Raw genomic sequence first — 52,093 nt, forward strand, 5'->3', positions numbered from 1 at the left:
GGCACCGAACGAAAGGGGCAAAAGCGCTTTGGTTACTTTCGCGCTTTTCGAAAGTGACTCGCTGTAAGAGCGAAACCGTCAGCCGCCATCACCGCAGAAACGGATATGCCCCCCAACCTTAAGTGAACAGCATTACGCCGTTCGTCGAGACAGCCGAGCGAATACTTCTCGCGTAGATCAACCTATCGGGTGTTTGATGAGGCATAGTCGCCTGGCACCAGGCGGCTCATACCCGTCAGGGGGCAGAAAAGGGCGAACGGGAAGATTCGCCCTGTGATCAGGATTCAGGGAGCGTCATGGGTCATCCATCCGTTAACGATCGAATTGAACACTCCCGCCATGGCGTGCCTTGGGTCTTCGAGCAAGCCGGGGCAACTCTCAAGGTTCGCTCTGCGGTGATTCTGCTGGTCGCGGTGTGCCTCTCCATGTCGGTTATCGTGATTTGGGAAGCCTGGAACTCGCGCCAGTACCATCTGCAAGACAAAGAAGTGGCGATGTCCAACCTTGCCCAGACCCTGGCCTCGCAAGCGCAGGCGTCGATCAAGCAAGCCGATACGCTGCTGTTTACCCTGGTGGACCGCCTCGAAAACGACGGCATCGATCAGGCCCGGGTACCCCGGTTGGAGCGTTTGCTCAGTGCCCAGCGCAGTGAGCTGAGCCAGCTCCATGGACTGTTTGTTTATGACGAAAAAGGGCGCTGGATTGCCAACTCCAACCACGTCGCCCTGCCCGATGCCAACAATTCCGACCGCGAATATTTCATTTTCCATCGTGATCATCCCGATCGTGGGCCTCACATTGGCCCGTCGATCAAGAGCCGTTCGAGCGGTGAATGGGTCATGACGGTTTCCCGCCGGATCAATCATCCGGATGGCAGCTTTGCCGGCGTGGCGCTGGCAAGCCTCTATCTCAGCCACTTCCTTGCGCTCTACGACAGCATCGACATGGGGCATAACGGTGTGATCAATCTGATCGCCGACAACGCCACCATCGTCGTTCGCCGGCCGTTCAAAGAATCTGAAGTCGGCATCAGCGTCGCCAAGGGGCCGCTGTTCACGCAACTGTTGCCCAAGGGCAATTCGGGCACGGCAACGGTCCCCTCCTATGTGGATGGCGTCGAGCGGGTGGTCGGTTTTCGCAGGGTCGACGGTTATCCGCTGATCATCTTTGCGGCGCTGAATAAAGATGAGGCCCTGGCCGACTGGCGTCAGGAGGTACTGCTGAGTGCCGGGATCGTCTCGTTATTCCTGGGGTTTCTGGGCGTCCTTGGTTATCGCCTCATTCGCCTCATGAAGCAGCAGAATCACGTGCAGGGTGTATTGCTGGATGCGCAGGAAAAACTCATCGAGGTCAATCGCAGTCTAGAGTTGCTGGCGCTGGAGGATGCGCTGACCGGGCTGTCCAACCGGCGTCAGTTCGATTTGTTCATCCTCGCCGAAATGGGCCGCGCCAGGCGCAACCAGACCCACCTCGCGCTGCTGATGATCGATGTCGATCACTTCAAGAGCTTCAACGATCTTTACGGCCATGTGGCCGGCGATGAGTGTTTACGCGACATCAGCACCATCATCAGGGACAACATCAAGCGTCCCGGTGACCTGGCTGCCCGCTATGGCGGCGAAGAGTTTGCAGTGGTGCTGCCCGGGACCGACTACGTGGGAGCGTTTCTGGTGGCGGAAAACATCCGCCGAGCGGTTCAGCTGGCCGGCATCGAGCACAGTGAAGGGGCTGAAGGTACGGTGACGGTCAGCCTGGGGGTCGCCGCGTACGATCCGGCGTCACAAGCCCAGCCCAGTGACCTGGTGGCTGCGGCCGACAAGGCACTGTACGTGGCCAAGGCCAGCGGTCGGAACATGAGCGTCATTGCCAACTGAATTCAAACAAACCGGTCACTGCCTTGAACCAGTTTGGTGGACAGGTACGATTGCTTGAGTTTTTCCAGCCACCAGCCCAGGGCGCGGCCGTCATGATCGCCACGCCAGCCGGCATATAAAATATTCGGCTCGCGCGGATCGGCCATCTGTTTTTCAACCAGCGTGCCGTTTTTCAGTAGCGAGCCGACCCGGTGCTTCGGCAACCAACCCACGCCCAACCCGTCGCACTGGGCGAGGATCTTGGCGCGCATGGTCGGCACGGCGAGCACCGGTTGGCCGCCGGAGACGCCGTAAGTGCTGCCCTCGGTCGCTCTGGACGAATCGGCCACGACAATCGCCCGATGCTGCGCAACCATGGCGCGTGAAATTGGCTCCTGGGCCTTTGCCAGCGAATGCTTGGGCGACACCGCGAACACCCATTCCATTTCCCCCAGTTGCATCCAGCGCAAGGAGGGGATGGCCGGTGGCTCGTTGGTGGCGCCGATGATCAAGTCTGCGCGGCCTTCACGCAGGGCTTCCCAAACACCTTTGAGGACTTCCTGAGTGATGCGCAACGGCACGCCGGACTCCAGCGCATCGAACTCGTGAATCACCGGGATCAACGCTTCGAATTCGAGCAACTCATCGGTGACGATCCATAGCCGGCTCTCCCAGCCATTGGCCACTTGCTGCACCCGCTGGGTCAGCCGCGAGACGTCTTGCATCAGTCGCGCCGCCTCGTTCACCAGCAATTCACCTGCCGGGGTCAGCTGCAAGCGGTAGCGACGACGGTCGAACAGCAAGGCATCAAAGCGTTCCTCCAGTTGCCGCGCCGCGTAGGACACCGTCGAGGGCGCCTTGCCCAAGTGGGCTGCGGCCCGCGACAGGCTGCCGGTTTCGCGGATGGCTTCCAGCAAGGTCAGATCTTCAATCGATAACATGGGCAGAGTCCTTGAACGAACAAGATCAAAAGATCGCAGCCTCCGGCAGCTCCTACGCGCCCGTTGGGCGCTGCCACAGCCTGATCAACCGAAGGTAGACCAGTACGTTGATCGCCAGCACCACGCTGCCCAGTCCCAGTTGAATTGCCGGTGTCAGGCCCGCCGGGTAAATGACCGGCCACACGTAATGTTCGATGAAGCCGCCGCTATAACCGGTTTGCCCGGCCGCGTCGCGCATGAGGTTTTCCCACTGCGTCAGCGGGCAGGTCAGGTGGAAGACCTCCACCGACACGCCCCACACAGCCGCAGGCAGGTGCCACCAGATCAGGGGGCGCCATTTGAGCACCAGCAGCCCGCCGAACAGCACGAACAGAATGAACAACAGGTGGAACAGGACCAGCCCGTCGGCGGCGATTCGATAAAGCATGTCGACTCCCTGACGCGTTATGCGAATGGCTCCATGGTACTCGGGCTGGTTGCTGGCGCTCTATCGATTGTTGCTGTCCAGCGCCGTCAGCACTTCCTTCAGACGCACCGCCATGGCTTCGCTGCTGCGTAGCATCGGCGCGCGCAGTTCGTCGTCGATCAAGCCTTCAAGGGCCAGGGCGGTTTTCACCGGGGCGGGATTGGGCTCCATGAACAGGCTGTGAATCAGCGGCAGCAGTTGGAAGAATGTCGCTCGACCCGCCGCTAACCGGTTGTCGCGGACCTGTTGATACAACGCCACGAACAACTCGGGATGAACATGCGCCGACGCGGCAATCGCGCCTTTGGCACCCAGACACAAGGCGCTGAAGATCTGGTTATCTTCGCCGCACAGCACGTCGACCTTGCCACTGCCGAGCAGCGCCAGGGTGTTGGCCTGATTGCCGCCGCAATCCTTGATCGCGACGATTCGCTCATGGGCGACGATGTTGAGCAGGGTCGCCTGCTCGAACGCCACGCCGGTGCGGTAAGGGATGTCGTAAAGAATGAGCGGAACGCTGGAGGCATCGGCGACGGTTTTGTAAAACGCTTCGAGGCCAGCCTGGGAAGGGCGGATGTAATACGGCGGCGGTACCAGCAAACCGGCCAGTGGACGTTTCAGGATTTCGCTCTGAAATTGCAGCAGTTCGGTCATATTGTTGCCGGCCAGGCCCATGACCACCCGTTCCGCCGGCACCTGCGCCAGCACTGCATCGAGTACCGCCAGTTGCTCGTGTTTGCTCAGTGCCGCCGCTTCCGCCGTGGTGCCGCAGACCACAACGCCATCGACGCCTTTTTCCAGCAGATGATTGACCAGCCGGTGCAAGCCGACGAAATCGATTGCACCGTTGCGAAACGGTGTAACGAGAGGGACCCAGATACCTTGAAACGATGACATGCACTTACTCCTGATGGTTGACCGATTTCGTCACCGTCAGAAGCGTAGAAGGCAGAAAGCAAGGGAGGGTGTCCGTCGCGCTCAATGTCCTGTCAGCTCATCTGACGGGACAGCGCGCCCCGGTCACATGAGCGACTGTTTCTTCGATTTGAGGGCGTGCGCAACGCAACCTTGCGCCTTGGCATTCAAGCCAATGACGACAGTGTTGAGGTTGAAGGTTGCGGACATACTTGCTTACACCCTGAATGAGGCGCTCAGTTTTAAAAGCCGGCGCGATTTTTGTCAATCGCGAAAATCAGCGAACTCCGCACGCATTCTGCCGTTGTGCTTGGCCTTGTAGAGCAATTTGTCGACCTGTTCGACGAATTCCAGCGCGCTCGCGTGCAGCGGTGCAGTCGTGGTGCCGACCCCCAGGCTCAGGCTCAGCAGCTGAGATACCGCGGAAAATTCGTGGGGGATTTGCTGTTGGCGAATCAGGTGCAGGCATTTGTTCGCCACCAGCCTTGCGGATTCGGCATCGGTTTCCGGCAGCAGCCAGACAAACTCTTCACCGCCGATCCGCGCGATGAAATCCCGTGGCCGGTTGGCGGCCAGGGACAAGGTCTGAGCGACGCGCCGCAAGCATTCGTCACCCTTGATGTGCCCGTAGTGGTCGTTGAATTGTTTGAAGTAATCAATATCCAGGATCAGCAGCGACAGCGCCGATCCCGTGCGTTGAGCGCTGCTCCATTCCCGCTCCAGCACGGTGTCGAACATGCGTCGGTTGGCGATGCCGGTCAGCCCGTCCTGGAATGAATATTCTTCGAGTTGCTTTTGCAGGCGACTCAGGTGTTCCTCGGTTTTCTTGCGCTCACTGATGTCGAACATGAAGCCCACCAGCGCTTCCACTTCACCGTCCTTGCGCACCACGTGCACCACATCGCGAATCCACACGTAATCGCCGTTGTGGGTGAGTGCCCGATAATCCGCCTCGTGATCCACACCAGCTCGCGATTGCGACACGCAGAACTCCACCACGTAGTCGCGATCATCCGGGTGCATGCGCTCGACCCAGTCATTGACCCCCACCCAACTGTCCTGTTTCCAGCCCAGCAAACGCTCGATCTGTGGACCGATGTAGCTGAAGGTCATGGTCTTCCAGTCGATCCGCCATGGGATTGCTTTGGTCGACTCGAGCAGGGTTTTGTAGACGTCGCTGTCGGTTTCGAGTGAACTCATGAAGGGCCAGGCCTCAAGGAAAAATGCAGCGCCATCATGTTGCTACTACTGTAGTGAATCAAGCGTGTAGCCGATGAGTGGAACAAGTTTCGCGGCACAAGTTCGCGGCACAAGTGCGCAAGATTGTTCAAGCCTTCGGCCATGACTGCTGGCACAGTCTGAGGTCTTTCCCTGGTTGTAGAGCGTTATGTCCAATTCACTCATGCCGCGCAGTGCCTTTCTTCGCGGCGCTGCGGCGATCATGCCGTTGTCCCTGGCCACCGCGCCCTGGGGACTGCTGGCCGGCTCCATGGCCATCGAGGCCAATCTCACGCCCCTGCAAGGCCAGGGGTTGTCGAGCATCGTGTTTGCCGGGGCGGCGCAACTGGTGGCGATCGGCATGCTCAAGGGCGGTGCCGGGATCTTTTCGATTTTGCTGACCACGTTGCTGCTGACCTCCCAGCACTTGCTCTACGGCATGAGCATGCGTTCGGTGATTTCGCCGTTGCCGGGTCGCTGGCGTGTGGGGTTGGGCTTTTTGCTCACCGATGAGCTGTTCGCCCTGACCAGTGCGCATGACAAACAACAGTTCAACCGCTGGTACGCATTGGGTGTCGGCCTGACGTTTTACATCGCCTGGAACCTCTTCACCCTGGCCGGCATCGTGCTGGGCAGCAGCATTCCAGGGCTGGAACATCTGGGACTGGACTTCTCCATCGCGGCAACCTTTATCGCCCTGATCACCCCGGTGGTGCGGAACGTGCCGACCGTGGTGTGCGTAGCGGTGTCGTTGTTCTGCTCGGTGCTGTTCAGCTACTGGCAATGGGGCTCGGCGCTGGTACTGTCGGGGTTGGCGGGGATGACCGCAGGCTTTATCTGCAACAAATTCTACGGTGGACGCACATGATGGTCTGGGCGGTTATTTTTGGCATGGGGCTATTGGTGTTCCTCAACCGCTATGTGTTTCTGGAGCCGCGGCTGCCCGTGCGCTTGAGCAGCAATGCGCGGCAGTTCCTGGGTTTTGCGGTGCCGGGCATGCTGACGGCGATCTGCGGGCCGATCGTGTTCATGCCGGACAAGCAGCTGAATCTGCAGTGGGACAATCCATACCTGATCAGTTCGCTGGTGGCGGTGGGGCTGGTGCTTTACACCCGCAACACCTTGCTCAGCATGTTGTTGAGCATGGGGTTCTTCTTTTTGCTGCGTTGGTGGCTCTAAGTCGTTCCCGTCGAAACTGTTCTACGCTTAAAGGGGACCCCTACAGGAAGAGAGGTGAGCATGGCTAATGATCCAAAGCGTCCGGACCCGGATGAAGAGCTGGATGAACCCACGGAAGAGGAAATCGAGCGGCAGAGGCGTTCGACGCCGGACTGGAAGCACCCCGACGACGGTAAAGAGCTGTCAGATCGCGACCAGGAGCGTCCGCTGAAGCCTTGACCGATCTGCATATACAAAAAAGCCCCGCTATCAAAGCGGGGCTTTTCGTTGGGCGATTATTAAATCAGATCGCTTCATTCCAGCGAATGTGCGTAATGCCTAATTGCTGCGCTTCGATGCGCGCGGTTTCGAGGTTGGCGTGTGCGGCGATTTGACGATCAGAGTCGGGATAAGCATGGGCGGACGCCGAATGTATTGCCTCCACATCCGAGAACTGTTCAGCCAGTTTGAAAAAGTGCTGACGAACGCCGTCGAACATATAGTGCACAGCATAGGGGACGAGTTTGCTCATATATTCCTCCTTGGGCCGAGCCTCAGTTATTGAGAGTGGTTTGATGTCGGGTTCGTTCAGTTCGTTGACTGAATGAACCCGGCCCATCAACTCAAACGTCTTCCAGCGGCAGAAAATCGGGGTGGGAGGCCCGATAACCCAAGGTCTTGTCGATCCAGGCGTTCAGCTCGTTGACCATGACCGGAGGTTTGCCTGGATAGCGTTCGAGGGTTGTACGCAGGAGGTTGCCGATAGTGGCAATTGAATGCAGGTTGCGGGTCGTTATGTATTGCCCGATAAAACAGTCGAGTGGGTAATGTTCTGTCTTCGAAAGATAAACACACGCCAGACTATCGACTTGATTAATTGTGAAATCGTCGCGCAATTTAATTCTCTGCAAGCTTGTTGTTGTAAGGATTTCCTTGGTTTATTGACTCTTTGGTCAATGGCGGGGTGCCGAAGGGAACGCGGCGCGCATGCTATCCATAGTTATTCTAAATGTATCGAAGTGTCGGACCGGCGGTTGCTCGATTAAATCACAAATAAAAGCAAAGTGTTTCCTGAGTGAAACAACCTGTGTAACGTTCAAGCGATCAATATGTATATATAACTGTTGTTTATTTCTGCCTATATGTCTGTATCGATACGTTTATGGCATTTCATCAATCAGTGCAGCGCCTTGATTTCTTGAATTGCCCACTGCTCTGTCCACTTTGTACCACTCGAAAACCTCGCTGACTTCACCCTGCAACAGCGTCATCTGCTCGGCGCGTTCTCTGGGGGTGGCCGGGTCAAGCCATTCCCGCGCCAGCAGCGCAGACAACACCACGGGGCGCCGGTCATGGATGTCGAGCATGCCGCCCGCACTGTCGGCGGTGATGATCACAAAACCGTCGTCGGCCCCCGGCTCACCACCCGGGCCGGGAAACTGCCCGATCGCCGCGCACAAAATCGGCGCCCGGTCCCGTCGGCGGATGAGCCACGGTTGCCTCGTCGAATCCCCGGCGTCGACCCATTCGAACCAGTTGTCGATCGGCACAATCGCGCGGTGCGGCCAGATCGCCCGGAAGAACGGGCCGTGGGCGACTTTTTCGACCCGTGCATTGATCGGTGCCGCCCGATCCTTCGCCCAATGCGGCCGCCATCCCCAGCGCTGAAAAGCGGCGTGCAGGCCATTACTCTCCAGATGCAGGAGGGCGAGTTGCGTGGTGGGCGCCGCGTTGTAGCGGGCCAACGGTTCATCACCGACGTGGTTGATCAACGCGTCGGGGATGCTCAGCACGGCGACAAAGTCGTGAATGCCACGGTACTGCGACAGGCGTCCGCACATAGGCTGATGCTCCGATTGAAGCGCTCTGATTGAAGAGCTCCGATTGAAGAGCGCTGGCTGGAGATTTCAGCTTAGTTGCTCAGATCACGTGGGCGCGCTGCAACTCGGTCAACGCTTTGGGCAGGGCTTGAGCAAAACCGCGGAGGCCGACTGCGTTTACACCGGAATCGGGGCAGGGAAATGTTCAGGGGAAAACAGTCTGTTTAGTCGCTGTTGCTGGGCGAACACTGTTCGCTGCGAGTCATGAGCTTATGAATAAATCGAATTTAAGGAGCTTGTTGTAAGAGCGTTATGGTCTATCGCAATAACCCTCAAGGAGCCCCCGATGAACCTGTCCCGATTCGTGCGCAGTCTGCTGACCAGCGCATTGTTCGCTGCACCACTGGCTTACGCCGCCGAGCCCGTCGTCCTGCACGTCGGTGATCAGAACTACTACAACGTTCGCGCTTCGGTGGAGGCGTCGGGCGTACTGAAAGATGCGCCGTATACCGTCGACTGGAAGCACTTCCAGGCCGCCGCCCCATTGGCCGAAGCGCTGAACACCGGCGCGCTGGATCTGGGTTTTCTCGGCGATTCGGGGTTTCTGTTCCTCGCCGCCAAGCAGGCGCCGGTGAAACTGATCGGCGTGTCGCGGCAGAACCCCGACACCATCGCCTTGCTGGTGCCCAAGGATTCGCCGGTCAAAACCATCGCCGACCTGAAGGGCAAGAAAGTCGCTTACTGGCCCGGTGCCTGGAGCCAGCAACTGACCCTGCGCGCCCTGGAAAAAGCCGACCTGCCGGAAGACTATGTCGACTTCATCAAGCTGATGCCGATCGATGCCGCCGCCGCGTTGCCTCAGGGCAGCATCGACGCGTTCCCGGTCTGGGAACCTTACATCTCCCAGCAGATTCTGTTCTCCGGCGCCCAGCCGATCCTCACCGCCAAGAACCTGATGCCCGGCCTGAGCGCCATCGCCGCCTCGACACCGTCGATCGACAGCAAACGCGAAGCCATTGCCGACTTTCTGGTGCGCCTGAAAAAGGCCCGGACCTGGGTCGACAACCACACCGACGAGTACGCCGATCTCTGGGCGAAGAAAGCCAACCTTGACCAGAACGTCTCGCGCCACTGGTTGCGCCAGGCCCACATGACCGTCGGCCCGGTGGATGCGCAGGCCGCCAAGGATCTGCAAAGCACCGCGGACTTCCTGTTCAAGGTAAAAGCGCTGCCGGCTGCGTTGGCGACTGCACCGATTATCGACAGCTCGTTTCAACAGGCGTTTGCCCAGTAACCCTCGATGCCGGGCAGCACTGGAACCAAACACTGTGTACCCTTATCCAACCTCGGCCTGCAGCGACCTGCGGGCCGATGAAGGATAAATGGGCGAAGGATTTTTGCCCTTTGACGTGTTGACCGTAACGGTCTGGCCCAAGGCAAAACATGAAACGGCTGTTCAAGGTTCTCTCTGCACTCATCATCGCCACAGGGCTGGTTGGGTGCATCGCTTCTCCCATCGAAATGACGCCGCAGACCGAGCAGCGTCTGAGCGCGCAACCACCGATCCGTTTTCTGCTGACCTTCGACGACGGTCCCAGCGCATCGAGTTTCTGGAATCCGACGATGACGGTGCTCGACAGCCTGGCGACGAACCCGGTGCAGCCGAACCTCAAGGCGGTGTTCTTCGTGCAGACGGGTGCGCCACGTGCCGGCGACAGCGATATCGGTCGCGAGGTCATGCGCCGCGAACAGGCAGAAGGGCAGATTCTGGGCTTCCACACGGCTACCCATTCGCACACCAACCACCGTTCCCTGAGCCCGGAAGAACTGGAGCAGGCGCTGAACAAAGGCAGCGCCGACATCGCTGCGATCACCGGCGCGCCGCCGACGCTGGTGCGCCCGCCATTCTGGAGCTACGACAAACGCACTTTCGCGGCCTATCAGCAACACGGCATGCATATGCTGCTGACCGACCTGAGCGCCAATGACGGCAAGATCTGGGGCTTCAACGCCAGCCCCCGGCGGCGGGCCCACTTCTTGCGCACAATGTCCGAAGTGCGCGAGCGCATCGCCCTTGGCGAATTACCGGTGGTGGACGGGGTGATTCCGGTGGTGGTGACTTTCCACGACCTCAATCGCTACACCGCCCGGCATACTCGCGAGTACCTGCAAATTCTTCTCGACAGCGCACAGGCGACCGGTGTGAAAACCGCCGAAAAGCCGTTTTACGACGACACGGCAGCGCTGCAACGGGCCGCCATGGCGCGTACTGTTCGCGACAGTTCACAGCCGGTTAAATTACCGGGGCTCTGGAACTGGATCTGGGGCGCGGATTCTCACTGAAAGGGCTCCAAAGTGAGAAACAGCTAACACTTATTTTGAGCATTGGCGGGCGCAGGATGGGAAAAGCGCATCTATGCTGAGAAAGTTGGATCCGATTAATCGCCACGGAGGCGCCCGTCATGGTTTCAGTTCCTGAGCTTTGCCGCATTGTTGAGTCCGGTTTTCAACCGCTTTCCTGTGCCTGCACGGTGAATCCCGACGGAACGTTACGGATCAAGGTCTACGACCCCGCCACCGGGCGAATTGATCTGTTGATTACCGGTGTATCACCCGAACGGCTGACCAGCGTTCGCGATATCTCCAATCTGATTGGCGAATTGCGCATCGAGATGCGCGCCGGTCGTCGGGCGTTTGCCGGCTAGGCCCGCGGCTGCAGTTCATCAATCACCTGCAAGCAATGATTCAACCCCGGCGATACGTCGCCCACGCGCCTGCTGAGAATGATCGGCGAGGTCGCGTTGTCTTCCAGCAGCGGCGTGAAACCAATGTCGTCGCGGTGCAGCAATTGCACCGAGGCCGGCACCAGGGTGACGCCGATTCCCGCTCCCACCAGGCCGATAGCCGTTTGCAGCTCGTTGGTCCATTGCGCCACATGAATGCTCACGCCATAGGATTCGAACAGCGCGATCACATGGTCGGCGTAGCTCGGGCGCGGGTTGCCGGGGTACAGCACGAAGGGTTCTTTCGCCAATTCGCGAAGGCTGATCGGCCCGGCCAGTAAGGGGTGACCGGCGGGCAGGGCGGCGACCAGTCGGTCTTCAGTCAACACCGTCTGGATGATCGCCGGGTCGTCGATGCGGATTCGGCCGAAACCGATATCGATACGCCCGGCCTTGAGCGCCTGTACTTGCTGCAACGTGGTCATTTCCGAGAGCCCAAGTTCAAGCTCCAGGGGCTCGCCGCTGCGCAAACGGCGAATCAGTTCCGGCAGCACGCCATAGAGCGTCGATGGGGCGAAACCGATACCCAGCCAGGTCTTTTCGCCCAGACCGATCCGTCGCGTGTTGTCGCACACCTTGCCCAGTTGCTCGAGCAGGGCGGTGGAGTGCTCATGGAAAAACCGCCCGGCGTCGGTCAGCTTCAGCGGCCGCCCGCGTTCCAGCAGCAATACCCCGAGCTCATCCTCCAGTTGCTGCATCTGTCGGCTCAGAGGCGGTTGGGCGATGTGCAGCAGTTCGGCGGCACGGGTGAAATTGAGGGTTTGAGCCAATACCTGAAAATACCGCAGGTGACGCAGTTCCATGGGGCCTCCAGACGCAAGTCGGTTGCATACCTTAAAGGTATCAAGTCAGACCAATTCTATATTGGCTTCCCGAAAAAAGCCGTACCAGAATCGGTTCCAGAACTTTAAGAACCTGACGGGTATCGACATGCTTGCAACAGCCATTGAATCGATCGAGACGATCATCGTCGATCTGCCGACCATCCGCCCGCACAAGCTGGCGATGCACACCATGCAGAACCAGACCCTGGTGATCATTCGCGTGCGCTGCGCCGACGGCATTGAAGGTATTGGCGAATCCACCACCATCGGTGGCCTGGCCTACGGCAACGAAAGCCCAGACAGCATCAAGACCAACATCGACAAACACTTCGCGCCGCTGCTGCTGGGCCAGGACAGCGCCAACGTGAACGCCGCGATGTTGCGCCTGGAGCGCAGCATCCGTGGCAACACCTTTGCTAAATCAGGTATCGAAACCGCCTTGCTCGACGCTCAGGGCAAACGCCTTGGGCTGCCGGTCAGCGAGTTGCTGGGCGGCCGCGTTCGCGATGCCCTGCCAGTGGCGTGGACCCTGGCCAGTGGCGACACCGGCCAGGACATCGCCGAAGCGGAAAAAATGCTCGACCTGCGCCGCCACCGGATCTTCAAACTGAAAATCGGTGCCGGTGAGGTCAACCGCGACCTGGCCCACGTCATTGCGATCAAGAAAGCCTTGGGCGACCGCGCCAGCGTGCGGGTCGATGTCAATCAGGCCTGGGATGAAGCGGTCGCACTGCGCGCCTGCCGGATCCTGGGAACCAACGGCATCGACCTGATCGAACAGCCGATCTCGCGCAACAACCGCGCCGGCATGGCGCGCCTGAACGCCATGAGCCCGGCGCCGATCATGGCCGACGAATCCATCGAGTGCGTGGAAGATGCGTTCAACCTGGCACGTGAAGGCGCGGCCTCGGTGTTCGCCCTGAAAATCGCCAAGAACGGCGGTCCGCGCGCCGTGCTGCGAACCGCTGCGATTGCCGAAGCCGCCGGTATCGGCCTGTATGGCGGCACCATGCTCGAAGGTGGCATCGGCACCCTGGCCTCGGCTCATGCCTTTATCACACTGAACAAACTGGCGTGGGATACCGAGCTGTTTGGCCCATTGCTGCTGACCGAGGACATTCTCAGCGAACCGCTGGTCTATCGCGATTTCGAGCTGCACGTACCGAAAACACCGGGCCTGGGCCTGAGCCTCGATGAAGAACGTCTGGCGTTCTTCCGTCGTGACAAAACGTCTACTGCCATTCATCACGCCTGAGGAGAGCATTATGCTGTTCCACGTAAAAATGACCGTGAACCTGCCGGTCGACATGAATCCGCAAGCAGCCGCCAAATTGAAGGCTGACGAAAAAGCCCTGGCCCAGCGCCTGCAAGAGCAAGGCAAGTGGCGTCACCTGTGGCGCATCGCCGGTCACTATGCCAATTACAGCGTTTTTGACGTCGACAGCGTTCAGGAACTGCACGACCTGCTCATGCAATTGCCGTTGTTTCCGTACATGGCGATCGAGGTCGACGCGATGTGCCGGCATCCTTCTTCCATTCGCGAGGATGACCGCTGAACCCAGCCTGTTCAGTTCGCTACGCTAATAATTACAAGATGAGGAACCCACCAAAATGAACATCAAGATTTCCCACACTGCCAGCGTCCAGAAGTTTCTCGAAGAGGCCAGCGGCCTGCTCAACGACGCCGGCGACCCGCGGGTCAAGGCCCTGGTTTACCGCATTCTGCGTGATTCGGTGAACATCATCGAAGACCTGGCCGTGACCCCGGAAGAGTTCTGGAAAGCCGTCAACTACCTCAACGTGCTGGGTGCGCGTCAAGAGGCCGGGTTGGTGGTGGCCGGGCTTGGTCTGGAGCATTACCTCGACCTTCTGATGGACGCCGAAGACGAGCAGGCCGGCAAGGCTGGCGGCACACCGCGGACCATCGAAGGCCCTCTGTACGTGGCAGGTGCGCCGCTGTCGGAAGGCGAAGCGCGACTGGATGACGGCGTCGATCCGGGTGTGGTGCTGTTCATGCAGGGCCAGGTCAAAAACACCGCCGGCGAACCGTTGGCCGGTGCGGTGGTGGATGTCTGGCACGCCAACACCGGCGGCACTTACTCCTACTTCGATAGCACTCAATCGGAGTTCAACCTGCGTCGTCGTATCGTCACCGATGCCGAGGGTCGTTATCGCTTCCGCAGCATCGTGCCGTCGGGTTATGGCTGCCCGCCGGACGGTCCGACCCAGCAACTGCTCGATCAACTGGGCCGTCATGGCCAGCGGCCGGCGCACATTCACTTCTTCATCTCTGCGCCGGATCATCGTCACCTGACCACCCAGATCAACCTTGATGGCGATCAGTACCTGCACGACGATTTCGCCTATGCCACCCGTGACGAGCTGATTGCCAAGATCACCTTCAGCGACGATCCACAGCGTGCAGCGGCCCATGGTGTGAGCGGTCGGTTTGCCGAAATCGACTTCGATTTCACCTTGCAGACCTCTGCACAACCCGACGAGCAGCAACGCCACGAACGGGTCCGCGCACTCGAGGACTGATCGCACAACCCTGTGGGAGCGAGCTTGCTCGCGATGGACGTTAGCGATGACGCCGGGTGCCTGATTGCCCGCGGCGCCCTCGAGTCCATCGCGAGCAGGCTCGCTCCTACAGGTTTCATTGAGAAAGGCCCACAGGTCAGTCCACTGACACACCGCTGCAAGCACTGCCTTAGAATGGCCCGACGTTACCGATAACAACAACGAGAGTGACCCGATGATGCAAGCGCAACTGTTGAGTCAGCGCAGCACCGTATTCGACCACGCCGACCCTTACGCGGTGTCGGGGTACGTCAATCAGCATGTCGGTAATCATTGCATTCTGATGCCCCGGGCCGGGCGACCGCTAGCCAGCCTCAATCATCGCAAGTTTGCCAGCCTCGACCTGTGCCGCATCAGCTATGGCGGCAGCGTACGGGTCACCTCCGGTGCGCTGGAAAGCATCTATCACCTGCAAGTGTTGCTGCGCGGCAACTGCCTGTGGCGCGGCCACGGTCAGGAACACTACTTCGCGCCCGGCGAGTTGCTGCTGATCAATCCCGATGATCCGGTGGACCTGACCTACTCCGACGATTGCGAAAAATTCATCCTCAAAGTCCCCACCCCGTTGCTGGAATCCGTGTGCGATGAGCAGCGCTGGCGGTATCCTGGGCAGGGCGTGCGGTTTCTGGAGAACCGTTATCAGCTCGATGAACTGGAAGGATTTGTCGGACTGCTGGCGATGATTTGCCAGGAAGCCGAGGCCACCGAGCAGATTCCCAAAGTGCAGGAGCACTACGCACAGATCATCGTCAGCAAGATGCTCAGCCTGATGAAGACCAATGTCAGCCGGGTCAGCCTCGGCTCACAGACGGCCACGTTCGAGGTGATTGCCGATTACATCGCGGGTCACCTCAAACAGGACATCGACAGCGAAGAACTGGCACGCCAGGCACGGATGAGTCTGCGGTCTCTGTACGGATTGTTTGAACGCAACGCCGGCACCACGCCGAAAAACTACATCCGGCAAAAACGCCTTGAGCGCATCAACGCCTGCCTGAGCGATCCGACCTGCAACGTGCGCAACGTCACGGAAGTGGCGATGGATTACGGCTTCCTGCACCTGGGGCGATTCTCCGACAGCTACCGCAAACAGTTTGGCGAATTGCCATCGGACACCCTCAAGCGCCGCCACTGATTGCATTTACCCTGTGGGAGCGAGCTTGCTCGCGATGGGGCCAGCACATCCAACATCTTTGTTGACTGATACACCGCTATCGCGAGCAAGCTCGCTCCCACAGGTGCGCGTCACTGCTGCACAAAACGGATACAGGTCTGCACCCAGCGGATAGTCCGCCCCATCCCCCCGTCCTAGCATGGCCCTGCCTGAATAAAAACAATGGAGGCGGCGGCCATGTCCCTGCGACCCGAATACCTTCACTCCCTGCTCGAAGATGACAAAGAACAGGGCATCTATCGCTGCAAGCGCGAGATGTTCACTGACCCGCGGCTGTTCGATCTCGAGATGCAACACATCTTCGAAGGGAACTGGCTGTACCTGGCCCACGAAAGCCAGATCCCCAACAAAAACGACTTCTACACCACCACCATGGGGCGCCAGTCGATCTTCATCGCGCGCAACAAGGACGGTGAGCTCAATGCGTTTCTCAACGCCTGCAGCCATCGTGGCGCGACGCTGTGCCGGCACAAGTCTGGCAACAAGAGTTCGTACACCTGCCCATTCCACGGCTGGACCTTCAACAACTCCGGCAAGCTGCTCAAGGTCAAGGATCCGGCCGAAGCAGGCTACCCGGCGAGCTTCAACTGTGAAGGCTCCCACGACCTGACCAAAGTCGCGCGTTTCGAGTCTTATCGCGGCTTCCTGTTTGGCAGCCTCCAGGCCGATGTCGTGCCGTTGGTTGAACACCTGGGCGAGTCGGCAAAGATCATCGACATGATCGTCGACCAGTCCACCGATGGCCTGGAAGTGCTGCGCGGTTCCTCCAGCTACATCTACGAAGGCAACTGGAAACTCACCGCCGAAAACGGCGCCGACGGCTATCACGTCAGCTCCGTGCACTGGAACTACGCTGCCACCCAGAACCAGCGCAAGCAACGCGAGGCCGGCGATTGCAATCCGACCATGAGCGCCGGCAGCTGGGCCAAGCAGGGTGGCGGTTTCTATTCTTTCGACAAGGGCCACATGTTGCTCTGGACCCGTTGGGCCAACCCCGAAGACCGTCCGCTGTACGAGCGTCGTGATGAATTGGCTCAGGACTTCGGCAAGGCTCGCGCCGACTGGATGATCGAGAACTCGCGCAACCTGTGCCTGTACCCGAACGTGTACCTGATGGACCAGTTCAGCTCGCAGATCCGTATCGCCCGGCCGATCTCGGTCGACCGCACGGAAATCACCATTTACTGCATCGCCCCCAAAGGCGAAAGCGACCACGCCCGTTCGAGCCGGATTCGCCAGTACGAGGATTTCTTCAACGTCAGCGGCATGGCCACCCCGGATGATCTGGAGGAGTTTCGTTCCTGCCAGACCAGTTATCAGGGCAGCGTGACCGCCTGGAACGACATGTCCCGTGGCGCCGAACACTGGATCGAAGGCGCCGACGAGGCAGCCAAGGAAATCGACCTGCATCCGTTGCTCAGCGGTGTGCGCACCGAAGACGAGGGCCTGTTCGTGCTGCAACACAAGTATTGGCAGCAGACCATGCTCAAGGCCTTGGCCGCCGAGCAGTCCGAACTGATTCCTGTGGAGGCCGTGCAATGACCATCACCTATGACGCCGTACGCGATTTTCTCTACCGCGAAGCCCGTTACCTCGATGACCGGCAATGGGACGAATGGCTGGAGTTGTACGCCCCGGACGCGACGTTCTGGATGCCGTCCTGGGACGACAACGACGAGTTGACCGAAGACCCACAACGGGAAATCTCGCTGATCTGGTACGGCAACCGCACCGGCCTGGAAGACCGCGTTTTCCGCATCAAGACCGAACGCTCCAGCGCCACCATGCCGGACACCCGCACCTCGCACAACATCAGCAACATCGAGCTGCTCGAACAGGCCGACGGCTTCTGCAAGGTGCGCTTCAACTGGCACACCTTGAGCTTTCGCTACAAGACCGTCGACAGCTATTTCGGCAGCAGTTTCTACACCCTCGATGTGCGCGGTGAAAACCCGCTGATCAAGGCCAAGAAAGTGATCCTGAAGAACGATTACGTTCGCCAGGTCATCGATGTTTACCACCTGTGAGGCTGCCGTCATGACTCATTCCATTGCATTCAATTTTGAAGACGGTGTTACTCGGTTCATCGACGCCAATGTCGGCGAAACCGTGGCCGATGCCGCGTATCGCCAAGGCATCAATATTCCACTGGATTGCCGCGACGGCGCTTGTGGCACCTGCAAATGCTTCGCCGAGGCCGGCCGTTATGATTTGGGCGAGGAGTACATCGAAGATGCGCTCAGCGCGGAAGAGGCCGAGCAAGGTTTCGTCCTGACCTGCCAGATGCGCGCCCAGAGCGATTGCGTGGTGCGCGTGCCGACCTCATCCGAAGTGTGCCGCACCCGTCAGGCCAGCTATGACGCGACCATCAGTGCCGTGCGCCAGTTGTCCGACAGCACCATCGCGTTGTCGATCAAGGGCGAAGCGCTGAGCAAACTGGCGTTCCTGCCAGGGCAATACGTGAACCTTGGGATTCCCGGCAGCGAGCAGACCCGGGCCTATTCGTTCAGCTCGTTGCAGCGCGACGGCGAGGTCAGTTTCCTGATCCGCAACGTGCCCGGCGGCTTGATGAGCAGCTTCCTCACCGGCATGGCCAAGGCCGGCGACAGCATGAGCCTGGCCGGGCCGTTGGGCAGTTTCTACCTGCGCGACATCCGCCGTCCGTTGTTGCTGCTGGCCGGCGGTACGGGGCTGGCGCCGTTCACGGCGATGCTGGAAAAAATCGCCGAGCAGGGCAGTGAGCATCCGCTGCATTTGATCTACGGCGTGACCAACGATTTCGATCTGGTGGAAATGGATCGACTCGAAGCGTTTGCCGCGCGAATCCCGAACTTCAGCTTCAGTGCTTGCGTGGCCAACCCGGACAGCCAGCACCCGCTCAAGGGCTACGTGACCCAGCACATCGAGCCGCAGCATTTGAACGAAGGAGACGTCGATGTCTACCTGTGCGGCCCGCCGCCGATGGTCGAGGCGGTCAGCCAGTTCATCCGTGAAAAAGGCATCGCGCCGACAAATTTTTACTACGAGAAATTTGCCGCCAGCGCGGCGTAAGTATTCTCTGCGGCATCGTCCCTGTAGGAGCTGTCGAGTGAAACGAGGCTGCGATCTTTATAAGGGCAACATCAAAAGATCGCAGCCTCGTTTCACTCGACAGCTCCTACGGAGGGGTTGGCGCAAACACGAGGTATGTATGAACAGATTCACAGATAAAGTCGCGCTGATCACCGGTGCTGCCCAAGGCATCGGTCGGCGTGTTGCCGAGCGCATGGCGGCGGAAGGGGCGCGGTTGATTCTGGTCGATCGCTCCGAGCTGGTGTTCGAAGTCCAGCAGCAATTGGGGCAGGGCAGCCAGGTGCTGGCGCTGACCGCCGATCTTGAGCAATACAGCGAATGCAGCCGCGTCATGCAAACCGCCGTCGAGCGTTTCGGGCGTCTGGATGTGCTGGTCAATAATGTGGGCGGGACGATCTGGGCCAAGCCTTTTGAGCATTACGAAGCGTCGCAGATCGAGGCCGAAGTGCGCCGTTCGCTGTTCCCGACGCTGTGGTGCTGTCATGCCGCACTGCCGTTCATGCTTGAGCAGGGGAGCGGCGCCATCGTCAACGTTTCGTCCATCGCCACGCGCAGTGTCAATCGCGTGCCGTACGGTGCGGCGAAGGGTGGGGTCAACGCGCTGACCGCTTGCCTGGCCTTCGAAACCGCCGGTCGCGGGATTCGGGTCAATGCCACCGCGCCCGGTGGCACCGAAGCGCCGCCGCGGGTGATTGCGCGCAACAGCGCCGATCAGAGCGAGCAAGAAAAGGTCTGGTATCAGCAGATTGTCGACCAGACGCTCGACAGCAGTTTGATGAAGCGCTATGGCACGCTGGATGAACAGGCAAGCGCTATTCTGTTTCTGGCCAGCGACGAAGCGTCCTATATCACCGGCATGATCATGCCGGTCGGTGGCGGCGACCAGGGCTGACGCGACTCGCCAATAACCCATCCTCAATCGGAGTCATCGTGATGAGCGACAAACCCACGATCGTGCTGGTCCATGGTTTTTGGGGCGGTGCTGCCCACTGGAACAAGGTCATCGCCGAGTTGATTCACAAGGGCATTAGGAACATCCGCGCGGTGGAGATGCCGCTGACTTCATTGGCAGACGATGCAGAGCGCACGCGCAAGATGGTCGCCCAAGTGTCGGGGCCTGTGTTGTTGGTGGGGCATTCCTATGGCGGTGCGGTGATTACCGAGGCCGGTGATCAACCGAACGTGGTGGGGTTGGTGTACATCGCTGCCTTCGCGCCGGACGTCGGTGAAAGTCCCGGTGGCATCACGCAACGGCATCCACCCGCAGCGGCGGCCAACCTGGCTCCCGACAGCGACGGTTATCTGTGGGTCAAACCTGAGCTCTATCACAAAAGCTTCTGCCAGGACCTGCCAGCGAACGAAGGGTTAGTGATGGGCATCACCCAGAAAGCGCCGCTTGCCAGCACCTTCGGCGACACCATTACCACGGTGGCGTGGAAGAAGAAGCCGTCGTGGTATCAGGTTTCTACGGATGACAGGATGATCTCACCGGAAAATCAGCAATGGATGGCGGGGCGGCTGAACGCCAGGGAGATCCTGACCCTGAACGCCAGTCATGCGTCCCTGGCTTCGATGCCGGTCGAGATTGCAGTGTTCATCGATAAGGCCGCGACGGCGTTGGCCGCAGGATAGAGAGCCTTACAGGCGACGCTGAAACGCTTTGATGATTCTGAGCGTGGCGTCGCTTGTGTTCAGGTTCTGGACCGCGTCCAGCGGATACCAGATGCAATCGAAAATTTCGTTTTGCGGGCGGGCCTCACCCGCGTTCGCCACTGAGGCTTCGTACACATGGTGTCGGGTGCTGCCCGTTTGCAACTCCATCAGGTACAGCATCCCGTCGACCCCAAGCCCGGTCTCTTCCTGAAGTTCTCGCGTGGCGGCGTCGGCAATGGCTTCACCACGCTCAACCTTTCCGCCGGGCAGCATCCAGCGACTCCTTGGCTTGCGCACCAGGAGAATGTGCCGGTCGTGCTCGCAAATGACGGTCGCGCGTACTTTCATGTGTTACCTGATTGCCGTTTGTCATAAATCAGTCGTAAAAATGCAATATTCGAGCCTGTGTGTCTGTCTCAATGGTTGGAGTGATGGACGAGGTTGAAAGTGCGACCGGATGTCGGAATCCTGGCGCGACGTCTGGTTGGCACTTCATGGAAGGTCGGGTGTAAGGTATTCAGGTGAATCCAGGATCATCACTGCCGAGTTGGAGGTGACTATGAGCGTTCCGATGCTGACCAAAATGCACATGAACGGTTATGACGTACTTAGCGTGAACAACGGCCCATGGCGGGTGTGCACCAAAGGTGACCGGCTTGGAGCCTTTGGCAGCAGAGAGGAAGCACTGGCCTTTGCGGCCGCTCTTCCCGGCTACAAGGCCAAAGCAAGTCGGCCTGCACGCAGCCAGAAATCGGATAAATAGCGCGCTTGCAGCCCCGGTTCGCCGGGGCTTTTCTTTGCTGGGCGCTGAGGTCCCCGGCTAATAACCGCCGCCGCCACCACCGGTGCTGCGGGGCTCTCGGGCTTTTTGCTGCGCGTTACTCCATTCGGCGCAGGTCATGAAGCTTTTATGGTCGACCTTGCCCCTGCCATCGAAACTGACGTTGTACGTTTGCTGATGGCCGGCCTGCGTCAGCTTGTAGTCAAAGCAAGTGCCAGGTTCAACGGTGCGATCCGTTATGGATAAAGGCTGGCCGCCAATCTGCTGGACTTGATCCTTGCTCATGCCGGTTTCGACCTTTGCGACCAGCGGCTGATCCCGATAGACACGCGATTCGGTGCTGCAGCCACCCGACGCAGCCAATACAACGACCAGCGCGCATAGAGGCTTGTGCATGGCAGTGCTCCTGCTATTGAGCTTTCGTTCGAGTGATAATTTTGGCTTTCACTTCCTCGGCATACCCCTTCAGTCGTTCTTCATCTCCCTGAAACAACTCGCACAGCTTCAGGGTTGCTTGCGCATCCACATCATTGCCGGCCAGGCGTAGCTGCTCTGCGATGCGTAAAAGCTCTACCGCTGACCATCTCAAGTCCGACGCAAGGCCTTGCAGGTCACGCCGAAGTTCGTTTTCAGATTCGTTAAGCCACATGATGACCTCCTGCCAATCCCCGCTACGAAATTTTAGTCCCATTTCCCGGGTCAGGTCGTTTTGTTCGTCCGAGCCGTGGGTGCAGCCTTTTGTCGGGAAAATGAACGCGAACCCGCAGATCTGATTTCGTAGTGAAGTAGTGAAGTAGTGAGGTAGTGAATTTTTGCTAGGGCGAGGCAACTTCAAATGACGGCGACTGATGACTTTAGATTTCATGCCCATGAGCTGATGGTCGATCTGGACGCGGCCACCACGGAAATGATGAAACTGATTTCTGCACATCAGTTGAGCGGCCCGGAATGGGAGCGGGTCACTCAATGGCAGCATGAAGCGTATGAAAGATGGATGAGTTATCTGAACGAGAGGTCGTATCCGGATTCCGGCGATGACAGCGTCCCTTGCTGAGTTCAGTGCAACGGATGGCTGTCTGGACTGTAAGGTTTAGTCGGTGATATCGGTCACCTGGATGATTGGGTCGTCGCTTGCCTGAGTGCTCGCACCGATTTTCTTTTCCCGACGATCGTTCATCCAGTTGTCCACCTGAGCATTGAATTGCGCCGGCGCTTTTCGTCCGACCTTCCTGGCGAGATCAAGAATGGTCTGCTGGGCGAGGGCGTCTTCCATGCGTTTTTGCGCGGTCATCATGGCGGCATGCACCGAGCACTGACCCGCCAGCGCCCACGCCGGCGCGGAACCTTCGAACAAGGCGCAACGCCCCCGAATCTCCCGGCAATCGAAGATGAGCTTCTGGCCGTCGATGGCATTGACGATATCCAGAATGCTGATTTCGTCAGAAGGCCGGGCCAGCTTGAACCCGCCGCGCACGCCTTCAGTGGCGACCACCAGTTTTGCCTTGGCCAGTTTGGTGAAAATTTTTGCCAGATAGTCCTGAGGTACGCCTTGCAGCTCGGCAAGGTCGCGCACGCTCGCCTCACGGGTGTCGCCGCAATTGCCCACCAGAAAAATCAGGCAATGAATGCCGTACTCAACACCTGCGCTGTAAAGAGACATATCAATCTCCGACTAAAGTTGTCGTAAATGTTAACAGCGGAAAGCGAGCTGGGCAACGCATCCGGTCGCGTGTTCACTGCTCGTTTCGCGGGTAGAGATGGCTGTAAATAAACCTTTTTTGGACAAATCAAAACTTTCGATACTAACCATCAGTAATTTCGTTTTGTGCCAAGTAACTAGGATCAATATAGTCGCCGTTGTCAGGTCGTCAGTGGTCAGCAGTCGCTACCGAAGAGCGTGACCTTTAACGAATTCATCACTTGGTCTTCTCCCCCCCGGAGTTAAAAAATGAAACAGCACATCCTGGTTATCGGCGCAGGTTTCGGTGGCATGTGGACGGCTTTAAGCGCCACGCGTCTGTTCGACATTCATGGTCACAACGACGTTGAAGTGACCGTTCTGGCCCCTCAGGCCGAGCTGCGAGTTCGTCCGCGCTTCTACGAACCGAATGCTCACCAACTGGCCGCACCGATCGGCGAACTGTTCGATGCGGTCGGCGTCAACTTCATCAAGGGCTCTGCCGAAACCATCGACGTTGAGCAAAAACGTGTCGGCTACCTCGATGCATCTGGCACCCAGCAAGTGTGCAGCTACGACAAACTCGTTCTGGCAACCGGCAGCCGCCTGGCACTGCCGAACACGCCAGGTGTGGCGGAACATGCCTTTGACGTGGACCAGATCGAACAAGCCGTACGCCTTGAAAATCACCTCAAGTCCCTGGGCAACCTGCCAGAAAGCAAAGCCCGCAACACTGTAGTGGTGGCCGGCGGTGGCTTCACCGGGATTGAAACCGCGACTGAAATGCCTGCGCGGCTGCGCGCCATCCTGGGTGATCGTGCTGACATCGAAGTGATTATCGTTGACCGTGGCGAGAACGTTGGCGGGTCCATGGGCGCCGAGATCGCCAAGTCGATCGCTGAAGCCAGTATTGAAACGGGGGTGGAATGGCGCTTGAAATCGTCGGTCGTCGCCGTCGATGAAAATGGCGTGACCCTGGCCGATGGTCAGCGCATCGATGCCAAAACCGTGGTCTGGACCACCGGTGTGCGCGCCAGCTCGTTGACCGATCATATTCCGGCCGAGCGCGATCACCTGGGCCGTCTGCACGTCGACGCGCACTTGAAAGTCATTGGCCAGGAAGACATCTTCGCCACCGGCGACGTCGCGTACGCTGCCAGCGATGACATCGGCAACTTCGCATTGATGACCTGCCAGCACGCGATCTCGCTGGGTCGTCATGCCGGCAACAACGTGGCCGCGCAGATCCTGGGCGTGGACCCGACCCCGTACAGCCAGCCTAAATACGTGACCTGCCTGGATCTGGGCGCCTGGGGCGCGGTCTACACCGAAGGTTGGGACCGCCAGGTGAAGTTGGTCAAGGAAGAAGCCAAGGCGCTGAAGACCCAGATCAACACGATGTGGATCTACCCGCCCGCAGCTGATCGTGTCACTGCGCTGGCTTCAGCGGATCCGATGATTCCTGTCGCCTGAAACGTCGACAGCGTTGCTTCGATAACGCTGTCTGTTTAGAAAAAATCCCGCCCGGGTTCTCTTGGGCGGGATTTTTTTTGCGCCTTGAACGGTTGCGGTCGTGAAATTTAACGTGTACTTTTTCATGAAAATATAAGTATAAAAATTCACGAGGCCTGCATGTTTCAACAATCTGCCCAGCACGTCGCCAGCTATTACGCCCACACCTGCGCCGATCGTCTGTTGGATCGAGCCGCGTTGGAGGGTGAGCAGGACACCGAAGTGTTGATCATCGGGGCCGGCTTCAGTGGATTGCATACGGCGTTGCGTCTGGCCCTGGCCGGCAAGCGCGTGACGTTGCTGGAAGCCAGTCGGGTGGCCTGGGCCGCCTCGGGGCGCAATGGCGGTCAGGCCATTCTTGGTTGGTCGTGTGACATGCCGCCATTGGAGGCGGCGCTGGGTTATGAGCGCGCGCGCCGGTTATGGGACAGCATGCGTTGGGCTGCCCGGGAGTTGCGAGATTTGCCCGCGCGCCATGATTTCGATTGTGACTATCGTCCTGGCCACCTCTGGACGTCGGTGATGCCGCGTCGGGTGAGTCTGCTGACAGAATGGCAACACGAGGCCAGCCACAAGTGGGGCCACGATGGTTTGCAGTTCATTTCGCGCGAAGCGTTGCCTGGTTGGGTCGCCAGTGAGCGCTACCAGGCCGGCCTGTTCGATCCTGAAGGCGGGCATTTGAATCCGCTGAAACTGGCGCTCGGCCTGGCCGCTGCAATTGAACAGGCCGGTGGATGCATTCATGAACAGAGCAAGGCGTTGAGTTATCTCGAAGAGGGCGGTCAGTACGTAGTCACCACTGAGCGCGGTCGCATTCGCGCCGACGTGCTGGTGCTGGCGTGCAATGCCTACCTTGATCGGCTTGATCCGCAATTGGCGAGTTGCGTGTTACCGGTTGGCACTTATCAGGTAGCCACCGCGCCACTTTCAGTGCAACAGGCGACCGCGTTGCTACCGAGCAATGTGTGCGTCACCGACAACCAGTTTGTCCTCGATTATTTCCGCCGCACGCCGGACAACCGCCTGCTGTTCGGCGGTGGTTGCACTTACCTGGGCGGCATGCCGAAAGACATCGCCGCTGCGACACGGCCCTATCTGGAGCGCGTGTTTCCCCAGCTCAGGGGCGTCGAACTGGACTTTGCCTGGGGAGGACACATCGATCTGACCCTCAAGCGCACGCCTGACATCGGTCGACGTGGCGATCTCTACTGGCTACAGGGTTACTCCGGACATGGCGTGCTGCCGACATTGGCCGGGGCGCGTGCGGTGTCCGACGCGATACTGGGTCAGCCGGATGAGCTGGCGTTGTATCAGGGTTTGATCAACGGCAGCTTTCCCGGTGGAAAGTATTTGGCAGCACCGCTGGAAGCCATCGGCAAGGCCTGGTATCGGCTGCGCGACAGCCTTTGAAGCATCAATTTCGGGAAGCCTTTAGATGGACATGCAAGAAGAAATCTCGGCGCTGGCGATCCTGATCCAGGACCTGCGCAAACACAAAAAATACACGCTGAAAGAGCTGGCGGACAAAATCGGTCGTTCGGTCGGGTTTCTCTCGCAAGTCGAGCGCGGGTTGTCACGTCCCACGGTGGCGGACTTGACCGCCATCAGCGAAACACTCGGCGTGCCGACTACCTATTTTTATAGCTTGCCCAAGCCCATGGCATTGCCTTGGGTGACCCGTCCGGATGAGCGACGCACGCTGTATTACGCCGACGGGATTACCGACATCCTCGTCTCTCCAAAGATGAGGGCGTCCTTTTCAATGCTTGAAAGCCAACTGGAGCCCGGCGCCAGCAGTGGTGATCGGCACATGAACGACAGCTCGGAGCAAGGTGGCTATGTCCTCGAGGGTGAGCTGACGCTGTGGCTGGATGACGATCAACCGGTGACATTACGTGCTGGCGACAGTTTTCAGCTGGCCAGTCACACGCATTGTCGCTACGGCAACCTTACGGATCAGCTCACCCGAGTGCTTTGGGTTTACACCTGATAAAACAACAAGGAACACGAACGATGGATGCTGTCTGCTCTGATCTGGTTGCTGAGGTTCGCGCGTTTCGTCAGCGCTTCCCGCAGGTGCGTTACGTTGACCTGATTTCCCTGGATATCCCCGGGCATTTTTACGGTAAACGCTACCCGATAGAAATGCTCGAGAAGGTCGCCGCCGGCAGCGCGCTCAAGCTGCCGCAAAACTGTGTGTTGCTGGGCACGCAGGGCGGTCTGTTCAAAATCGGCGACTACTGTTTCAACGACGGCGACCCGGATGCTCCACGCCGTTTGGTACCCGGTACGCTCAAGCCCGTGAGCTGGGAAAAGCAACTGCTGGGGCAAATGCTGATTACCTCAAGCGGTACTGAAAAGCCAATCGTCTTCGAGCCGCGCGAAGTGTTGGCGCAGGTGCTCGAGCGCCTCGGCCGAAAAGGGATTTTCCCTGTGGTCGCGTTCGAACTGGAGTTCTATCTGTTCGATCGCCAGCTGCGTGACGGCTTGCCACAGTTCCCTCGCGATCAGCTGACGGACGATGCCGATGATCAGCCGAATATGCACATCGAACGGCTGTCGAGATTTTCACCGGTACTCGATGACATGGTCGAGACGGCGCGTGCGCAAGGCATCGATGCCACGGTGATCACTGCGGAGTTGGGCCCGGGCCAGTTCGAGATCAATTTCGGTCACCTTGACGACGGCCTGCGTGCGGCCGACTGGGCGGCGCTGTTCTGCCGCAGCACACGGGGCGTGGCCCTCAAGCACAACCACCGCGCCAGCTTCATGGCCAAACCCTACTTGCAGCACCCCGGTAGCGGCATGCATGTGCATGTGAGCCTTTACGACGAGGCGGGAACCAACCTGTTGGCGGCTAACGATCAGCAGGCGCTGCGCCATGCAGTGGCCGGTTGCCTTGAAGTGTTGCCGCATTGCATGCCGATCTTTGCACCGAATCACAACGCAATGCGGCGCTTGAGCGGCACGGTGAATGTCGCGACGCGCGCCAGTTGGGGCTTTGAAGATCGTGATGCCTGCCTGCGGGTGCCTGAGTCGGACGCGAAGAATCTGCGCATCGAACATCGCCTGGCGGGCGCGGATGCCAATCCTTATCTCGTGTTGGCGGCGATTCTGGTAGGGCTGGAGCAAGGGCTGGAAGTGGGTCGCGAACCGATTGCACCCCTCAACGAAGATCGGGGCAGCGGAATCGACTTCCCGCTGGAGATGCTGGAGGCCGTGCGTTCGATGCAAAACAACGCGCAGCTGCGCGAGGGTTTGGGGGCTGAGTTTGTGGATGTTTACTGCGAAAACAAGCGCCAGGACCATTTGGCATTCTTGCAGGACATCAGTGCGCGGGAGTATCGCTGGTACCTCTAAATCAGTCCTTGTCGCTGCTCTCCCATAAAAAATGTGTGGATATTTAATGAGTTAGAAGATTTAGTAACTGGATAGTGAATCAAAATATCTTGTTACGGGCAGAAATATTAAGTAATATTCGCCCCGCGTTCACCACCACGGTTTATGCATTTTGAGTCCCAGGCGTCCATCAGCTGCCTGGGATTTTTTTTGCCTGAAATTCGGCACTTGCTCAATTTCAGTGGACCGCAGAGGATCTCGGAACAGGCATGCGCTCGTACCCGGAAACCTCTTTGATCCAGAAACGCCGATACGTTGTTTTATCCGGGGCCAACGGCTTTTGGCTGGACCATACATGCTCGGCTTTCAAGCTGGCGCGATACGCCTCCCACTCCTTCTCCTCGGCGACTTCCTTAGCCCTGCGTTCATCATCGAAATAGCCCAGTACATACACTTCGCCCTGATCGATGCCGTGCTCGATCAGTAGATAGATATCTTTCATCAGCTTTAGCCCGCTGCTACACATTCCTGGATCCCCAGACGATGGGGCATTGTCCTGACTATCGGCAAGCCTTTTCGATAGTTGAGTTTTACCGATGAACGGCAAGGCACAGCACCGGCCTTGACCGGCGCTATGCCTTTGAGTGCTCTACGGCAGCGCTTCGCCGGCCATCGGCGCACGCTTGGCGAGTTTCATCAGCCAGTAGTAGCTCAGGGCGGGCACCAGCAACCCGACAATCCAGGCCAGGTCTACGCCGTCCAGGGCGTTGGCCACCGGGCCGACATACAGCGTGGTGTTCATGAAGGGGATTTCCAGGGCGATCGCCAGCAAGAAGCTGCCGCAGGCGATCCAGTTGATGCGCCCGTAGATCCCGTCCTTGTCGAAGATGTCATCGATCCGGTACTGCCCTTTGCGCAGGCGGTAGTAATCCACCAGATTGATCGCCGTCCAAGGGATCAGGAAATAGCTCATGAAGAAAATGAAGTTGAGGAAAAAGTTGATGAAGTCGTCCTGACTGATGGTGCACAAGGCTGTAGCCACCAGGCTGATCACCAGCATGAACAGGCCACGTACACGAGGTGTCACCTTGAGCCGGGCAAAGGGTTCGATCACGGTAATGGTCGACATGAAGGCGCCGTACAGGTTGAACACATTGATCGACACCTGGCCATAGACGATGAAGGCAAACAGCAGCAACGCGCCGCTTCCAAACAGCCCGGCGACATGGCTGCCGACGTTGCTGGAAAAGTCGCTGATGCCGACGCTGAGGATCGCCCCGAGAATCATCATCCACGCGCCGCCGCTGACTGTGCCGGCGTAGCTGTACCAGAACACCTTTGCGGTCGGCGTGTTGCTCGGCAGGTAACGCGAGTAGTCGGCCACATAGGGCGCATAGGACAGTTGCCAGGTCACGGCAATGCTCACCGCCACCAGAAACTTCGACAACGAGAAGCCCGTCGGCAACCATTGCTCCGCCGGAATCGGCAGCTGGAGTGCCAATACGGTTGCGCCGATAAACACCAACAGAGAAAGCAGTGACAGCACTTTCTGCAGGCGATGGATCAGGCGATAACCATAGAGCGCGACGACAAAGCACAGCGTCCCGATCAGGTAGATATTGCCGGTGGCCGGCAACGGGCTGACGGACTCCAATGCCTGGGCGGCGAGCAAGGTGTTGCTGACGAAAAACCCCAGGTAAATGAGCATCACGAACAGCAGCGGCAACACCGCCCCCAGCACGCCGAACTGGGCCCGGCTCTGGATCATTTGCGGGATGCCGAGTTTCGGCCCCTGAGCAGAATGGGAGGCCATGAAAATCGCCCCCAGCAGCGAACCGATGATGATCGCCAATGCGCTCCAGAACAGATTAAGCCCCATCACCACCGGCAACACGCCGGACGCGATGGTGGTGATGTTCATGTTGGCGCCGAACCAGATGAAGAACAGCGAGCCGGGTTGGCCATGACGTTCGGTTTCAGGGATGAAATCGATGCTTCTTTTTTCGACTTGCATGGCGATCACTCCTGAGTCCGGGCGAGGTGGGTTTGCAAACGGGCGATGGTGCTTTCCAGCTCATGCGGCTGGTGGGCGAACAGGTCCGGGCGCTCGGGAATCAGGCTTAGATACTCGCGGTTCTCCAGGGCTCGCAGGCATTCGGCGCAGGTCAGGATCTCCAGGGCGTAGACCCAGTTGGCCATGATCAGCAGCGCCGAGTAGTGTCCCGCCAGCGTGGTCGTGGTGCAGGCATCGCTGATCAGTCGAATGTGATAGCCCAGGGCGAAGGCATCGAACACCGTGCTGAGTACGCAGACATCGGTCAGCACGCAGCAGACGATCAGGGTATCGACCCCGAGCGCCTTGAGTCGGGCATCCAGGTCGGTGCGGTGGAAGGCGCTGTAACGGCCCTTGTCGATAATGAGTTCATCAGGTTGCGGCGCCAGACGTTCGATGATTTCCATTTGCCGGGTGCCGGCACGGTAACTGCTGGGGCCGCCGTCGGCCGCTCGCGGTTCGCCGCGTGGCAAATCACTGCCATCGGCCTGATTGATGTGGCGGGTATAGATGACAGGCACCCGTTGATGGCGGGCGGTCTCAAGCAGGGTGGCGGTGAGGCTCACCACCGTGTCGAGGTTTTCCAGGACGAAACCGTCCTCCTGCTGCATGTCGATGATCAACAGCGCGTTTTTATTGTTCATTGAGCAAACCTGATCATGGGCCGAAGCACAAAGCACCGGGCACGCCTCAGCGATGACGAGACGTGGGTGCGTGAATTCCAGTTCGGGTGGGCTCAGTGAACGAGTTGCCAGAAGCCGTTCTGCTTGGCAGTAACGCTGGCGCGCAGGCGCTTGAAATGCAGATGCGAAGCGGTCCATTCGCCGCGCAGGTAAACCTGCTCGGCGCTGGAGGGAAGGGCGAGTGATGGGCGGCGATCATTGATCATTGGAATCGACCCTACACGTCAGTCAGCCCCCCGGCTTCGCGTCCGAGGGGCAGGGCAGTGGACTCAGCGGAACGCTGGTACCACGTGTTTGATAAACAGCTCCAGGGATTTTTTCTTCTCCGCGTGGGGCAGGCTGTTATCGCACCAGAAGCTGAACTCGTCGACCCCCAGTTCCTGGTAATACTTGATGCGCGGGATGATTTCTTCCGGGGTGCCGATCATGGCGGTCTTGTGCAGGCTCTTCAGTTGGAACTCCGGGCGCTCGGCGAACTTCTCTTCCGGGCTCGGCGCCAGGAAGCCGTTGACCGGCACTTGCTTGTTGCCGAACCAGGCATCGAACGTGCGATAGAACTTCGAGATCGCCTTGGCCCCGACTTTCCAGCCTTCGGGATCATCGGCCGCGTGGACGTGGGTGTGACGCAACACCATCAGTTGCGGACGGGGTACGTCCGGGTTGTTGTCCAGGGCTGCCTGGAATTTGTTCTTCAGGTCGAGGACTTCTTCGTCGCCTTTCATCAGCGGCGTGACCATGACGTTGCAGCCGTTGGCCACGGCGAAGTTGTGCGAGTCCGGGTCGCGGGCGGCGATCCACATCGGCGGATTGGGCTTCTGGATCGGCTTCGGCACGCTGGTGGATGTCGGGAACTTCCAGATATCGCCATCGTGGGCGTAATCGCCTTGCCACAGGGCGCGCACCACCGGAACCATCTCGCGCAACGCTTGACCGCCGGAGGAGGCGGGCATGCCGCCGGCCATGCGGTCGAATTCAACTTGATACGCACCACGGGCCAGACCGACTTCCATCCGGCCATTGCTGATCACGTCCAGCAGTGCGCATTCGCCAGCGACCCGCAACGGGTGCCAGAACGGCGCAATGATGGTGCCGGCGCCGAGGTGAATGGTGGTGGTTTTAGCGGCCAGGTAGGCCAGCAACGGCATTGGGCTCGGCGAGATGGTGTATTCCATGGCGTGGTGTTCGCCGATCCAGACGGTGCTGAAACAGCCGGCTTCGGCCATCAGGGTCAGTTCGGTCAAATCTTCGAACAGCTGACGGTGGCTGACGCTTTCGTCCCAACGTTCCATGTGCACGAACAGGGAAAACTTCATGACGCTTACCTCTAATCTTTGTTATTGGCTGTCGGTTCAGGCGAGGACGGGCAGGGCGCCCATCTTGCCGTGGCAGTACACCAGCGGACCGGCGGTGTGCTGCGGCACTATCAGGTTCTTCACGGCGCCGACCATGATCGCGTGGTCGCCGCCTTCATATTCGCGCCACAACTCGCATTCGATGACGGCCGTGGCGTTGGCCAGGATCGGGTTGCCCAGTTCGCTCAAGGTCCATTCGATCCCTTGCGCCTTGTCTTTGCCTTTGCGGGCGAAAGCATAGGCTTCGCTTTGCTGGCCGCCGGACAGGACGTGGATGGCAAAGCGTTTATTTTTGATCAATACCGGATAGGAATCGGAACTGTAGTTGGGGCAGAACAGCACCAGGGCCGGGTCCATGGACAGCGAGCTGAAGGCGCTGGCGGTCAGGCCGACGATTTGGCCATCGTCATCCAGCGTGGTGATCACAGTCACCCCGGAAGGAAACGAACCCATCACTTGTTTGTAGATGGCGGCATCGATCATGGGACGGTCCTCTGGCGGTGTAATGCGGTTTTTTATGTGTTTGTAGGTCTGATGGTATACCGTAATACATAGTTTGCAAGGGCTTTTTTTTTGACCCGATAAACGTACCTCTTCGGCCTTTTAGTCAACGTTTACGGGGCTTTTAGCCCGTCTTTTCCAGCTCTGAGGCGCCAGGATTACGGGTCAGATGGACGCTAAAAGACCGGATCAGTCTTGTTAAAAAGATGGAATACCATAATATGACCGGCATCTGAGGGGCAGCCAAAGAGCTCCCCCGGTTTGGCTTCGTACAACTATAAGATCAGACAAACTAGAGTTCATGCACATGTCCCAGATGTCCCGGCAAGACCCCCTGATCGAGAATCACACGGTCGATTACGTCCCACTCGCGGAACGTCACGGGAAGGCCCGCGACCTTTTCACCTTGTGGTTCAGCACCAACATCGCACCTCTGCCGATCGTGACCGGCGCCATGGTGGTTCAAGTGTTCCACCTTGACCTGTTCTGGGGGCTCTTGGCGATTGCGCTCGGGCATATGGTCGGCGGTCTGGTGATTGCCCTCGCGTCGGCTCAAGGCCCGCGCATGGGGATTCCGCAGATGGTGCAGAGCCGCGGCCAGTTCGGTCGTTATGGTGCGCTGCTGATCGTATTCTTTGCGGCGATCATCTACATCGGCTTTTTCATCTCCAACATTGTGCTGGCCGGCAAATCGATTGTCGGCATCGCGCCTTCGGTTCCGGTGCCGGCGAGCATCCTCATCGGCGCCTTGAGCGCCACCGCAATCGGGGTGATCGGTTACCGTTTCATTCACACCCTCAATCGCATCGGTACCTGGGTCATGGGCAGCGCCTTGCTCGCCGGTTTCCTTTACATCTTCGCCCATGACTTGCCGGTGGACTTCTTCACTCGCGGCGGTTTCAACCTGTCGGGCTGGCTGGCCACGGTGTCGCTGGGGATTATCTGGCAGATCAGCTTTTCGCCTTATGTGTCGGACTACTCGCGTTACCTGCCAGCGGATATCGGGATTGCCCGTCCGTTTTTCGCCACGTATCTGGGCGCGACCCTGGGCACCATTCTGTCGTTTACCTTCGGCGCGGTGGCGGTGCTGGCGACCCCGGAAGGGACTGAAGCGATGGCAGCGGTGAAGCAATCCACCGGCTGGTTGGGACCGATTTTGATGGTGCTGTTTTTGCTCAATATCATCAGCCACAACGCCTTGAATCTGTATGGCGCGGTGCTGTCGATCATCACCTCGATCCAGACCTTCGCCAGCCAGTGGACGCCGAGCATCAAGGTGCGCGTGGTGTTGTCGAGTGTCGTGCTGGCGGGCTGCTGTGTCGTCGCGTTGGGCGCTTCGGCGGACTTCATCTCGCAGTTCATCGGGTTGATCCTGGCGCTGTTGCTGGTCCTGGTGCCGTGGGCGTCGATCAACCTGATCGACTTCTATGTGATCAAGCGTGGTCACTACGACATCGCGTCGATCTTCCGGGCTGACGGCGGTATTTATGGACGCGTCAATCTGCATGCGATCGTTGCGTACTTCATCGGGATTATCGTGCAGCTGCCGTTTGCCAATACGTCGTTGTATGTCGGGCCGTATGCCAATCTGGTCGAGGGGGCGGATCTTTCGTGGCTGGTGGGGTTGGTGGTGACGTGTCCGTTGTATTACTGCCTGGCCACACGCGGGCAAACCCGGCAGATCAGGGCCGCGCGGTTTGGCTATACCGACTGACCATGCCGGGTCGGTAGGAGCAGCCTGCGGCGGCTCCTACAAAAAAGCACAACGCCTCCACAATTGGAGGCGTTGCAGTTTCAGCGATTTCGCTTGGGTTACTTAACCTTTTGAAGTCAGCGTTCGACGCTCCTGAGGGAGCGCCGAGTCAGGTGCAATGCAAGGGTTAGCGAACCTCGGTTGGCGGGGGCTCGTTGAGCGCTGCGCAACGACTGGCTTTCAGGGCCAGCCCCCTGGACGCCGGGCTGGCCTGGTAGGAAACCTGCCCAACCAGGCGATCCTGGACGGCGCTGCTGTCGCCTCCGAACCGAGGGTTACCCCAAGTCACGACACGACCATCGGCGGTCAGGGCGGTAAAGCCATTGTCATTGCTGTAAAGCGCCTGCACGTTGGTCAGTTGGCTGACGACTACTGACGTGTCGCTGCCCTCGAAGGGAAGCCCCCAAGCCACCACGGTGCCGTTCTGGCGCAAGGCGGCGAACGCGTAGGATGAACCGCACACCTGAACGATGTCGACCAGCGCCGCGATTTCGGCAGGCACCAGCCCGCCCAGTGCCGCCGCGCCCCAGCCGACGACAGAACCATTAGCACGACGAGCGACGAATGCACCATGAGCAGCGGTGACTTCAACGATATCAGTCAGCGTTGCGATCCCCGGGCCAAGCGTGCCGCCAAACCGCGAATCCCCCCAGGCCACGATCTGACCAGTCGCCCGTCGTGCGGTAAAAGCGAATATATTGGCGCAGCTCAGTTCAATGATGTCGGTCAGGGCGACGATATTCGCCGGCAGACTTCCACCGGAGGTGCCCAGACCCCAGGCCACGAGCCTGCCGTTGGCTCGGAGTGCCGCAAACGCATTGCTAGCACCGATGAGCGACTGGATATCGGTGAGTGCAGCAATGGCGCTCGGCACGTTTCCACCCTCGTAGGTATGCCCCCAGGCCATCACCTGCCCGGTGGTGCGTAGCGCAGTAAACGTGTATGTGGTGGCGACCACCCGAGCTACGTCGGTCAGCGCGCCAACCGGGGCCGAGACGGTGCCCCCATAGTGGGACCTACCCCAGGCTACCACCTGCCGCGTGTTTTTTATCCCGGCGAAGGCAGCCTGGTTACCGATGACCTGAACAAAGTCCTGAGGCGGGACGGCACCCATGTTTCCACCATCAGTCGCGTTTCCCCAGACCACCACTAGCCCATTGGCCCGTCGGGCGGCGTAGGCGCTATAGGTACTGCTCACCTCAACAATGTCGTCCAGGGCGATGATGGGCGAGGGGATCGTTGCCCCATGGGCCGAGTCGCCCCAGGCCACTAGATCCCCCCGATCCCGATGCGCCACGAACGCTGCCAAACTGCCAATGATGTTCGCCGGATTCAGAGTGATCTGATCATCGGCGGTGCGCACCTGCAGCGGTAGTTGTGGCGCGGTATCGCGCCAGGTGGTGCCGGCCGTCCATTCGCTGTCGTCGGGGTATTTCCAGTGGGCCTCGAGCGGCTGACCGGTGGTGGCGTTGAACGCGCTCAACAGACGTGAAGCGCTGGAAACTCTCCAAATGCTGCGGCTAGCACGCGCGCCCATGACCCTCAGAATACCCGAACCGATCACCTTTCGAACATCGTAAACCGTGGGGTCCGAGGGCCCGTCCGTACCCCCGGCTTTGCGCTTGACGAGGTAACTCAAGTTAAGGCTCAAGCCGTCGTTGGCCTCGATCAGCGTGTGCGGCACCTTGATGGAGGACAACTCCGTGCCTGCTTCCGCAGACAGGACCCTGTGCGGGTACGTGGTGGTGGTCTTGCCCTCGACGGTGACGATTACGTCGTCATCGGTTTTCAGCAGGGCTGTCGCCGGGATGATCACGGTGGCGCCGAAGGGGAACACATCGTCCGGGTTCAGTTGGTCTTGCTGTGCACCGGAGGCTTCTTTGAAGGTCGCGACCGGCAGTCTCACTGCCGCGCTGACGGTGTAGGTGCGCACCGGGAAGCTCACCGCTTCCTTGTCGTCCGGACTCTTGCCCAACGCGGCCTTGAACCTCATCGTCAGGGTTTTGCCATCGCCCAGGTCTTTCAGATAGTCGTAGGGCAATGTCACGTCGTAATAGCCCTGATTGATCCAGGCCTGAGTCACGTAGCTGCCCGGCGCTTGCATCAGCCGGCGATTGTGGAGGGTGCCATCGGCTTTGAAACCCTCAAGATCCAGCCACACATACTGGCCTGGCGCAATCAGTGGCCAACTGAGCGAGCGTGTTGTCGCTCCACCGGTCACGTCGCTCAGGTTCAACTCCGTGCCTTCACCGTTGTTGGCGGCCTGCAGGATCAGCGGCTGTTTCAGCTCACTCACCGGCAGGGTCAAGACATTCAGCGTGAAGGTCTCCGAGGGTGGATAGGTTGTGCCGTTGCGGGTCACCGTGTAGCTCACGGTCACCGGCTTACCCAGGTTGAAGGCCACCACGCTGTTGGGGATCGGGATGTCCTTGATGCCGACGCTACCCACCTCAACCGGGGTCGAGGTGTGTGAGCCATCACCGGCGGTGCCCGCCCAGGTCACGCTCAGCTGGTCCGTGGCCAGCATCCCGGTGTAGTGCGGCACGACGGCAGTCAGGCGATCCTTGGCGTTGATCGGGTTGAGGTTGTTACCGACAGCTTCCGGGTCGCCGGGGATCGTGGTTTTGACGAGCACGTCCAGGTGAAAGGAGATCGACACGTTGCTGCCCACGAAGGTGGTCACGCGGTAGAACAGCCGGGCATCGCCTTCGACAATGTGTTGGGGGAGGACGGCGAAGGTCAGGCTGTGGGAGTCGATGTGGCCCTGGTTGACCGGGAAAAAGTCGACAATTTTGCCGTCCCACACCAGCTCGATGCGGTCATTCAGGGCGATGCCGGGGTAGCCCACGACGGTCACATGCACCGGCACGGTGGGGTCGTTGAGGTCCTGAAAGCGCAGGCCGCCATTGATCTGGGCAACCGGGATTTTAGGGGCGGCCAGGGTGGGCGCCGGGTCGGCGCGGCGGGACAGGGTCGAGGGTTGCAGTGGGGCGTCGGGTGAAGTGTTCATGTCCACGGTCATGGGGCAACTCCCTTGCTGAGAAGGCCCAGTGGAAGTGGCCTTGATCGGGCTATCAAACACCCGAAGAAAGCGCTTTGGCTACTGTCAGAAATAACAGGTAGGAGGGGGTGTCGGACGAGTGGTCGGGGCGGTGGGTGGCTTCGGATTGGCTCGCAACGCCAAAAGATCGCAGCTTGCGGCGGCTCCTACAGGGATCGCATTCGATCCTCTTTGCGGGTCATGATCAGGCTCAACAGCACCGAAGTCAGAATGATCCCGCCGACAACGGCCAACGACCATTCAACCGGCATGTGCAGCCACGGCATCAGCGTCATCTTGGCGCCGATGAACACCAACACGGTCGCCAAACCGTATTTGAGCAGGTGAAAGCGCTCAGCCATGTCGGCCAGCAGGAAATACAACGCCCGCAAACCCATGATCGCGAAGATGTTCGACGTGAATACAATGAACGGATCGGTGGTGATGGCGAAGATCGCCGGGATGCTGTCGATCGCAAACACCAGGTCGCTGGCCTCGATCAGCACCAGCACCAGAAACATCGGCGTCGCCCAGCGCCGACCGTCTCGCAGCACAAAAAAATGCTCGCCATGAAGCCCGTTGGTGATGCGCAGATGGCCGCGTATCCAGTGCAATAAGGGGTTTTTATCGAGGTCAGGCCGCTGACCGGCGAACACCAGCATCTTGATCCCGGTGATGATCAGGAACACCCCGAACACATACAGCAACCACGCGAACTGCGACACCAGCCAGACGCCGGCGAAAATCATCGCCGCACGCATCACGATGGCCCCGAGCACACCGTACAGCAGCACTCGGCGCTGTAACTCCGGTGGCACGGCGAAGTAGCCGAAAATCATGACGAAGACGAACATGTTGTCGATCGACAGCGACTGCTCGATCAGATAGCCCGTGAGGAATTCCAGCATTTTGCGCTGGGCGATCTCGGGCCCGAATTCGCCAGTCAAATACCACCGGAGCAATCCCGCGAAGGCCAGCGCCAGCGCGCACCAGGCAATGACCCAGCACGTCGCCTCGCGCACCGATACCCGATGTGCCTTGCGCCCGCCGAAGACAAACAAATCCAAAGCCAGCATGGCGACGACGAAGACGATGAAGGCGACCCACATCCAGGGTTCGCCGATGTTCACGGGCTGCATGTCGTTCTCCCTGTCTGGACGTGTTCTGGAATCGACAGGGTCATGCTAGCGGGGGGATGGGCGTGAAGAAAAATCGAATATTCTTTACCCATCATTCGTTATTTACGAAGTGTCGCTGGGGATTTTCGGTGAATTTCGTTTGACCACAAAGGCTTGGTAAAAAAAATGGCCACCACAGCCCGACGCTGTGGTGACCCGAGGGTGACACGCGAAAATCGGGCCCACCGCGGTGGGCCTTTGCATCAGTGAGCGCCAGCAGCCTTGTTCAGATCGCTTTCCGCCCATTCGGTATAAACGCAAGCATCTGCAGTGGCCCAGCGCACGCGTACCGGGTCGCCGGTTTTGAGCGGCATGCCGGCGGCGGAGAGCGCCTTGACGGTCATCGAAGTGCCGCCCAAGGTTTTCACCGTGCACGTCTGGCTTTCACCGAGGAACAGCACTTCACCCACTGTCGCCGAGACTTCATTCCAGCCTGCCGCCAAGGGTTCTTGAGCGGATTGCTCAACACTCAAGGCAAGCGCTTTTTCCGGACGCACCATCAGCAGCACATCCTGATTGGTTTGCAATCCTGCGGTCAGTCGAATCGACAACGATTGCCCTTCAAACGTAGCGACCGCATTGCCCTGAGCCTTGAGCTTGAGGAAGTTCGAGTTGCCGAGGAACGAGGCGACAAACGCATTCGGCGGATTCTGGTACAGGTCGAAGCCGCTGCCCAACCCGACAATTTTGCCGTGGCTGAAAATCGCGATGCGCTGGGACAGACGCATGGCTTCTTCCTGGTCGTGGGTCACGTAAACAATGGTGATGCCCAGACGCCGATGCAGCTGGCGCAGTTCATCCTGCAAGTCTTCACGCAGCTTCTTGTCCAGCGCACCGAGGGGTTCGTCCATCAGCAGGATGCGTGGTTCATAAACCAGCGCCCGAGCAATCGCCACGCGTTGCTGCTGGCCGCCGGACAGTTGCGAAGGGCGGCGATGGGCGAATTGTTCCAGTTGCACCAGTTTGAGCATGGCATCGACCCGGCGCTCGCGTTCGGCGCTGGCCAGTTTGCGGATGGCCAGCGGGAACGCGATGTTGTCGCGTACCGACAGGTGCGGGAACAGCGAGTAACGCTGGAACACCATGCCGATGTCGCGCTTGTGCGGCGGCACGTTGACCAGCGATTGGCCATTGACCAGGATCTCGCCGCTGCTCGGGGTTTCAAAGCCGGCGAGCATCGACAGCGTCGTACTTTTGCCGGAACCGCTGGAGCCGAGGAACGTGAGGAATTCGCCATCCTTGATGTCCAGCGAGATGTCGTCCACGGCGGCAAAATCGCCGTAGTACTTGTTCAGGTTGCGCAGGCTTACCAACGGTTGGTCGCTCTGTTGCGCGGAATCTTTGATCACTGCACTCATGTCGTACTCCTGGCGCTCAGGCGCTGATTTCATTGCGCCGGCGAAGGGCGGCGGCGATCACCATGACCAATACCGAGAGGCCGATCAGCAGCGTCGAGGCGACGGCGATCACGGGCGTCAGGTCCTGGCGCAGGGTGGTCCACATTTTCACGGGAAGGGTTTGCAGGGTCGGGCTGGCCATCATCACGCTCAGCACCACTTCATCCCAGGACACCAGGAACGCAAACAGGGCGCCGGCCACCATGCCCGGACGAATCGCCGGAAAGGTCACCTTGAACACGGCTTGCAGGCGTGAGGCGCCGCAGATCACCGCGGCATCCTCAATCGACTGATCGAACAGCTTCAGCGAGTTGATGATCGAGATGATGGTGAACGGCAACGCAACAATCACGTGGCTGACGACGAAAGCGAACATCGTCCCGGTGTAACCCAGTTTCAGGAATAGTGCGTACACCGCCACCGCAATGATCACCAGCGGCACGATCATCGGCAGGGTGAACAGACCGTAGAGCATTTCGCGGCCCGGGAAGCGTCCGCGCACCAGTGCAAAAGCGGTCGGCAGGCCCAGCGCCACCGCGAAGAACGTGGTCAGTACCGCGACCTTGAGGCTGGCCACGGCCGCGTTCATCCAGTCGGCGTTGGAGAAGAACTGGCTGTACCATTTCAGCGTCCAGCCCGGCGGCGGGAACACTAGCCACTGGGAGGAACCGAAGGACAGCAGCACGATGAACACGATCGGCAACAGCAGGAACAGCGCGATCAATCCGGTCGTGAAGTACAGGCCGAAGCGCATGCGCCGGCTCATGGCATTGGGGGTCAGGAGCATGACGGCTTACCTCGCGTTGCTGGCGCCAACCGGAGATTCCGGCTGGAGCTTCAGGTAGAAGTAGAACAACACCAGCGTAATGACGATCAGCAACGCGGCACCGGCGCTGGCCAGGCCCCAATTGAGGAAAGACTGCACCTGCTGAATGATGAACTCGGGCAGCATCATGTTCTGCGCACCGCCCAGCAGCGCCGGGGTGACGTAGTAACCGAGCGACATCACGAACACCATCAGGCCACCGGAGAACAACCCCGGCCGGCAGAGCGGCAGGAACACCCGGAAGAAGTTGGTCCAGGGGCTCGCGCCGCAGATCGAGCCGGCCTGCAGGATCATCGGGTCGATGGCCTGCATGGTCGCCTGCAACGGCAGCACGATGAACGGGATCATGATGTAGCTCATGCCGATCACCACGCCGGTGAGGTTATGCACCATCTCCAGCGGCTGATCGATGATGCCCATCGCCATCAGCGCCTTGTTGATCACCCCGGAGGCTTGCAGCAACACCAGCCAGGAATAGGTTCGGGCGAGGAGGCTGGTCCACATCGACAGCAACACGATGTTGAGGATCCAGCGACCCCAGCCTTTCGGCACCAGGGTGATGGCCCAGGCCAGTGGAAAGCCGAGCAGCAGGCTGAACAATGTCACCAGTCCGGCCACCGAGAAGGTGTTGAGCAAGACCCGTGCATACGCTGAGTTGGCGAACAGTTGCTCGTAGTTGCCCAGCCCCGGTACCGGCTCCAGCACGCCACGCAGCAGCAGCCCGATCAGCGGCGCCAGAAAGAACAGGCCGAGGAACAGCAGGGCGGGGATCAGGTTGCTTGAACCGCGCCAGCGCTGTGCCATGGAAGGGGATTGGTTCATCGCAGCCGCCTTGCCGAGTGCCGAGCCGGCAGCGCCAGTGGCGCTCCCGACTTGAGTGGGTTGGCGGGACGCGGTTGCCGTCATTTTCATTTGACCAGCCATTCGTTCCACCGTGTCGCGATGGCCGGACCGTTTTTGGCCCAGTACGCGAAATCAAGAGTGATCTGATCCTTAGCGTAGGCAGTCGGCAGGTTAGGGGCCAGTACCGAATCCAGGCGCGCCACGCTGTCGACGTTGACCGGCGCATAGGCGGTCAGGTTGGAGAAGTCAGCTTGTCCTTTGGCGCTGCTGGCGTTGGCCAGGAATTTCATGGCCGCGGCTTTGTTTTTTGTCCCTTTGGGCACGACCAGAATGTCGGCCATGACCAGGTTCTGTTTCCAGCTCACGCCCACCGGTGCACCGTCTTCTTGCAGGGCGTGGATCCGGCCGTTCCAGAACTGGCCCATGCTGGCTTCGCCAGAGGCCAGCAACTGTTGCGACTGGGCACCGCCGCCCCACCAGACGATGTCTTTCTTGATGGTGTCGAGTTTCTTGAAGGCGCGATCCAGGTCCAGCGGGTAGAGCTTGTCGGCGGTTACGCCATCGGCCAGCAGCGCCAGTTCAAGCACGCCTGGGCTTGGCCATTTGTAGAGGGCGCGTTTACCGGGGTAGGTCTTGGTGTCAAACAGCGCGGACCAGTCCTGCGGTTTGCTTGCGCCGAGCTTGCCTTCGTTGTAGCCGAGGACGAAGGAGAAGAAGAACGAACCGACGCCGTGATCGGAGACAAACCGCGGGTCGATTTTGTCGCGCTGAATGACTGTGAAATCGAGAGGTTCGAGCAAGCCTTCGGCGGCGGCGCGCAGGGCGAAGTCCGCTTCGACGTCGACCACGTCCCACTGCACATTGCCGCTTTCGACCATGGCTTTGAGTTTGCCGTAGTCGGTAGGGCCATCCTGGACCACGGTGATGCCGCTGGCTTTGCTGAACGGATCGGCCCAGGCCTGCTTCTGCGCATCCTGGGTGCTACCGCCCCAGCTGACGAAGTTGACGCTTTCGGCCGCCAGCAATGCCTGGCTGGTCACGCTCAGCAGCCCCGCAAAAAGTATTGCGGTTGCACGTTTGTTCAACACCATTTTCACGCCCTCATTGTTGTGTTTTTGAGCGGGGCTTTTAGTGCCCGCCTATCGGGAGCAGTAGGTCCGTCGGGCCAGTGATGGTCGTCCGGTCTATGGAATATCATATTATGGTATTCCAAACTTTGTGCAAGCACTTTGCCTTACCGGCTATCAGCCAAAAGTGAGATTTTTTGTGGCTCTGAAGCTTTGCTCAAGCCCCGCCGGTCAACGCAATCCCTGTGGGAGCGGGCTTGCCCGCGAAGACGGCGGCACATCCAGTATCAATGTGCCAGCGGGATCGCTATCGCGGGCAAGCCCGCTCCCACAGGGATCGCGCCATATCAGAGATGTTTGTGTATCACTGGGTGAACGGGATGCTCTCCACCACTTCCAGGTCGTAACCGGTCAAACCCGCGTACTTCAGCGGAGGGCCAAGATGACGCAGCTTGCCCACACCAAGGTCCTGCAGAATCTGCGCCCCGGTACCCACTTCAGAATAGATGCGCGACTGCGAACGGCTGAACTGACGTGGCGGCTGGGTCAGCTGCGGCACACGCTCCAGCAGTGCTTGCGACGACTCATGATTGGCCAGCACCACCACCACGCCACGACCTTCCTCGGCGACTCGCTGCAACGCCGCCCACAACGTCCAGTTGGACGGACCGCTGTATTCGGCGCCCACCAGATCGCGCAGCGGATCGATCACATGCACGCGCACCAGCGTCGGCTCGTCCCGGTGCAACTTGCCCATGACCATTGCCATATGGACGCCGCCTTCGATGCGGTCTTCAAAAGTGATCAGCCGGAACGTGCCATGCACAGTGGGCAGTTCACGTTCACCGATACGCACGACAGTGCTTTCGGTGCTGAGGCGATAGTGAATCAGGTCGGCGATGGTGCCGATCTTGATTCCGTGCTTGCGCGCGAACACTTCCAGGTCCGGGCGGCGAGCCATGGTGCCGTCATCGTTCATCACTTCGACGATCACCGAGGCCGGGGTGAAGCCGGCCAGGCGTGCCAGGTCGCAACCAGCCTCGGTATGGCCGGCGCGAGTCAGTACGCCGCCTTCCTTGGCGCGCAGCGGGAAAATGTGACCGGGTTGCACGAGGTCGGCGGCCCCGGCATTAGCCGCAACGGCGGCTGCCACGGTACGCGCCCGGTCGGCAGCAGAAATGCCGGTGGTCACGCCGACAGCGGCCTCGATGGATACGGTGAAAGCGGTGCTGAACACGCTGCCATTGCTCGGCACCATCTGTTCCAGCCCGAGGCGTTGGCAGTGGTCGTCGGTCAAGGTCAGGCAGATCAGGCCGCGAGCTTCCCGGGCCATGAAGCTGATGGCCTCGGCCGTGCAGCAATCGGCGGCCAGCAGCAGGTCACCTTCGTTTTCCCGATCCTCGTCATCGACCAGGAGCACCATTTTGCCTTGTCGATAGTCTTCGATAATTTCTTCGATGCTGTTGAAGGCCATGCTGGGATTCTCAGTGTTTGATGGAAATACTTTGTGGTATACCATAATACAAAATAAACCGAGAGGTCACTATGAAGGCGTACTGGATTGCTCATGTCGATGTCACCGACCCCGATCAATACAGCCAATACACTCAGCGGGCGCCGGCGGCCTTCGCGTTGTATGGCGGACGGATGTTGGCCCGGGGCGGGCGCAGTGAAGCGCTGGAAGGCGGGCCCACGCCGCAGCGCAACGTGGTGATTGAATTCGACTCGTACGAACAGGCGCTGGCTTGCTACCGGTCGGAGGAATATCAGGAAGCGAAACGGCACCGCGAAGGCGTGGCCCGGGCTCAGATCATTATTGTCGAGGGTGTGGCGACGTTGTGATGCCACCTGTAGGAGCTGCCGAAGGCTGCGATCTTTTGGCGGCTCGCAAACGAGCCAAGATCAATAGATCGCAGCCTTCGGCAGCTCCTACCGAATGAAGTGGATCTTGCCGGTATCGTCGTTGCCGATGTAGATGCCGTAGACCCCGGCCTGGCGTTCCTCGATATAGCGTTCGAGGATCTGCCGGATTGCCGGGTAGTAGATGCTGTCCCAGGGAATGTCCTCGGGTGCGAAGAATTTGTAGTCGAGGGTTTCCGGCCCGTACTGGCCGGTGATCTCCAACGCAATGGCGCGGAAGATGATGTACACCTCGCTGATCTTCGGCACGCTGAAGATCGAGTAGGGCGAGAGAATTTCCGCGCGCACGCCGCTCTCTTCCCAGACTTCGCGCAGCGCTGCCTGTTCGGTGGTCTCGCCGCCTTCCATGAAGCCGGCCGGCAGCGTCCAGGTGCCCGGACGCGGTGGGATGGCGCGCTGACACAGCAAATACTTGCCGTCCTGCTCGATGATGCAGCCGGCAATGATTTTCGGATTGACGTAATGGATGTAGCCACAGCCGCGGCACATCAGGCGCTCGTGCGTATCGCCCGGTGGCAGCTGAGACCTGAGGTCATTGCCGCCGCACTTTGGACAAAAGCTCGGGCTGAACATCTTTAGCGACCTATGCGCGGTTCTTTAAGCGCGATTGGCAGGGTGATCTCAGGCATTTTCCCGGTCTCTTCCTGTTTGCGCTTGAGGTAATCGAGGGCGACGGTTGCGGCGGCGCGCACGTGGTCGACGCAAGCCTGGTGGGCGGCGAGGGGATCGCCACTCTTGATCGCTTCGACCATGCGTTCCATTTCCTGATTGCTCGCACCGCGACGGTTTTCCTGGGACACCGACGTCGCCCGCAGGTAGCTGATCCGCGCCTGCAACTGACGCAGCTGAGTGGCCGCGACATGGTTACCGGAACCTTCGAGCAGTACATCGTAGAAACCCTGAACCGAATCGATCACCTGTTGCAGCTCGCCGTCCTTGAGGGCCTTGCGGTTTTCCTCCAGGGCTTTTTCCAGGGCCTTGATGTCCTTGGCCTTGGCGCGCAGGGTGAACAGCTGGACGATCAGGCCTTCGAGCACGCAACGCAGCTCATAGATGTCGCCGGCATCGGAGAGGGTAATGATGGCGACCCGTGGGCCCTTGGCGTCGGCGAATTCCACCAGGCCTTCGGATTCCAGGTGACGCAAGGCTTCGCGCACGGACGTGCGGCTGACGCCCAGGCGATCGCACAGATCGCGCTCGACCAGACGGTCTCCCGGCAGGAGCTGGAAGTTCATGATGGCGCTTCGCAGTTTATCCAGCACGATTTCGCGCAGGGTAACGGGGTTGCGATTGACCTTGAAGCTGTCGTCGAGTGGCAGGCGTTTCATGGGGTCCGCTCTGAGTGTGGCTGTCCATGCAAAAAGAGCACTTCGATCGCAAGAATCTCCGTGCTCGGTCAGATCAAACAGCCAAGGGTTAACTGGAGGCCTCGGCATCGGCTTCGGCGAACGCTTCACGGGCGAGCCGGAAACTGTCTACGGCAGCGGGGACGCCGCAATAAATACCGACCTGAAGCAGAATTTCGCGTATTTGTTCACGAGTCAGTCCGTTACGCAAGGCGCCGCGTACATGCAGCTTGAGTTCGTGAGGCCGATTGAGGGCCGAAATCATGGCCAAGTTTATCATGCTGCGCTCTTTAAGCGACAAACCCTCACGGCCCCAGACGTGGCCCCAGCAGTACTCGGTGACCATTTCCTGCAGTGGCCGGGTGAAGTCGTCGGCGTTCTCGATGGAGCGCTTCACGTAGGCTTCGCCCAGCACCTGGGTGCGGATTTTCAGGCCTTTTTCATACTTCTCGTTGCTCATATCATCCTCTCACCGCAGATCCCCTGTGGGAGCGAGCTCGCTCCCACAGGTTTTGAGTAAACCTGTCAGGCCAAAGCGGGCAGGGGGCCCAGCTTGCCTTTGTGGTAGATCATCGGCGTCACCGGTTGCTCGGGCAGAATCAGGTTCTTCACCGCGCCGACGATGATCGCGTGGTCACCGCCGTCGTATTCGCGCCACAGTTCGCACTCGATGATCGCCGTGGCGTTGCCCAGCAGCGGATTGCCCAGCGCGCTCAAGTGCCAGTCGATGCCATTGGCCTTGTCCTTGCCTTTACCGGCAAATGCATAGGCTTCGGCGGTCTGGTCGGCGGACAGTAAGTGAATCGCGAACTGCTTGCTGTCGCGCAGGATCGGGTACGTGTCGGAGGCATAGTTGGGGCAGAACAGCACCAGTGCCGGATCGATCGACAGCGCACTGAAAGCGCTGGCGGTAATGCCGACGATGCCGCCGTCCGGGTCCAGGGTGGTGACCACCGTGACCCCGGAGGGGAACGAGCTCATGACGTCTTTGTAAATGCCGGGTTCGATCATTTCATCTATCTCCTAGCGCATCACAAACGGATCAGGCATTGGCGCCTGGGAGAGGTTGATCCACACCGTTTTCAGCTCGGTGTAGGCCAGTACCGAATCGATACCGCTCTCGCGTCCATAGCCGCTGTTCTTGAAGCCGCCGATCGGCGCCATGGCCGACACGGCGCGGTAGGTGTTGACCCAGATGATCCCGGATCGCACATCCCGGGCCAGGCGATGAGCCCTGCCCAGATCGCGAGTCCAGATGCCGGCGGCGAGGCCGAACTGCGAGTCGTTGGCAATCGCCAACGCTTCGGCTTCATCTTTGAAACGGATGACCGAGGCCACCGGACCAAAGACTTCTTCCTGCATGATCTTCATCGAGTTGCGGTCGCATTCGAACAAGGTCGGCTCGTAGAACCAGCCATCGCCCAGATTCTGCGGACGCTTGCCGCCCAGGCGCAGGCGCGCACCTTCGGCGATGGCGTCGGCGACCAGGCCTTCGACCACAGCCAGTTGCTGCGCGGTGGCCATCGGGCCCATTTCGCTGCTGTCTTCTTGCGGGTTGCCGATGCGGATGCGTTTGGCGCGTTCGACCAAACGATCGACGAACTCATCGTAGATTTCGTCCTGCACCAGCAACCGCGAACCGGAGACGCAACTCTGACCGGAGGCCGCGTAGATCCCGGCAATCGCGCCGTTGATCGCGCTGTCGAGGTCGGCGTCGGCGAAGATAATGTTCGGCGATTTGCCGCCCAGTTCCAGCGACAACTTGGCGAAGTTCTCGGCGCTGCTGCGCACCACATGCCGTGCCGTCGCGGCGCCACCGGTGAAGGCGATTTTGCGGATCAGCGGATGGCGGGTCAGGGCCGCGCCAGTGCTTGGGCCGTAGCCGGTGACGACGTTGACCACGCCCGGCGGGATGCCGGCTTCCAGCGCCAGACGCGCCAGTTCGAGAATGGTGGCGGAGGCGTGCTCCGACGGTTTGATCACGATGGTGTTGCCCGCAGCCAAAGCCGGGGCAAGTTTGATCGCGGTCAGGTACAGCGGACTGTTCCAGGGAATGATCGCGGCGACCACGCCCATGGCTTCGTGCACGGTGTAGGCAAACAGGTCGGGCTTGTCGAGGGGCAGGGTGCCGCCTTCGAGTTTGTCGGCCAGGCCCGCGGTGTAGTGGAAGAACTCCGGCAAGTAGCTGACCTGACCACGGGTTTCGCGGATCAGCTTGCCGTTGTCACGGCTTTCCAGCTGCGCCAGGTGTTCCTTGTTTTCAGCGATCAGATCACCCAGGCGCCGCAGCAGTTTGCCGCGTGCGGTGGCGGTCAGGCCGCGCCAGGCGGGGCTGTCGAAAGCCGTCTGCGCAGCCTGTACGGCGCGCTCGACGTCGGCTTCGTCGGCATCGGGCAGTTCGGCCCAGGCTTGGGCCAGGGCCGGGTTCAGGCTTTCAAAGGTCTTGCCGGACAGGGCATCGACCCATTCACCGCCGATGCACATCTGGAAGCGTGCGAGTGTCATGCAACGATCCCCTTTATTTGGTTTTGTCGGGAGTGCGCGGTGTCGAGAAACTCCAGCAGCAGCTGGTTGACCAGGCGCGGTGATTCTACGGGCATCATATGCCGCTGCTCCGCAAGCACGGCAACTGTCGCGCCGGGAATGCGTGCGGCCAATTGCTCGGCCATTTCCGGCGTGGAGCCCGGGTCCAGTTCACCGGTGGCGATCAGTGTCGGCACCTGAATGCTGCCCAAGTCGTCGGCGCGGTACATGTCCTGGGTCGCGAACAGCTCATAGGTGGTCAGGTAACCCTGTGGGTCATTGTCTGCCAGGGTTTGGCGCAAGGCCGCGATCTGCGCCGGGTTGGCCGCCTGATATTCACGGCTGAACCAGCGCGACAGGGCGGCTTCGGCGTTGGCATCCGGTCCGTGTTCGGCCGCTTGAGCGGTACGGGCGATGACGCCGGCACGCTGTTCGGGGCTGCGATTGAACACGCTGTTGAGCACCACCAGACCTTGCAGGCGTTGCGGGTAATGCAAGGCAAATGCCCGGGCCACCAGGCCACCCATGGAAAAACCGATCACCGTCGCCTGGGGCAATTGCAGGTGATCGAGCAGCTCCAGCAACTGGTCGGCGTAGCCGAGCAGCGGGGTGCCACTTTCCGGGCGTGGGCTGGCGCCATGGCCGAGCATGTCGTAGGCAATCACACGGTACTTCGTGGCCAGGCCAACGACCTGGCCGCCCCACATTTCTTTGTTCAGGCCCACGCCGTGGATCAAAACCACGGGCTGGCCTTGGCCGGTCGCCAGGTAACTGGTGCCAGCCGGGGTGAGTTCAGCGGTGAGCCGAATCATGGAGCGCTCCTGCATGCCTTTTTGTTGTTCTTGCCGACCTTGATTACTGGGCGTTTTCAGCGGCCAGCTCTTCCAGATCGATGTAACGGTTGCCGATGCGTGGGTGCAGGCGGCCGCCATCGGCGCAACCCAGTACCACCACGATTTCGTCGGCGCGCGGTGCATCTTCGATTTGCATTTCCAGGGTGATGTAGTGCGAACGCAGGCCTTCGTCGTCCTTGTGCATCATCGGAATCTGGATCGAAGTGCCCGGGCCGCCACGCTTGTTGGTAAAGCTCAGGTAGCTCTTGGCTTTCACCGCTTCGCGGTAATGGTTGCCAAAGCGCAGGGTGTGGATCACGGCGGAGGCGTGTTCAATTTCACCGTCGGCGCCCACGACAGCAGCCTTGCCGTAAGCCTCGATCTTCTCGGCACCGCCGATGATGCCGACCAGGCGCTCGACCATCAGCGCGCCGAGGTCGGAGCAATTGGCGCGGATTTCCGGTTTCAGGTCTTCGACAAAGCCGCGGCCCAGCCAAGGGTTTTTCATCACGACGGCCAGCCCGACCATGGTCACTGGCTTATCGGTGGCCTTGCCGCCTTCGATAAAGGTTTCTTCGACATAGCTGACGATCTTGCGGATTTCGAAACTCATGAGCTGCTCCGTGTAAGGTGAGAGTGTCTGTGCGTCTGATGGTATACCATAATACCGGAAGCGCAAGTCCCTGAGGCGGGTTTCTGGTCGGACGGTGGTTAAAACGGAAGAGGGGATGGCTATTGCCAATAAAAAAACCAAAAAAAACCCGGCTGATGAGGCCGGGTTTTTCGTTGAGTATTAATGCCTGCTACCGCGAGATGATCCCGTGATCGATCGCGTATTTGACCAGGGCCGCCGGTTTGTCGATGTTGAGTTTGCGACGGATGCTCAGGCGGTGGGTTTCTACCGTGCGAACGCTGATGTCCAGTTCGCGGGCCATCTCCTTGTTGTTCAGCCCTTGCGCCATTTTGTACAACACCTGGCTTTCGCGCGGAGTCAGCTCGTTGTCGGTATTTTTATCGGCGATGAGCCGCTGGGCGATCTCGGCACTGTAAAACGTGCCGCCGCTGGCGATGGCTTCGATCGCCGCGATGATTTCCCGCGACGGTGAGTTCTTCAGTACATAGCCGCTGGCCCCCGCGCGAACGGACTCACTCACGTATTCATTATTGTCGTACATGCTCAGCATCAGCACCTTCAGCGACGGGTACTGGCTGCGTAGCACCCGGGTCAACTCAAGGCCGTTCATGTCTTTGAGGCTGATGTCGACCAGTAGCAGGTCAGGCTGGCAGCGTCCGACCATTTCGATCGCGTCCGCACCATTCTCGGCTTCGCCCACCACTTCCAGGGGGGCCATGACCGCCAGCAGCGCTTTGATCCCGTCGCGGACCAGGGCGTGATCGTCGACCAGAGCGACGCGGATCGGGTAGGGCAGGTTCATCGCGGTTATTCACTCTTGTTGTCAGGGGGCGAGTCAGCGTGTTGTACCGGGCATTTTCATTGGCAGCCAAACGTCCAGCTCACTTCGTCCCGGCATCGAGATCAGGTCGAATCGTCCACCAAAATGCTCGACACGTTCACGGATATTACGCAGGCCAATGCCCGCATGACGACGTTCGACCTGGGCGACGTTGAAACCGATACCGTCATCGACCACCGTCAACCGCACGGAATCTTCGGACCCGTGCAGGGTAATGGAGACGTTTTTAGCCTGGGCGTGTCGTTCAATATTAGTCAGGCCTTCTTGCACGATGCGAAACAGCGAGACCGCTGCCCCATCGACCAAGTGACAGTCGAATTCGTTGTCGTTATAGGTCACCACCAGGCCGCTGCGTTGTTCGAATTCTGCAGCGAGTTGACCGATCGCAGCCGGCAGTCCCAGGGTGTCGAGCAGCGAGGAGCGCAGGTCGTGGGAGAGGCTGCGAACCTCGCCAATCGCTTCACCCAGTCGTTCCGTGGCGTCCCTCAGCGTACTCAAACCCTTGTCGTGGGCTTGTCCATTCTCGAGCAGATGGCTGGCCAGCTCGAACTGAAACTTGATGGAGACCAGTAGCTGGCTGATGCCGTCGTGCAGTTCGCGGGAAACCCGTGAGCGCTCTTCCTCTTGCAAGCTGACGATACGCTGAGTCAGGCGCTGAAGTTTTTTGTCGGCCAGACGATGCTCGCTGACGTTAAGTGTCATGCCGCTGGCGAAGACAAACAGCACCGCCACGAGGGCCACCGCGGCAATCGCCAGCATGGTTTTACGAATGCCCTGGGCCACTTCGTCGCGCGCCTGCTGGGTCGCGCGCTCGACGTCTTCAAGGTAGATGCCGGTGCCGAGCATCCAGCCCCAACGATCCAGCATCACCACGTAGGCGAGCTTGTCGGTCACCTGGCCGGAAGAGGGTTTGTTCCAGGCATAGCGTTGAAAGCCTTCGCCTGATTGTGCACTTTTGAGGAGCGCCTGGATCACCGGCAAACCGTGAGGATCCTTCATGTCCCACAGGTATTTACCCACCAGTTCGGACTGGCGCGCGTGCATCAGGCTGCGACCTTCGTGGTCGTAGACGAAGAAGTAGCCATTGATGCCAAAGCTGAGTTTGCGCAGTTCTTCCAGCACTTTTTGCTGTGCGTGTTCGTCACCGTGGCCGTCGTCGTACAGCGGTTCGATCAGGCTTTGCGCCATTTCGACGTAGTTCTTAAGTTCGGCGCGCTTGCTCGCCAGAATGCTGTCTTCGATCAGTTGCGCCTGTTGTTCACCCAGTTGCCGGTTCATGGAAATCACTAGCGCGCAGATGACGGCGATGGCCAACACCAGCGGCAGAATCCCGAGCGCGACGATTTTGTGTTTGAGCTGCATCTCTGCTCCTGTCCGGACCGAGGGAAGGCGAAGGCCCGGCATCATATGCCAAAGATACGCGCGTCCAGTAGCGGTGCTGGACGGAATGACCTGTGGCTGGGTCGCCGACCATTTTCTTGCGGGTGTACATATCCATTTCTGCGGTAACGGCGGCTTAGGGTTTCGCCCTTACGG

General features: G+C 59.5%; 59 protein-coding genes. 24 read left to right on the forward strand and 35 right to left on the reverse strand.

All coding sequences use genetic code 11. The annotated features are described in order from the left end of the window. Window positions 1-296: 296 nt before the first annotated feature. Entirely contained in the window at window positions 297-1,874 is a 1,578-nt protein-coding gene (locus VD17_RS08695; RefSeq protein ID WP_046053485.1) for a sensor domain-containing diguanylate cyclase, read from the forward strand. 2 nt (window positions 1,875-1,876) lie between these two features. Here the strand turns inward: VD17_RS08695 and VD17_RS08700 are convergent, their stop codons facing one another. The 4 genes from VD17_RS08700 to VD17_RS08715 all read right to left on the reverse strand — a co-directional run bounded on the left by VD17_RS08700 (window position 1,877) and on the right by VD17_RS08715 (window position 5,375). Further along, window positions 1,877-2,794, reverse strand: coding sequence for a LysR family transcriptional regulator (locus VD17_RS08700; protein WP_046053486.1), 918 nt, complete (start codon window positions 2,792-2,794; stop codon window positions 1,877-1,879). Between the two features lie 52 nt (window positions 2,795-2,846). Further along, window positions 2,847-3,221, reverse strand: a complete 375-nt coding sequence (locus VD17_RS08705) for a DUF2784 domain-containing protein (RefSeq protein WP_046053487.1) — start codon at window positions 3,219-3,221, stop codon at window positions 2,847-2,849. A 60-nt stretch (window positions 3,222-3,281) separates the two neighbouring features. After that, window positions 3,282-4,157: a 4-hydroxy-tetrahydrodipicolinate synthase gene (gene dapA / locus VD17_RS08710; protein WP_046053488.1), complete on the reverse strand. Its 876-nt coding sequence runs from the start codon at window positions 4,155-4,157 to the stop codon at window positions 3,282-3,284. 282 nt (window positions 4,158-4,439) lie between these two features. Then, on the reverse strand, window positions 4,440-5,375 hold the full coding sequence (locus VD17_RS08715; RefSeq protein WP_046053489.1) for a sensor domain-containing diguanylate cyclase: 936 nt from the start codon (window positions 5,373-5,375) through the stop codon (window positions 4,440-4,442). Window positions 5,376-5,562: 187 nt separating this feature from the next. On the opposite strand from VD17_RS08715, the gene VD17_RS08720 reads away from it, so the two are divergent. Genes VD17_RS08720 through VD17_RS32130 form a run of 3 tightly spaced genes read left to right on the forward strand, consistent with a single transcriptional unit; the run spans window position 5,563 to window position 6,791 of the window. Continuing rightward, window positions 5,563-6,261 (forward strand): AzlC family ABC transporter permease, encoded by a 699-nt coding sequence (locus VD17_RS08720; protein ID WP_008157336.1) that lies wholly within the window; start codon window positions 5,563-5,565, stop codon window positions 6,259-6,261. Beyond that, a complete protein-coding gene (locus VD17_RS08725) occupies window positions 6,261-6,572 on the forward strand; it encodes an AzlD domain-containing protein (RefSeq protein WP_165353329.1) in 312 nt (103 codons plus the stop codon). The genes VD17_RS08720 and VD17_RS08725 overlap by 1 nt, the downstream gene beginning before the upstream one ends. Before the next feature lie 60 nt (window positions 6,573-6,632). Next, on the forward strand, window positions 6,633-6,791 hold the full coding sequence (locus VD17_RS32130; RefSeq protein WP_185753122.1) for a hypothetical protein: 159 nt from the start codon (window positions 6,633-6,635) through the stop codon (window positions 6,789-6,791). Window positions 6,792-6,855: 64 nt separating this feature from the next. Here the strand turns inward: VD17_RS32130 and VD17_RS08730 are convergent, their stop codons facing one another. The 3 genes from VD17_RS08730 to VD17_RS08740 all read right to left on the reverse strand — a co-directional run bounded on the left by VD17_RS08730 (window position 6,856) and on the right by VD17_RS08740 (window position 8,392). Beyond that, complete coding sequence (locus tag VD17_RS08730) at window positions 6,856-7,083, reverse strand: DUF6555 family protein (protein WP_046053490.1); 228 nt, start codon at window positions 7,081-7,083, stop codon at window positions 6,856-6,858. A 91-nt stretch (window positions 7,084-7,174) separates the two neighbouring features. Next, window positions 7,175-7,447 (reverse strand): hypothetical protein, encoded by a 273-nt coding sequence (locus VD17_RS08735; protein WP_046053491.1) that lies wholly within the window; start codon window positions 7,445-7,447, stop codon window positions 7,175-7,177. Between the two features lie 264 nt (window positions 7,448-7,711). Continuing rightward, window positions 7,712-8,392: an SOS response-associated peptidase gene (locus VD17_RS08740; protein WP_046053492.1), complete on the reverse strand. Its 681-nt coding sequence runs from the start codon at window positions 8,390-8,392 to the stop codon at window positions 7,712-7,714. Window positions 8,393-8,717: 325 nt separating this feature from the next. On the opposite strand from VD17_RS08740, the gene VD17_RS08745 reads away from it, so the two are divergent. The 3 genes from VD17_RS08745 to VD17_RS08755 all read left to right on the forward strand — a co-directional run bounded on the left by VD17_RS08745 (window position 8,718) and on the right by VD17_RS08755 (window position 11,076). Continuing rightward, window positions 8,718-9,665 (forward strand): ABC transporter substrate-binding protein, encoded by a 948-nt coding sequence (locus tag VD17_RS08745; RefSeq protein WP_046053493.1) that lies wholly within the window; start codon window positions 8,718-8,720, stop codon window positions 9,663-9,665. Between the two features lie 149 nt (window positions 9,666-9,814). After that, entirely contained in the window at window positions 9,815-10,714 is a 900-nt protein-coding gene (locus VD17_RS08750; protein ID WP_046053494.1) for a polysaccharide deacetylase family protein, read from the forward strand. A gap of 119 nt (window positions 10,715-10,833) precedes the next feature. Continuing rightward, on the forward strand, window positions 10,834-11,076 hold the full coding sequence (locus VD17_RS08755) for a DUF1652 domain-containing protein (protein WP_033057698.1): 243 nt from the start codon (window positions 10,834-10,836) through the stop codon (window positions 11,074-11,076). On the opposite strand, the gene VD17_RS08760 is transcribed toward VD17_RS08755, so the two are convergent. Continuing rightward, a complete protein-coding gene (locus VD17_RS08760) occupies window positions 11,073-11,957 on the reverse strand; it encodes a LysR family transcriptional regulator (RefSeq protein WP_046053495.1) in 885 nt (294 codons plus the stop codon). The two genes, VD17_RS08755 and VD17_RS08760, sit on opposite strands and share 4 nt — an antisense overlap. A 127-nt stretch (window positions 11,958-12,084) precedes the next feature. On the opposite strand from VD17_RS08760, the gene VD17_RS08765 reads away from it, so the two are divergent. The 9 genes from VD17_RS08765 to VD17_RS08805 all read left to right on the forward strand — a co-directional run bounded on the left by VD17_RS08765 (window position 12,085) and on the right by VD17_RS08805 (window position 20,436). Further along, window positions 12,085-13,233: a muconate cycloisomerase family protein gene (locus VD17_RS08765; RefSeq protein WP_046053496.1), complete on the forward strand. Its 1,149-nt coding sequence runs from the start codon at window positions 12,085-12,087 to the stop codon at window positions 13,231-13,233. Between the two features lie 10 nt (window positions 13,234-13,243). Continuing rightward, window positions 13,244-13,534 carry a muconolactone Delta-isomerase gene (gene catC, locus VD17_RS08770; protein WP_046053497.1) on the forward strand — a complete coding sequence of 97 codons (291 nt, stop codon included), beginning with the start codon at window positions 13,244-13,246 and terminating at the stop codon, window positions 13,532-13,534. 55 nt (window positions 13,535-13,589) lie between these two features. Further along, window positions 13,590-14,519, forward strand: a complete 930-nt coding sequence (catA, locus tag VD17_RS08775; RefSeq protein WP_046053498.1) for a catechol 1,2-dioxygenase — start codon at window positions 13,590-13,592, stop codon at window positions 14,517-14,519. 214 nt (window positions 14,520-14,733) lie between these two features. Beyond that, window positions 14,734-15,693, forward strand: coding sequence for an AraC family transcriptional regulator (locus VD17_RS08780; protein ID WP_046053499.1), 960 nt, complete (start codon window positions 14,734-14,736; stop codon window positions 15,691-15,693). Between the two features lie 216 nt (window positions 15,694-15,909). Next, window positions 15,910-17,274, forward strand: coding sequence for a benzoate 1,2-dioxygenase large subunit (gene benA, locus VD17_RS08785; RefSeq protein WP_046053500.1), 1,365 nt, complete (start codon window positions 15,910-15,912; stop codon window positions 17,272-17,274). After that, window positions 17,271-17,759 carry a benzoate 1,2-dioxygenase small subunit gene (gene benB, locus VD17_RS08790; protein ID WP_046053501.1) on the forward strand — a complete coding sequence of 163 codons (489 nt, stop codon included), beginning with the start codon at window positions 17,271-17,273 and terminating at the stop codon, window positions 17,757-17,759. Before benA ends, benB begins: the two co-directional genes overlap by 4 nt. Before the next feature lie 10 nt (window positions 17,760-17,769). Then, window positions 17,770-18,783: a benzoate 1,2-dioxygenase electron transfer component BenC gene (benC, locus tag VD17_RS08795; RefSeq protein WP_033057713.1), complete on the forward strand. Its 1,014-nt coding sequence runs from the start codon at window positions 17,770-17,772 to the stop codon at window positions 18,781-18,783. A 139-nt stretch (window positions 18,784-18,922) separates the two neighbouring features. Beyond that, on the forward strand, window positions 18,923-19,696 hold the full coding sequence (locus VD17_RS08800; protein WP_046053502.1) for a 1,6-dihydroxycyclohexa-2,4-diene-1-carboxylate dehydrogenase: 774 nt from the start codon (window positions 18,923-18,925) through the stop codon (window positions 19,694-19,696). 41 nt (window positions 19,697-19,737) lie between these two features. Continuing rightward, on the forward strand, window positions 19,738-20,436 hold the full coding sequence (locus VD17_RS08805) for an alpha/beta hydrolase (RefSeq protein ID WP_046053503.1): 699 nt from the start codon (window positions 19,738-19,740) through the stop codon (window positions 20,434-20,436). 6 nt (window positions 20,437-20,442) lie between these two features. Here VD17_RS08805 and VD17_RS08810 read toward each other — a convergent pair whose 3' ends face one another. Further along, on the reverse strand, window positions 20,443-20,805 hold the full coding sequence (locus tag VD17_RS08810; protein ID WP_046053504.1) for an NUDIX hydrolase: 363 nt from the start codon (window positions 20,803-20,805) through the stop codon (window positions 20,443-20,445). 211 nt (window positions 20,806-21,016) lie between these two features. On the opposite strand from VD17_RS08810, the gene VD17_RS08815 reads away from it, so the two are divergent. Further along, the gene (locus tag VD17_RS08815; protein WP_008154564.1) at window positions 21,017-21,220 is read left to right on the forward strand and encodes a hypothetical protein; all 204 of its coding nucleotides are present in this window, start codon (window positions 21,017-21,019) and stop codon (window positions 21,218-21,220) included. Window positions 21,221-21,277: 57 nt separating this feature from the next. On the opposite strand, the gene osmE is transcribed toward VD17_RS08815, so the two are convergent. Further along, complete coding sequence (gene osmE / locus VD17_RS08820; RefSeq protein WP_046053505.1) at window positions 21,278-21,634, reverse strand: osmotically-inducible lipoprotein OsmE; 357 nt, start codon at window positions 21,632-21,634, stop codon at window positions 21,278-21,280. A gap of 13 nt (window positions 21,635-21,647) precedes the next feature. Further along, window positions 21,648-21,887, reverse strand: a complete 240-nt coding sequence (locus tag VD17_RS08825) for a hypothetical protein (RefSeq protein ID WP_033057722.1) — start codon at window positions 21,885-21,887, stop codon at window positions 21,648-21,650. 186 nt (window positions 21,888-22,073) lie between these two features. Between VD17_RS08825 and VD17_RS08830 the strand changes: the two genes are divergently transcribed. Next, entirely contained in the window at window positions 22,074-22,292 is a 219-nt protein-coding gene (locus VD17_RS08830; protein ID WP_046053506.1) for a hypothetical protein, read from the forward strand. Window positions 22,293-22,328: 36 nt separating this feature from the next. On the opposite strand, the gene VD17_RS08835 is transcribed toward VD17_RS08830, so the two are convergent. Further along, window positions 22,329-22,898: an RrF2 family transcriptional regulator gene (locus tag VD17_RS08835; RefSeq protein ID WP_046053507.1), complete on the reverse strand. Its 570-nt coding sequence runs from the start codon at window positions 22,896-22,898 to the stop codon at window positions 22,329-22,331. 288 nt (window positions 22,899-23,186) lie between these two features. On the opposite strand from VD17_RS08835, the gene VD17_RS08840 reads away from it, so the two are divergent. Then, window positions 23,187-24,389, forward strand: coding sequence for an NAD(P)/FAD-dependent oxidoreductase (locus VD17_RS08840; RefSeq protein WP_046053508.1), 1,203 nt, complete (start codon window positions 23,187-23,189; stop codon window positions 24,387-24,389). Here the strand turns inward: VD17_RS08840 and VD17_RS32950 are convergent. Beyond that, complete coding sequence (locus VD17_RS32950) at window positions 24,360-24,593, reverse strand: hypothetical protein (protein ID WP_369007738.1); 234 nt, start codon at window positions 24,591-24,593, stop codon at window positions 24,360-24,362. The two genes, VD17_RS08840 and VD17_RS32950, sit on opposite strands and share 30 nt — an antisense overlap. On the opposite strand from VD17_RS32950, the gene VD17_RS08845 reads away from it, so the two are divergent. From VD17_RS08845 to VD17_RS08855, 3 genes are read left to right on the forward strand one after another with little or no spacing between them, the layout of a single operon-like run. Next, window positions 24,549-25,838 carry an NAD(P)/FAD-dependent oxidoreductase gene (locus VD17_RS08845; RefSeq protein WP_046053509.1) on the forward strand — a complete coding sequence of 430 codons (1,290 nt, stop codon included), beginning with the start codon at window positions 24,549-24,551 and terminating at the stop codon, window positions 25,836-25,838. The two genes, VD17_RS32950 and VD17_RS08845, sit on opposite strands and share 45 nt — an antisense overlap. Window positions 25,839-25,863: 25 nt before the next feature. Further along, window positions 25,864-26,418, forward strand: a complete 555-nt coding sequence (locus VD17_RS08850) for a helix-turn-helix domain-containing protein (RefSeq protein WP_046053510.1) — start codon at window positions 25,864-25,866, stop codon at window positions 26,416-26,418. Window positions 26,419-26,441: 23 nt separating this feature from the next. After that, the gene (locus tag VD17_RS08855; protein WP_046053511.1) at window positions 26,442-27,788 is read left to right on the forward strand and encodes a glutamine synthetase family protein; all 1,347 of its coding nucleotides are present in this window, start codon (window positions 26,442-26,444) and stop codon (window positions 27,786-27,788) included. A 217-nt stretch (window positions 27,789-28,005) separates the two neighbouring features. Here VD17_RS08855 and VD17_RS08860 read toward each other — a convergent pair whose 3' ends face one another. The 6 genes from VD17_RS08860 to VD17_RS08880 form a co-directional block, all read right to left on the reverse strand. After that, complete coding sequence (locus VD17_RS08860; protein WP_046053512.1) at window positions 28,006-28,269, reverse strand: hypothetical protein; 264 nt, start codon at window positions 28,267-28,269, stop codon at window positions 28,006-28,008. A 147-nt stretch (window positions 28,270-28,416) separates the two neighbouring features. Continuing rightward, window positions 28,417-29,781: a purine-cytosine permease family protein gene (locus tag VD17_RS08865; protein WP_046053513.1), complete on the reverse strand. Its 1,365-nt coding sequence runs from the start codon at window positions 29,779-29,781 to the stop codon at window positions 28,417-28,419. A 5-nt stretch (window positions 29,782-29,786) separates the two neighbouring features. After that, entirely contained in the window at window positions 29,787-30,464 is a 678-nt protein-coding gene (locus VD17_RS08870) for an isochorismatase family cysteine hydrolase (RefSeq protein WP_046053514.1), read from the reverse strand. Window positions 30,465-30,556: 92 nt separating this feature from the next. Then, complete coding sequence (locus VD17_RS32140) at window positions 30,557-30,709, reverse strand: hypothetical protein (RefSeq protein WP_185753124.1); 153 nt, start codon at window positions 30,707-30,709, stop codon at window positions 30,557-30,559. Between the two features lie 63 nt (window positions 30,710-30,772). Next, window positions 30,773-31,816 carry an LLM class flavin-dependent oxidoreductase gene (locus tag VD17_RS08875; RefSeq protein ID WP_046053515.1) on the reverse strand — a complete coding sequence of 348 codons (1,044 nt, stop codon included), beginning with the start codon at window positions 31,814-31,816 and terminating at the stop codon, window positions 30,773-30,775. Window positions 31,817-31,852: 36 nt separating this feature from the next. Continuing rightward, complete coding sequence (locus VD17_RS08880) at window positions 31,853-32,338, reverse strand: flavin reductase family protein (protein WP_018927703.1); 486 nt, start codon at window positions 32,336-32,338, stop codon at window positions 31,853-31,855. A gap of 325 nt (window positions 32,339-32,663) precedes the next feature. Between VD17_RS08880 and VD17_RS08885 the strand changes: the two genes are divergently transcribed. Further along, complete coding sequence (locus VD17_RS08885; protein WP_046053516.1) at window positions 32,664-34,070, forward strand: purine-cytosine permease family protein; 1,407 nt, start codon at window positions 32,664-32,666, stop codon at window positions 34,068-34,070. A 166-nt stretch (window positions 34,071-34,236) separates the two neighbouring features. On the opposite strand, the gene VD17_RS08890 is transcribed toward VD17_RS08885, so the two are convergent. The 7 genes from VD17_RS08890 to ribBA all read right to left on the reverse strand — a co-directional run bounded on the left by VD17_RS08890 (window position 34,237) and on the right by ribBA (window position 43,934). Beyond that, the gene (locus VD17_RS08890; RefSeq protein WP_185753125.1) at window positions 34,237-37,119 is read right to left on the reverse strand and encodes an RCC1 domain-containing protein; all 2,883 of its coding nucleotides are present in this window, start codon (window positions 37,117-37,119) and stop codon (window positions 34,237-34,239) included. A 197-nt stretch (window positions 37,120-37,316) separates the two neighbouring features. Next, entirely contained in the window at window positions 37,317-38,288 is a 972-nt protein-coding gene (locus VD17_RS08895) for a TerC family protein (protein ID WP_046053517.1), read from the reverse strand. Window positions 38,289-38,530: 242 nt separating this feature from the next. Next, window positions 38,531-39,685, reverse strand: coding sequence for an ABC transporter ATP-binding protein (locus VD17_RS08900; RefSeq protein WP_046053518.1), 1,155 nt, complete (start codon window positions 39,683-39,685; stop codon window positions 38,531-38,533). A gap of 16 nt (window positions 39,686-39,701) precedes the next feature. After that, a complete protein-coding gene (locus VD17_RS08905; protein ID WP_046053519.1) occupies window positions 39,702-40,511 on the reverse strand; it encodes an ABC transporter permease in 810 nt (269 codons plus the stop codon). Between the two features lie 6 nt (window positions 40,512-40,517). Further along, window positions 40,518-41,462, reverse strand: a complete 945-nt coding sequence (locus tag VD17_RS08910) for an ABC transporter permease (protein WP_046053520.1) — start codon at window positions 41,460-41,462, stop codon at window positions 40,518-40,520. Next, window positions 41,459-42,484, reverse strand: a complete 1,026-nt coding sequence (locus VD17_RS08915) for an ABC transporter substrate-binding protein (RefSeq protein ID WP_033057749.1) — start codon at window positions 42,482-42,484, stop codon at window positions 41,459-41,461. Before VD17_RS08915 ends, VD17_RS08910 begins: the two co-directional genes overlap by 4 nt. 340 nt (window positions 42,485-42,824) lie before the next feature. Continuing rightward, on the reverse strand, window positions 42,825-43,934 hold the full coding sequence (gene ribBA / locus VD17_RS08920) for a bifunctional 3,4-dihydroxy-2-butanone-4-phosphate synthase/GTP cyclohydrolase II (RefSeq protein ID WP_046053521.1): 1,110 nt from the start codon (window positions 43,932-43,934) through the stop codon (window positions 42,825-42,827). A 71-nt stretch (window positions 43,935-44,005) separates the two neighbouring features. Between ribBA and VD17_RS08925 the strand changes: the two genes are divergently transcribed. Beyond that, window positions 44,006-44,302 (forward strand): DUF1330 domain-containing protein, encoded by a 297-nt coding sequence (locus VD17_RS08925; RefSeq protein WP_046053522.1) that lies wholly within the window; start codon window positions 44,006-44,008, stop codon window positions 44,300-44,302. Window positions 44,303-44,389: 87 nt separating this feature from the next. Here the strand turns inward: VD17_RS08925 and VD17_RS08930 are convergent, their stop codons facing one another. From VD17_RS08930 to VD17_RS08970, 9 genes are all read right to left on the reverse strand, one after another. Continuing rightward, window positions 44,390-44,953 carry an NUDIX hydrolase gene (locus VD17_RS08930; protein WP_019690464.1) on the reverse strand — a complete coding sequence of 188 codons (564 nt, stop codon included), beginning with the start codon at window positions 44,951-44,953 and terminating at the stop codon, window positions 44,390-44,392. 2 nt (window positions 44,954-44,955) lie between these two features. Then, a complete protein-coding gene (locus tag VD17_RS08935) occupies window positions 44,956-45,708 on the reverse strand; it encodes a GntR family transcriptional regulator (RefSeq protein WP_033057756.1) in 753 nt (250 codons plus the stop codon). 88 nt (window positions 45,709-45,796) lie between these two features. Then, on the reverse strand, window positions 45,797-46,186 hold the full coding sequence (locus tag VD17_RS08940; protein WP_046053523.1) for a carboxymuconolactone decarboxylase family protein: 390 nt from the start codon (window positions 46,184-46,186) through the stop codon (window positions 45,797-45,799). A gap of 65 nt (window positions 46,187-46,251) precedes the next feature. Beyond that, entirely contained in the window at window positions 46,252-46,737 is a 486-nt protein-coding gene (locus VD17_RS08945; protein WP_033057760.1) for a flavin reductase family protein, read from the reverse strand. Between the two features lie 12 nt (window positions 46,738-46,749). Continuing rightward, the gene (locus VD17_RS08950; RefSeq protein WP_033057762.1) at window positions 46,750-48,231 is read right to left on the reverse strand and encodes an aldehyde dehydrogenase; all 1,482 of its coding nucleotides are present in this window, start codon (window positions 48,229-48,231) and stop codon (window positions 46,750-46,752) included. Beyond that, a complete protein-coding gene (locus VD17_RS08955) occupies window positions 48,228-49,061 on the reverse strand; it encodes an alpha/beta fold hydrolase (RefSeq protein WP_046049786.1) in 834 nt (277 codons plus the stop codon). The genes VD17_RS08950 and VD17_RS08955 overlap by 4 nt, the downstream gene beginning before the upstream one ends. Window positions 49,062-49,104: 43 nt before the next feature. Continuing rightward, window positions 49,105-49,695, reverse strand: a complete 591-nt coding sequence (locus tag VD17_RS08960) for an amino acid synthesis family protein (protein ID WP_003182108.1) — start codon at window positions 49,693-49,695, stop codon at window positions 49,105-49,107. Between the two features lie 190 nt (window positions 49,696-49,885). Next, window positions 49,886-50,518, reverse strand: coding sequence for a response regulator (locus VD17_RS08965; RefSeq protein WP_046053524.1), 633 nt, complete (start codon window positions 50,516-50,518; stop codon window positions 49,886-49,888). A gap of 33 nt (window positions 50,519-50,551) precedes the next feature. Beyond that, the gene (locus VD17_RS08970) at window positions 50,552-51,919 is read right to left on the reverse strand and encodes a cache domain-containing protein (RefSeq protein ID WP_046053525.1); all 1,368 of its coding nucleotides are present in this window, start codon (window positions 51,917-51,919) and stop codon (window positions 50,552-50,554) included. Window positions 51,920-52,093: the final 174 nt, after the last annotated feature.

Origin of the sequence: Pseudomonas fluorescens, from assembly GCF_000968015.1 — a bacterium.
Classification (GTDB): Bacteria; Pseudomonadota; Gammaproteobacteria; order Pseudomonadales; family Pseudomonadaceae; genus Aquipseudomonas; species Aquipseudomonas fluorescens_W.

Bases quoted from the DNA above. Each gene is read 5' to 3' on its own strand.
- VD17_RS08695 (WP_046053485.1), top strand. From the start codon at position 297: ATGGGTCATCCATCCGTTAACGATCGAATTGAACACTCCCGCCATGGC.
- VD17_RS08700 (WP_046053486.1), bottom strand. From the start codon at position 2,794: ATGTTATCGATTGAAGATCTGACCTTGCTGGAAGCCATCCGCGAAACC.
- VD17_RS08705 (WP_046053487.1), bottom strand. From the start codon at position 3,221: ATGCTTTATCGAATCGCCGCCGACGGGCTGGTCCTGTTCCACCTGTTG.
- dapA (WP_046053488.1), bottom strand. From the start codon at position 4,157: ATGTCATCGTTTCAAGGTATCTGGGTCCCTCTCGTTACACCGTTTCGC.
- VD17_RS08715 (WP_046053489.1), bottom strand. From the start codon at position 5,375: ATGAGTTCACTCGAAACCGACAGCGACGTCTACAAAACCCTGCTCGAG.
- VD17_RS08720 (WP_008157336.1), top strand. From the start codon at position 5,563: ATGTCCAATTCACTCATGCCGCGCAGTGCCTTTCTTCGCGGCGCTGCG.
- VD17_RS08725 (WP_165353329.1), top strand. From the start codon at position 6,261: ATGGTCTGGGCGGTTATTTTTGGCATGGGGCTATTGGTGTTCCTCAAC.
- VD17_RS32130 (WP_185753122.1), top strand. From the start codon at position 6,633: ATGGCTAATGATCCAAAGCGTCCGGACCCGGATGAAGAGCTGGATGAA.
- VD17_RS08730 (WP_046053490.1), bottom strand. From the start codon at position 7,083: ATGAGCAAACTCGTCCCCTATGCTGTGCACTATATGTTCGACGGCGTT.
- VD17_RS08740 (WP_046053492.1), bottom strand. From the start codon at position 8,392: ATGTGCGGACGCCTGTCGCAGTACCGTGGCATTCACGACTTTGTCGCC.
- VD17_RS08745 (WP_046053493.1), top strand. From the start codon at position 8,718: ATGAACCTGTCCCGATTCGTGCGCAGTCTGCTGACCAGCGCATTGTTC.
- VD17_RS08750 (WP_046053494.1), top strand. From the start codon at position 9,815: ATGAAACGGCTGTTCAAGGTTCTCTCTGCACTCATCATCGCCACAGGG.
- VD17_RS08755 (WP_033057698.1), top strand. From the start codon at position 10,834: ATGGTTTCAGTTCCTGAGCTTTGCCGCATTGTTGAGTCCGGTTTTCAA.
- VD17_RS08760 (WP_046053495.1), bottom strand. From the start codon at position 11,957: ATGGAACTGCGTCACCTGCGGTATTTTCAGGTATTGGCTCAAACCCTC.
- VD17_RS08765 (WP_046053496.1), top strand. From the start codon at position 12,085: ATGCTTGCAACAGCCATTGAATCGATCGAGACGATCATCGTCGATCTG.
- catC (WP_046053497.1), top strand. From the start codon at position 13,244: ATGCTGTTCCACGTAAAAATGACCGTGAACCTGCCGGTCGACATGAAT.
- catA (WP_046053498.1), top strand. From the start codon at position 13,590: ATGAACATCAAGATTTCCCACACTGCCAGCGTCCAGAAGTTTCTCGAA.
- VD17_RS08780 (WP_046053499.1), top strand. From the start codon at position 14,734: ATGATGCAAGCGCAACTGTTGAGTCAGCGCAGCACCGTATTCGACCAC.
- benA (WP_046053500.1), top strand. From the start codon at position 15,910: ATGTCCCTGCGACCCGAATACCTTCACTCCCTGCTCGAAGATGACAAA.
- benB (WP_046053501.1), top strand. From the start codon at position 17,271: ATGACCATCACCTATGACGCCGTACGCGATTTTCTCTACCGCGAAGCC.
- benC (WP_033057713.1), top strand. From the start codon at position 17,770: ATGACTCATTCCATTGCATTCAATTTTGAAGACGGTGTTACTCGGTTC.
- VD17_RS08800 (WP_046053502.1), top strand. From the start codon at position 18,923: ATGAACAGATTCACAGATAAAGTCGCGCTGATCACCGGTGCTGCCCAA.
- VD17_RS08805 (WP_046053503.1), top strand. From the start codon at position 19,738: ATGAGCGACAAACCCACGATCGTGCTGGTCCATGGTTTTTGGGGCGGT.
- VD17_RS08810 (WP_046053504.1), bottom strand. From the start codon at position 20,805: ATGAAAGTACGCGCGACCGTCATTTGCGAGCACGACCGGCACATTCTC.
- VD17_RS08815 (WP_008154564.1), top strand. From the start codon at position 21,017: ATGAGCGTTCCGATGCTGACCAAAATGCACATGAACGGTTATGACGTA.
- osmE (WP_046053505.1), bottom strand. From the start codon at position 21,634: ATGCACAAGCCTCTATGCGCGCTGGTCGTTGTATTGGCTGCGTCGGGT.
- VD17_RS08825 (WP_033057722.1), bottom strand. From the start codon at position 21,887: ATGTGGCTTAACGAATCTGAAAACGAACTTCGGCGTGACCTGCAAGGC.
- VD17_RS08830 (WP_046053506.1), top strand. From the start codon at position 22,074: ATGACGGCGACTGATGACTTTAGATTTCATGCCCATGAGCTGATGGTC.
- VD17_RS08835 (WP_046053507.1), bottom strand. From the start codon at position 22,898: ATGTCTCTTTACAGCGCAGGTGTTGAGTACGGCATTCATTGCCTGATT.
- VD17_RS08840 (WP_046053508.1), top strand. From the start codon at position 23,187: ATGAAACAGCACATCCTGGTTATCGGCGCAGGTTTCGGTGGCATGTGG.
- VD17_RS08845 (WP_046053509.1), top strand. From the start codon at position 24,549: ATGTTTCAACAATCTGCCCAGCACGTCGCCAGCTATTACGCCCACACC.
- VD17_RS08850 (WP_046053510.1), top strand. From the start codon at position 25,864: ATGGACATGCAAGAAGAAATCTCGGCGCTGGCGATCCTGATCCAGGAC.
- VD17_RS08855 (WP_046053511.1), top strand. From the start codon at position 26,442: ATGGATGCTGTCTGCTCTGATCTGGTTGCTGAGGTTCGCGCGTTTCGT.
- VD17_RS08860 (WP_046053512.1), bottom strand. From the start codon at position 28,269: ATGAAAGATATCTATCTACTGATCGAGCACGGCATCGATCAGGGCGAA.
- VD17_RS08865 (WP_046053513.1), bottom strand. From the start codon at position 29,781: ATGCAAGTCGAAAAAAGAAGCATCGATTTCATCCCTGAAACCGAACGT.
- VD17_RS08870 (WP_046053514.1), bottom strand. From the start codon at position 30,464: ATGAACAATAAAAACGCGCTGTTGATCATCGACATGCAGCAGGAGGAC.
- VD17_RS32140 (WP_185753124.1), bottom strand. From the start codon at position 30,709: ATGATCAATGATCGCCGCCCATCACTCGCCCTTCCCTCCAGCGCCGAG.
- VD17_RS08875 (WP_046053515.1), bottom strand. From the start codon at position 31,816: ATGAAGTTTTCCCTGTTCGTGCACATGGAACGTTGGGACGAAAGCGTC.
- VD17_RS08880 (WP_018927703.1), bottom strand. From the start codon at position 32,338: ATGATCGATGCCGCCATCTACAAACAAGTGATGGGTTCGTTTCCTTCC.
- VD17_RS08885 (WP_046053516.1), top strand. From the start codon at position 32,664: ATGTCCCAGATGTCCCGGCAAGACCCCCTGATCGAGAATCACACGGTC.
- VD17_RS08890 (WP_185753125.1), bottom strand. From the start codon at position 37,119: ATGAACACTTCACCCGACGCCCCACTGCAACCCTCGACCCTGTCCCGC.
- VD17_RS08895 (WP_046053517.1), bottom strand. From the start codon at position 38,288: ATGCAGCCCGTGAACATCGGCGAACCCTGGATGTGGGTCGCCTTCATC.
- VD17_RS08900 (WP_046053518.1), bottom strand. From the start codon at position 39,685: ATGAGTGCAGTGATCAAAGATTCCGCGCAACAGAGCGACCAACCGTTG.
- VD17_RS08905 (WP_046053519.1), bottom strand. From the start codon at position 40,511: ATGCTCCTGACCCCCAATGCCATGAGCCGGCGCATGCGCTTCGGCCTG.
- VD17_RS08910 (WP_046053520.1), bottom strand. From the start codon at position 41,462: ATGAAAATGACGGCAACCGCGTCCCGCCAACCCACTCAAGTCGGGAGC.
- VD17_RS08915 (WP_033057749.1), bottom strand. From the start codon at position 42,484: ATGGTGTTGAACAAACGTGCAACCGCAATACTTTTTGCGGGGCTGCTG.
- ribBA (WP_046053521.1), bottom strand. From the start codon at position 43,934: ATGGCCTTCAACAGCATCGAAGAAATTATCGAAGACTATCGACAAGGC.
- VD17_RS08925 (WP_046053522.1), top strand. From the start codon at position 44,006: ATGAAGGCGTACTGGATTGCTCATGTCGATGTCACCGACCCCGATCAA.
- VD17_RS08930 (WP_019690464.1), bottom strand. From the start codon at position 44,953: ATGTTCAGCCCGAGCTTTTGTCCAAAGTGCGGCGGCAATGACCTCAGG.
- VD17_RS08935 (WP_033057756.1), bottom strand. From the start codon at position 45,708: ATGAAACGCCTGCCACTCGACGACAGCTTCAAGGTCAATCGCAACCCC.
- VD17_RS08940 (WP_046053523.1), bottom strand. From the start codon at position 46,186: ATGAGCAACGAGAAGTATGAAAAAGGCCTGAAAATCCGCACCCAGGTG.
- VD17_RS08945 (WP_033057760.1), bottom strand. From the start codon at position 46,737: ATGATCGAACCCGGCATTTACAAAGACGTCATGAGCTCGTTCCCCTCC.
- VD17_RS08950 (WP_033057762.1), bottom strand. From the start codon at position 48,231: ATGACACTCGCACGCTTCCAGATGTGCATCGGCGGTGAATGGGTCGAT.
- VD17_RS08955 (WP_046049786.1), bottom strand. From the start codon at position 49,061: ATGATTCGGCTCACCGCTGAACTCACCCCGGCTGGCACCAGTTACCTG.
- VD17_RS08960 (WP_003182108.1), bottom strand. From the start codon at position 49,695: ATGAGTTTCGAAATCCGCAAGATCGTCAGCTATGTCGAAGAAACCTTT.
- VD17_RS08965 (WP_046053524.1), bottom strand. From the start codon at position 50,518: ATGAACCTGCCCTACCCGATCCGCGTCGCTCTGGTCGACGATCACGCC.
- VD17_RS08970 (WP_046053525.1), bottom strand. From the start codon at position 51,919: ATGCAGCTCAAACACAAAATCGTCGCGCTCGGGATTCTGCCGCTGGTG.